Raw genomic sequence first — 57671 nt, forward strand, 5'->3', positions numbered from 1 at the left:
GTGAGGTCGACCCCGGAGTCGGCGTTCATCGCGTCCACGACCTCACGGGTCTGCCACGCGGACGCCTCCAGCACGGCTCGTGCGAGGTGCCCGCGCGAGATGTAACCCGTCAGTCCCGCGATCACGCCACGCGCGTCGGAACGCCAATGCGGCGCGAAGAGCCCGGAGAACGCGGGCACGAAGTACGCGCCGCCGTTGTCGTCCACCGTGCGCGCCAGCGTCTCGATCTCCGCCGCCGACGAGATCAGCCCGACCTTGTCGCGGAACCACTGCACCAGCGCGCCCGTCACCGCGACCGCGCCCTCCAGCGCGTACGCGGCGGGCTCGTCACCGATCTTGTAACCGACAGTTGTCAGCAGCCCGTTCTGCGACCGCACCGGCTTGCCACCCGTGTTGATCAGCAGGAACGCGCCGGTGCCGTACGTGCACTTGCCCTCGCCGGGCTCGAAACACGTCTGCCCGAACAGTGCCGCCTGCTGGTCGCCGAGCGCCGACGCGACGGGCACGCCCTCGTAGGTGCCGTAGACCTCGGAGGAGGACCGGATCTCGGGGAGCATCGCGCGCGGGACGTCCATCGCGGCCACCAGCTCCGGGTCCCAGTCGAGGGTCTCCAGGTCCATCAGCATGGTGCGCGACGCGTTCGTCACGTCGGTGACGTGGCGGCCGGTCAGGTTCCAGATCAGCCAGGTGTCCATGGTGCCGAACAGGACCTCGCCGCGCTCGGCCCTGGCGCGCAGGCCGTCGACCTCGTCGAGCAGCCACCGCAGCTTCGGGCCGGAGAAGTAGGTGGCGAGGGGCAGGCCGGAGCGTTCGCGGAACCTGTCCTGGTCGCCGAGGGTCTTGATCACGGCGTCGGTGCGCGTGTCCTGCCAGACGATCGCGTTGTGCACGGGCTCGCCGGTCGCCTTGTCCCACACGACCGTGGTCTCGCGCTGGTTCGTGATGCCGAACGCCGCGATGTCGGCCCAGGTGAGCGACGCGTGGGCGAGGGCGTCGCCGATGACCGACCGCACGTTCGCCCAGATCTCGGTCGCGTCGTGCTCCACCCAGCCGGGCCTCGGGAAGATCTGCCGGTGCTCGCGCTGGGCGATTGACACGATCCCGCCGGAAGAGTCGAACACGATGCACCGGGACGACGTCGTGCCCTGGTCGATCGCCGCTACGTAGCTCACCGGTAAGCACCTCTCTGTGCGTTCGACATTGTCGAACGGTTCCAGAGTACTACCAGGAGAGTCCGCCCAGCTCCCTGGACACGCTGCGAGCTGCCTCACGTACGTAGGAGACGAGCTCCAGGCGCGGCGGCTGGTCCGGCGACTCGCACAGCCGCTCGACCGGTCCGGAGATGCCGATCGTGCCCACGACCAGACCCCGCCGGTCGCGGATCGGTGCCGCCACGGACGCCTCGCCCTCGACCAGTTCGTGCAGGTCGTAGGCCCAGTCGCGGTCGCGGACCTCGTCCATCGCGGCGTGCAGCCGCTCTGGGTCCAGCGTGTGCCGGGTGAACCGCTGGAGGTCGCAGTCGGGCCACTCGCCGAACGCGACCAGCGCCTTGCCCAGCGCCGTCGCGTGCCACGGCAGCAGGGCGCCGGTGTCGAGCTTCTGCCGGCTGTTGTCCGGCCGGAACACGTGGTGCACTACCAGTACGTGCCTGCCGTGCAGCACCCCGATGCGCACCGCCTCGCGCGCTCGCATCGCCAGCGTGTCCGACCAGTTCAACGCCTTCGCGCGCAGCTCGTTGCCGTCGAGGTAGCTCGTGCCGATCTGGAAGAGCGCGGCGCCCAGCCGGTACTTGCCGCCCTCGGTCTCCTGCTCGACGAACCCGACCTCCTGCAAGGTCCGCAGGATGCCGTGCACCGTCGGTTTCGCCAGGTCGAGGGCGCGGGCGATCTCGCCGACGCCCAGCTGGTGCGCGCCGCCGTGGGCGAGCAGCCTGAGGACCTCGGCCGCGCGCTGGATGGACTGGATGGGTCCGGGCACGCACCCCACTCTAGCTGCAGATGTTCGACAATGTCGAACGGTTCTCTCAAGGCCGGTAGATGCCCAGCGCCGCCGCGCGCGAACGGAACTTGAACGAGGTGCCCCTTTCGCGAACCTCGCCGTCCGTCGCGATCGAGATGGGCGCGCCGTGCACCTCGACGTTCAGCGAGGACACCTCGAAGTGCTTGTACATGCGCGAGTGTTCCAGTGCGCCGAGCAGGGCGCCGAGGAAGAACCTGGTCCGCGAGTACCTGCGGTCCGCCCGGACGAAGCGCACGTCCAGCAGGCCGTCGTCCAGCCGCGGGCGCATCGTGGGCGCGAAGCCCTTCGGCCGGTACGGCCCGTTGCCCACGAACAGCAGCCACACGAGGTGCTTGTCGCCGTCGATGGTGATGTCCAGCGGCTTGGCGCGCTGCAGGACGCGGAGCAGCGCCAGCACGGCGGCCGGCCACTTGCCCCAGCGCTTCTCCAGCTTCTCGCGGATCCGCACCATGTCGGGGTAGCCGCCCAGCGACGCCGTGTTCACGAACCACTGGCCGTTGACCTGCGCCAGGTCGACCCGCACGCCCACGCCGTCCGCGACCGCTCGCGCCGTGTCGTGCAGGCCGGTGATGCCCACGTCGCGGGCGAAGTGGTTCAGCGTGCCGGACGGGATGAGCACCAGCGGCAGGTCGCGTTCGGCGGCTTGGGCGGCCACCGCGGCCACCGTGCCGTCGCCGCCGGCCACGCCCAGCGCCTTCGCGTCGGGCAGGTCGGACAGCTCCTCGATCGTCACGATCCGCGCCTTGGGCCACTCCTCGGTGATCTGCGGCGTCGGGTCGGGGCCGATCCCCGAGTTCGGGTTCACCACCACGACCAGCCCCTCACCGTCCTGCAGCGACGTCAGGTCGGCGTGTTCATAGGCGGACGCCGGTTCGTTCAGCCCGAGCGGCCACCACCGGCGAGTCAGGAACGCGGCACCGACTCCCACGGCCGCACCGGCGACCACGTCCGTCGGCCAATGAACGCCCGTGTGAACGCGTGAATAGGCCACGGCGGCGGCAATCGGTGCCACCACGGCGCCTGCTTTGGGTGATTCCAAAGCCACCGCCGTGGCGAAAGCGGCCGCTGACGCGGAGTGACCGGAAGGAAACGACGAGGACGTCGGCCGTTTGGACAGGCGGCGATCCAGCGCGATCAGATCCGCGGCGGGCCGGCGGCGCGGGAAAAGGGACTTCCCGACCAGGTTCGCGCTGGCCGAGGCCCCGGCAATGGCCGCGAGACCTCGCAGCGCACCACGCCGGAACGGGCCCTTCCCGGTTGCCAGGATCGCCGCGACGACGAACCACAGCAGGCTGTGGTTGGCGGCTTTGGAAAGCCTCTTCAAACCCCCGTCGAACCTGCTCGGAGGCAGGCCGGCGGACGAGCTCATGAGCTTCTTGTCGAGAGCGCTGACGCGTTTCCACACCCTGCTGACACTAAACCGCAACCGGCGTGCCGCCCGAACGGATCACCTCGTGCGGGCCGGAAGTCGCCTACTGTTGGGGTATGCAGCGGCGGATCTTCGGCATTGAGACAGAGTTCGGGGTGACCTGCACCTTCCACGGACAGCGTCGTCTGTCCCCGGACGAGGTCGCGCGGTACTTGTTCCGCCGGGTCGTGTCCTGGGGGCGTTCATCCAACGTCTTCCTGCGCAACGGCTCCCGGCTCTACCTCGACGTCGGGTCGCACCCCGAGTACGCCACGGCCGAGTGTGACGACCTGGCCCAGCTCGTCACCCACGACAAGGCGGGGGAGCGGATCCTCGAGGACCTGCTCGTCGACGCCGAGCGCAGACTGGCCGACGAGGGCATCGGCGGCGACATCTTCCTGTTCAAGAACAACACCGACTCGGCGGGCAACTCCTACGGCTGCCACGAGAACTACCTGGTCGCACGGGCCGGCGAGTTCTCGCGCATCGCGGACGTGCTGCTGCCGTTCCTGGTCACCCGCCAGCTGATCTGCGGCGCGGGCAAGGTGCTGCAGACGCCGCGCGGCGCCGTGTACTGCCTCTCGCAGCGCGCGGAGCACATCTGGGAGGGCGTGTCGTCCGCGACCACGCGGTCCCGCCCGATCATCAACACCCGCGACGAGCCGCACGCCGACGCCGAGCGCTACCGGCGGCTGCACGTCATCGTCGGCGACTCGAACATGTCCGAGGTGACGACGCTGCTCAAGGTGGGCAGCGCGAACCTCGTGCTGGAGATGATCGAGCAGGGCGTCCAGTTCCGGGACTTCTCGCTGGACAACCCGATCCGCGCGATCCGAGAGATCTCGCACGACCTGACGGGCCGCCGCACCGTCCGCCTGGCGGGCGGCAAGGAGGCCTCGGCGCTCGACATCCAGCGCGAGTACTACGAGAAGGCCGTCGAGCACGTGGCCAAGCGCTCGCCGGACCCGATGGCGCAGCGCGTCCTCGAACTGTGGGGCCGGACCCTCGACGCCGTCGAGTCGCAGAACCTGTCGAAGATCGACCGCGAGATCGACTGGGCCATCAAGAACCGCCTGATGGAGCGGTACATGGCCAAGCACGACATGGACCTGTCGAACCCGCGCATCGCCCAGCTCGACCTCGCCTACCACGACATCCGCCGCGGCCGGGGCGTGTTCGACCTGCTGCAGCGCAAGGGCCAGGTCGAACGCGTGACCGACGACGGCGAGATCGAGGCCGCCAAGGACACCCCGCCGCAGACCACGCGGGCCAAGCTGCGCGGTGACTTCATCGCCGCCGCGCAGGCCGCCGGTCGCGACTTCACCGTCGACTGGGTGCACCTGAAGCTGAACGACCAGGCGCAGCGCACGGTGCTGTGCAAGGACCCGTTCCGCGCGGTGGACGAGCGCGTGGAGCGCCTCATCGCGTCGCTGTAGGGACCTGTCGGACACGGGCGGGCAGGACCGCGGTCCTGCCCGCCCGTGCCGTTGTCCGGCCGATCAGCGGGTAGGAAGTGGCCGGCGGCTGGACGAGAGTGACCGCATGAGGATCATCACGGCGGCACTCGCCGCCTTCCTGGTGCTCCCCGGAGTCGCACAGGCCGACTCCTACTGGGAGCTCGAGCCCACCGGCACGGACGCCCGCCTGCGGGGACTGTCCGCGGTCAGCGGGCAGGTCGCGTGGGCCAGCGGCTCGAAGGGCACCGTCCTGCGCACGACGAACGGCGGCCGGTCGTGGGAGTCCGTCGGGCCGCCCGGCACCGAGGCGCTGGACTTCCGCGACATCGAGGCCTTCGACGCGCGCAACGCCGTGGCGCTGTCGATCGGCGAGGGCGAGTCGTCGCGGATCTACCGCACGTCCGACGGCGGCAAGACGTGGCGTGAGTCGTTCCGCAACACCGATCCGAAGGCGTTCTACGACTGCGTGGCGTTCTTCGACCCGTTCCGCGGGCTGGCGCTGAGCGACCCCGTCGACGGCAGGTTCCGGGTGCTGCGGACGTGGGACGGTGGCCGTTCGTGGCACGTCGACGACCCGAAGGGCATGCCGGACGCGTTGCCGGGCGAGTTCGCGTTCGCGGCGTCGGGGCAGTGCGTGGCGACCAGCGGCAACCACGCGTGGATCGCGACCGGTGGCGGCGCGAGGGCACGGGTGCTGGAGTCGCGGGACGGTGGCCGTTCGTGGAAGGCCTCCGACGTGCCGTTGCCGAGTGGTGAGGCGGCCGGCGTCTTCGCGGTGGCCTTCAAGACGCCGTGGCGGGGCGTGGCGATCGGCGGGGACTACCTCAAGCCGACCGACCCGACGCCGGCGTTCGCGACCAACGACGGCCGCGGCTGGAGGGCCGGCGCCACGGCGCCGATCGGTTACCGCTCCGGTATCGCCTACCGCGGTGACTCGCTGGTCGCGGTGGGACCGTCCGGGACGGACACCAGCAGGGACGGCAGGACCTGGAAGGTCGCGGACACCGGTAGCTTCGACACCGTCGACTGCGCGGGGTTCACCTGCTGGGCGGCGGGGGAGAAGGGCCGGGTCGGCAGGACCTGACCGCAAGACTGCCCTTGTGGCCGTGGTCACGCTCCGGCCGATGCGCGACCGTGAGCGCATGCGGCGCAGGCACGAGGACGGGGAACGGGTTCGGGACGCACCGCACCACCCGCGTTCCGGGCCGGTCCACGCACTGCTCCGCCTCCAGAACACGGCGGGCAACCAGGCGACGGTGGCCCACGTCCAGCGGCAGAGCCGCGGTGGCGCGCCGCGGATCGGCCACCGGTTCGAGCACCCGGCCGGCGCACGCGGTCCCCACCGGTCCATCACGGCCGAGTTCGACGGTCAGGTGTTCCGGGCTCACGCGGGCGGCACGCTTTTGATGCAGGTGGGGGCGGCTTCCGGGCGTCCGGTGAGCGTGCGGTCCGGCGACGCCCGCTCCTGCCACGGCGCGACCAGCGAGTCGTACAAGAACAACCCGCGCTACGTCGGCATCCCCGACTTCGGTCCGATCCCCGAGGGCACCTTCCGGTTCCGGGCTGCCGAGTTCGGCCTGTTCGATCCCGCCGAGCAGGTGCGGATGATCGGCGGTGGCTCCTTCACCGACCCGTTCGGCGCCGCGCTGCACGGCGGTGACTGGGGTGCCGGACGGGCGCCGCTGCACCCCGTCCACGTCGTCCCCGCGTCGCGGGGGTGCGGCAACACGGGGCGCCGGAGCGGCTTCTACCTGCACGGCGGGTCGTTGAGCGGGTCGTCGGGGTGCATCGACGTCGGCAACGACGGCATCACGCAGCTGCTGCGCCACCTCACTGGATACACCCACGACATCACGGTGACGGTGCACTACGCCCATCCCGCGCCTGAAGTCGGTCGACTCGAACGGGCTGTCGGCGGCGCGACCTACCCCGGCCAGCGAGATCCCTCGTGGACGGACCGCGTGCGCGGCGCGTGGGACCAGCTGTGGGGCAACGAAAGTCCAGATCAGCAGCGGCGCCGGTAACGCTGGTCGGGCCGCGGGCGAAAAAGTACGTGTCGGCCGCTCCCGAGCGGGGTAGCCAAAGAAGGTGTTCGAGGGATTCTCGTTGCGTCGCAGGGACGTTGGCGAGGCCGTGCTGCGAGTGAGGACCGGCGGGGCAGGGCCGCCCGTCCTCCTCCTTCACGGCCACCCTCGGACCCACACGACATGGCACCGCGTCGCGCCGTTGCTCGCCGACGACTACACGGTCGTATGCCCGGACATGCGCGGTTACGGCGAGTCCAGCAAACCCGGTGACTACTCGAAACGCGCGATGGCACGCGACTTCGTGAAACTCATGCGCGGGCTCGGCCACGAGCGGTTCGCCGTCGCCGGCCACGACAGGGGCGCCGCGGCGGCGATCAGGCTCGCCCTCGACCACCCGGACCGGGTGACCGCGCTGGCCGTGCTCGACGGGCTGCCCGTCGGCGCCCACCTTCAGCGGTGCGACGCGCGGTTCGCCCAGTCCTGGTTCCACTGGTTCTTCCTGGCGCAGCAGGAGATCGCCGCGCCGATGATCAGCCAGGACCCCGAGCTGTGGTACGGCAAGCGCTACCGCGACACGCCGCTCTCGATGGGCGTGGAGAACTGGGCCGACTACCAGCGCGCCATCCACGACCCCGCGACCGTGTTCGCCATGTGCGGCGACTACCGCGCCGGGCTGGAGGTCGACCGGGTCCACGACGACGAGGACCGCGCTCGCGGGCACAGGATCACGTGTCCGGTCTTGGCGCTGTGGTCGGCCAAGGACGACCTCGGCGACCTGTACGAGGACCTGCCGGGGATCTGGGCCGAGTGGGCCGACGACGTGCGCGTCCGTGCCATCGACTGCGGGCACCACATGGCCGAGGAAGCACCCGACGAACTGGTGCGCGAATTGCGGACGTTGTTCTGAACGGACCGTTGACGACGGGTGGTGATGAGGTTTCCGTGCGCGCAAGCGTTAGGGTTTGTCCGTGGCCATCGCACGCGCCGAACGCCTCGTCAACCTGGTGTTGTGCCTGCTGTCGACCCGTCAGTACCTGACAGCGGAGCGCATCCGCGCCATCGTCCCGGGCTATCACGAAGCTCCGACGGACGAGGCGTTCTTCCGCATGTTCGAACGGGACAAGTCCGAGCTGCGGGACCTCGGCGTGCCGCTGGAGACCGGCAGGCAGTCCAACGCCGAGGGAGCGGAGGACGGGTACCGGATCGCCCGGCGCGACTACGAGCTGGGCGACATCGACCTCGAACCCGACGAGGCCGCCGCCGTCGCGCTGGCCGCCCGGCTGTGGGACTCGCCGCAGCTCACGGGTGCCGTGCACGGTGCGTTGATCAAGCTGCGGGCCGCCGGTGTGGACGTCGACCAGGACGCGCCCGCCGCCGTGGAGCCCAAGGTGCGGGCGAACGAGCCCGCGTTCCCGCCGCTGCTGCAGGCCGTGCAGGCGGGCCAGGTCGTGACGTTCGGCTACCGCAAGCCTCCGCCGGGTGGCCCCAAGGACCGCACGGTCGAGCCGTGGGGCGTGGTCGCGTGGCGCGGCCGCTGGTACCTCGTCGGCTGGGACCGCGACCGCGACGACACGCGCTGCTTCCGCCTCTCACGCGTGGTGGGCACCGTGAAGACCGTCGGCAAGCCCGGCGTCGTGAAGGTGCCAGAGGGCACGGACCTGATGAGCCTCATCGCGCGCACGCAGGCGGATCCGCACCACACGGCCCCCGCGAAGATCTGGGTCGCCAAGAACCGGGCGCAGGGCGTCCGCCGGCACGCGAAGGTCGTCGAGGAACGCGACGGCGGCGACGTCGTCGAGATCGACCTGAAGTTCCCCGACTCGGCGGCCAAGTGGCTCGCCGGGTTCGGGCCCGACGTCGTCGTGCTGGAACCCGAGGTCCTCGCCAAGTCGGTCCGCGACCGCCTGCAGGGCGCACTGGAAGGAGCGCGGTGACCGCGTCGAACGAACGGCTGCCGCGTCTGCTCGCACTCGTGCCGTACCTGCTCACCCGGCCCGCCATCACCGTCAAGGAGGCCGCGGCCGACTTCGGCATCACGCCCAAGCAGCTGCGCAAGGACCTCGAGCTGCTGTGGATGTGCGGCCTGCCCGGCTACGGGCCCGGCGACCTCATCGACCTGTCCTTCGAGGGCGAGACGATCACCGTCTCGTTCGACGCGGGCATGAACCGGCCGCTGCGGCTCACCGCGGCCGAGGCGACGTCGCTGCTGGTCGCGCTCAGGGCGCTGGCGGACACCCCCGGCGTGGTCGACACGGACGCCGTGCAGCGGGCGCTCGCGAAGATCGAGGCGGCAGCCAGAACCAGTGTGGCGGGCAAGGCGCAGCCCGCGGGCATGGTGGTCGGGCTCGGCGCGTTCGAACGCGAGGAGACAGCGGAGATCCGTGCCGCCGTGCAGGACGCCGTGAAGCGCGAACGCGCCGTGCGCATCCGCTACTACTCGCAGTCGCACGACGCGATCAGCGACCGCGTCGTCGACCCGATGCGCCTGCTGCTCCTGGAAGGCCGCGGCTACCTCGAGGCCTGGTGCCGCTCGGCGATCGGCGTGCGGTTGTTCCGGCTCGACCGGATCGACCACGTGGAGGTGCTCGACGAGCCGTCCGCGCCGCCGCCGCACGCCCAGCAGACCGATACGTCGGAGGGCTTGTTCCAGCCGAGGGACGACCAGAAGATCGCGGTCCTCCTGCTCGAACCGGACGCGCACTGGGTCGCGGAGTACTACCCCGTCGACCACGCCGCGGAGCTCTCGGACGACCGCACACGTGTCCTCATGCGCTACGACGACCTGTCGTGGATGGTGCGCCTGCTCCTCGGGCTCGGCGGGGACGTGCACGTCGAACAGCCGGCGGAGCTCGCGGCCGAGGTGCGGCGGCAGGCGGAGGCCGCGTTGCGCCGGGCAGATCACCTGCTGTCCACCTAAGGCGTATACCGTGTGATCGTGCCGTCCACACCGATCCTGGCGCTGGTCGCGCTCGGCCTGATCGTGGTGATCGCGATCGCGGTCCGAGTCCTCCGATCCTTGCGCCGATTCGCCCGCGCCCGCACTCTGGTGGGGGACGGTGTCGGCGACGGCGTCGGCCTGCTGAAGGCGCGCAGGGCAGCGCTGAAGGTGGCCTTCGCCGAGCGGCGGCGTCAGGACAGCGCCCAGACCAGGGCGAACCCCGCGTACGATCGTCGTGGCGGGGGAGACAGGAGGATCACCAATGGCTAACCTCGGACCCACCGAGCTGATCATCATCGCGCTGGTGATCATTCTGCTGTTCGGTGCGAAGAAGCTGCCCGACATGGCCCGGTCGATCGGCAAGTCGGCGAAGATCTTCAAGGCCGAGACGAAGGGCCTGCGCGACTCGGACAACGACGACGCGCCGGTCCAGCCTCAGCAGCCCGTGCAGCACCCGGTCCAGCAGCTCCCGCCGGTCCAGCAGCTCCCGCCGGCCCAGCCGCCGGTGCCCCAGCAGCCCCAGGTCGCTCCTCCCATCGAGCAGACGACGCAGAACAAGGCCAGCAACTGACCTTGCGGTGCACTGACTTGTAAGGGCGGTTACAGCGGTGGCAAGTCCGTTCCGGTGGCTCGCCGAGCGCCGGGAACGCGGCAGGCGTCGTCGGGGCAACGCCGACGGCACGATGTCGCTCAAAGAGCACCTGTACGAGCTGCGGTACCGGCTCGGCATGGCCATGCTGGTCATCGCCGTCGGCGCCATCTTCGGCTTCGTCTGGTTCCAGGTGCGGCTCGGCCCGATCCCGTCGCTCGGAGACATCCTGACGGGGCCGTACTGCCAGCCCGACCTGGAGAAGTACCGGGCGAAGATCACCAACGACGGCACCTGCGCGTTGCTGCAGACCGAGCCGTTCGAGATCTTCCTCGTCCAGCTGCAGGTCGGCACCGCGGCGGGCGCGGTGCTGCTCAGCCCGGCGTGGCTCTACCAGATCTGGGCGTTCATCACGCCCGGTCTCTACCAGAAGGAACGCAGGTTCGCGCGCGCGTTCGTCGGCGCCGGCGCACTGCTGTTCGTGGCCGGCGCGGTGCTCGCGTACCTGGTCGTGCCCGAGGGCCTGAAGGTCCTGCTCGGCTTCGGTGGCGACAACTGGGTCACGGCGCTCACCGGCAGCAAGTACATCAACTTCGTCATCACGATGCTGTTCATCTTCGGCGTGAGCTTCCTGCTGCCGCTGGTGGTGGTGATGCTCAACCGCGCGGGCGTGCTGTCCTACGAGCGGCTGTCGAAGTGGCGGCGCGGCCTGCTGATGGGCCTGTTCGTGTTCGCCGCCATCGCGACGCCGGGCACCGACCCGATCTCGATGGTCGTGCTGGCGCTCGCGTTGTCGCTGCTGTTCGAGATGGCGATCCAGATCTCGCGCGTCCACGACAAGCGCAAGGCCAAGCTGCGGGCGGCCGAGGGCTGGGACGCGATCGACGACGACGAGGCGGCGCCGTTCGACTACGTGCCGTCCGACGCCGAGGGCAACGACCCCGGTGAGAAGGCGATCGCTTCGGAACCCGTGAAGCGCGTGAACTACGACGACGCCACGTGACGCGGGCGGCGTTGCTCGTCTGCCCCGCGTCGGGCAAGGGGCGGGCGGCCCGGATGGCCGGGTCGACCGCCGCCGCGCTCAGGCCGCACGTGTCGTCGTTGACGCAGCTGGTGGCCCACGACGCCGAGGGCACGCTGGCGATGGCCCGTGCCGCCGTCGCCGACGGTGTCGACCTGCTGGTCGTGCTGGGCGGCGACGGAGCCGCCCACTTAGGGGTCCAGGCGTGCGCGGGCACCTCGACGGCGCTGGGCGTCGTCCCGGCGGGCACCGGCAACGACCTGGCGGCGGCGATCGGGTCGCGGTCGGTCGAGGACGTCGTCCACGGCACCCGCAGGGCCCTCGACCTGGGACGGCTGTCGACGGGGCAGTGGTTCGCGACGGTGCTGTGCGCCGGGTTCGACTCCGCGGTGAACGAGCGGGCGAACGCGATGCGCTGGCCCGCCGGTCCGCGTCGCTACGACCTCGCGATCGTGGCGGAGCTGGCGTCGCTGAAGTCGGCGCCCCTGCTGGTGACGACGGAGTCCGACACGTTCTCCCTGGACGCGACCCTCGTGGCCGTGGGCAACACACCGAACTACGGTGGCGGTATCCCCGTGTGCCCCGCGGCCGACGCCTCGGACGGCCTGTTCGACGTGACGGTCGTGGAGGGCGGCAGCCGTTCGATGATGGTCCGGATGCTGCCGACGTTGCGCACGGGCGAGCACACCGGGCACCCGGCCGTGCGGACGTTCCGGGCCCGTGAGGTCTCGCTGTCGGGCGGTAACGGCTGGGTCGCCTACGCCGACGGTGAACGTCAGGAGGCACTGCCCGTCTCCGTTCGCACGGTCCCCGGCGCGCTCACCGTGGTGGGTCGCTAAATTAGTGGGCTGTTCGTTCCGCTTTCGTTCTTTCGGTGGGGATGCATGGAAACGCTGGAGTTCCAGTCCGAGGCGCGTCAGCTGCTGCAGCTGATGATCCACTCGATCTACTCGAACAAGGACACGTTCCTGCGCGAGCTGGTGTCGAACGCCTCCGACGCGTTGGACAAGCTGCGGCTGGAGTCGTTCCGCGACAAGGACATGCAGGTCGACGTCGACGACCTGCACATCGTGATCGAGTCCGACCCGTCCGAGCGCACGCTGACCGTGCGCGACAACGGCATCGGCATGACCCGCGAGGACGTCGTGCGGCTCATCGGCACGATCGCGAAGTCCGGTACCGCGGAGTTCCTCAAGCAGCTCAAGGAACAGCAGTCGGCCTCCGGCTCGGCCGACCTGATCGGCCAGTTCGGCATCGGCTTCTACTCGTCGTTCATGGTGGCCGACAAGGTCACGCTGGTGACGAAGCACCCGCACGCCGAGAAGGGCGTCCGCTGGGAGTCGACCGGCGAGGCCACGTACACGATCGACGACGTCGACGACGCGCCGCAGGGCACCTCGGTCACGCTGCACCTCAAGCCGTCCGACGACGAGGACAAGCTGCCCGACTACACCGAGCCCGCGAAGATCCGCGAGATCGTCAAGCGCTACTCGGACTTCATCACCTGGCCCGTACGCCTGGGCGGCGAGGACATCAACTCCCGCAAGGCGCTCTGGGCGCGCCCGGCCTCCGAGGTGACCGAGGAGGAGTACGCCGAGTTCTACCGGCACGTCAGCCACGATTGGAACGCGCCGCTCGAGACCATCCGCATGCAGGCGGAGGGCACGTTCGAGTACCAGGCGCTGCTGTTCCTGCCCGCCCAGGCGCCGCTCGACCTGTTCATGCGGGACGCCAAGCGGGGCGTGCAGCTCTACGTGAAGCGCGTCTTCATCATGGACGACTGCGCCGAGCTGATGCCGGAGTACCTGCGCTTCGTGAAGGGCGTCGTCGACGCGGCGGACCTCTCGCTGAACGTGTCGCGCGAGATCCTGCAGCAGGACCGCCAGATCCAGCTGATGCGCCGCCGCCTGGTGAAGAAGGTCCTCTCGTCGATCAAGTCGCTCATGAGCGCCCGCCAGGACGACTACCGGAAGTTCTGGGGCGAGGTCGGCGCGGCTCTGAAGGAGGGCCTGCTCTCCGACCACGACAACCGCGACGCGATCCTCGACGTCTGCTCGTTCGCCTCGACGCACTCCGAGGAGTCGCTGACGACGCTGGCCGAGTACGTGTCGCGGATGAAGGACGGCCAGGAGCACATCTACTTCATGACCGGTGACTCGCGGGTGGCCGTCGAGAACTCGCCGCACATGGAGGCGTTGCGCGCCAAGGGCTACGAGGTCCTCATCCTCACCGACACGATCGACGAGATGTGGGTCGACTCGGTCCCCTCGTTCGACGGCAGGTCGTTCCAGTCCGTCGCCAAGGGGCAGGTGGACCTGGAGACCGAGGAGGAGAAGTCGGCCAGCGAGGCCAAGGCCGCCGAGTTCGCCGACCTGCTCACCTGGATGCAGGAGCAGCTGCGGGAGACCGTCAAGGAGGTCAGGCTCTCGACCCGGCTGACCACCTCGCCCGCGTGCGTCGTGGGCGACGCGCACGACATCACCCCGACGCTGGAGAAGATGTACAAGGCGATGGGGCAGGAGCTGCCGAAGATCAAGCGGATCCTGGAGCTCAACCCGTCGCACCCGCTGGTCGAGGGCCTGCACAAGGCGTTCGCGGCCGGCGAACGCGACGGGCTGGCCGACACCGCCGAGCTGGTCCACGGGCTGGCGCTGCTCGCCGAGGGCGGTGAGCTGGCCGATCCGTCCCGTTTCGTGAAGCTGGTGGCGGACCGGGTGCAGCGCACTTTCTGACAAAAGCGCTGGTGGAGGGCGGTGTCCTGGGGACATCGCCCTCTGTCGTCTCAGTGCTGGCTGAAGTTAATCTATCTCGACGGCAATTGTCGGTGTGATGTGACAGCCTGAAGGGGTGTCACGTGCTTCGCGGTCCCCGGCCGAGGCCTACGCCCACTCCAGGCGCAACGCCCAGCGGCCCAAGCTGACCGACTTCGGCTCCGTCATCTCGTTCGAGCTGGACCCGTTCCAGCGCCAGGCCTGCGAGGCCCTGGAGGACGGTCACGGAGTGCTCGTCTGCGCCCCCACCGGTGCCGGCAAGACGGTGGTCGGCGAGTTCGCCGTGCACCTGGCCCTCACCGAAGGCCGCAAGTGCTTCTACACGACGCCGATCAAGGCCCTGTCCAACCAGAAGTTCGCCGACCTCACCGCCCGGTACGGGGCGGAGAGCATCGGGCTGCTCACGGGCGACACGAGCGTCAACGGCAACGCGCCGGTCGTGGTGATGACGACCGAGGTGCTGCGGAACATGCTGTACTCGGGTTCGTCCACTCTGGACGGACTCGCGTACGTCGTCATGGACGAGGTGCACTACCTCGCCGACCGGTTCCGCGGGCCGGTGTGGGAGGAGGTCATCCTGCACCTGCCGGAGCACGTGCAGGTGGTCGGCCTGTCCGCGACGGTCAGCAACGCCGAGGAGTTCGGCGAGTGGCTGGTCGAGGTGCGCGGGGACACGACGGTCGTCGTCGACGAGCACCGGCCGGTGCCGCTGTGGCAGCACATGCTGGTGGGCAACCAGATGCTCGACCTCTTCGAGGGCGACGAGACGCACGCCCGGATCAACGCGCAGGTGCTGCGCAAGACCGAGGAGCTGGTGCGCTACCACGTGCCGTTCAGCCGGGGGCGCAACCGCGGCTCCGGCAGCGGGCGGCCGCCGCGCGGCAGCGGGTACAAGCCGCCGTCGCGCACCGACATGATCCAGCAGCTCGGCAACGCGAGCCTGCTGCCGGCGATCGTGTTCGTGTTCAGCCGTGCCGGGTGCGACGCGGCGGTCGCGCAGACCGCGCGGGCGGGCCTGCGCCTCAACACGCCGGAGGAGACCGAGCAGGTCCGGCGCATCATCGACGAGAAGACGCGCGACCTGCCGGAGGCGGACCTGATGGTCCTCGGCTTCTGGGAGTGGCGCGAGGCGCTGGAGCGCGGCATCGCGTCGCACCACGCCGGGTTGCTGCCCGCGTTCAAGGAGACCGTCGAGGAGCTGTTCGTCCGCGGGCTGGTCAAGGTCGTGTTCGCGACCGAGACGCTCGCGCTCGGCATCAACATGCCCGCGCGCACGGTCGTGCTCGAGAAGCTCGTGAAGTACAACGGCGAGGCGCACGTCGACCTCACGCCGGGTGAGTACACGCAGCTCACCGGCCGTGCGGGCCGTCGTGGGATCGACGTGGAGGGGCACGCGGTCGTCGTCTGGCAGCCCGGCATCGACCCCAAGGCGGTCGGAGGGCTCGCCTCCACGCGCACGTACCCGCTGCGGTCGTCGTTCCGGCCGGGCTACAACATGGCCGTCAACCTCGTGCACCAGCTCGGGGCCTCGGCCGCGCGCGAGATCCTGGAGCAGTCGTTCGCGCAGTTCCAGGCGGACCGCTCGGTGGTCGGCCTGGCGCGCAGGATCGAGCGCAACAAGGAGGCGCTGGAGGGCTACGGCGAGTCGATGACGTGCCACCTCGGCGACTTCACCGAGTACGCGTCGCTGCGGCGCCGGATCGCGGACCGCGAGAAGCAGCTCGCGAAGCAGAACACCAACTCGCGCCGCATCGAGACCGCCAAGTCGCTGGAGCGGCTGCGCAAGGGCGACGTGATCGCCGTGCCGTCCGGTCGCCGCAGCGGCCTCGCGGTCGTCATCGACCCCGGCCTCGAGCCGCTGGGGGAGGCGCGGCCGCTGGTCGTGACCGAGGACCGCTGGTCCGGCCGCCTCACGTCGGCGGACTTCCCGTCGCCGGTCGAGGTGCTCGGGCACGTCCGGCTGCCCCGGCAGGTGGACGTGCGGTCGCCCAAGTCGCGGCGGGACCTCGCGTCGACGATCCGCAACACCGGCATCACCGTGCCGTCGCGGGGCCGCCGGCAGACCACCGCGGACGACGACCCCGAGCTCGCGACGCTGCGCCGCGCCCTGCGCTCGCACCCGTGCCACGGCTGCGACCAGCGCGAGGACCACGCGCGCTGGGGCGAGCGCTACCACCGGCTGCTGGCGGAGACCGAGCAGCTGGAGCGCAGGGTCGCGGCGACCACGCACTCGCTGGCGCGCCAGTTCGACCGCATCCGGGCGTTGCTGCGCGAGCGCGGCTACCTGTCGGAGGCGGAGGAGGTGACCCAGAACGGCAAGCGCCTGACCAGGCTCTACAGCGAGTCGGACCTGCTGGCCGCCGAGTGCCTGCGCCACGGCGTGTGGAAGGGTCTCAAGCCGGAGGAGCTCGCCGCCGTCGTGTCGTCGCTGGTCTACGAGGCGCGCCGGGACGGTCCGGTCGAGGCGCGGCTGCCCCAGGGGCCGGTCGCGGACGCGATGGGAAAGACCGTGCGGCTGTGGGCGGAGATCGAGGACGACGAGCGCCGCCTCAAGCTCGAGCGCATCACCCGCCAGCCCGACCCCGGCTTCGCGTGGCCGGTGTACCGGTGGGCGCGCGGCGAGTCGCTGGAAAAGGTGCTGAGCGCCGCGGAGGCCGGGGGCAACGAGCTCGGCGCGGGCGACTTCGTACGCTGGTGCCGGCAGGTGATCGACCTTTTGGACCAGATCCGTGAGGTGGTCGGCCGAGGCGACTCCGTCGGTTCGGCGGCGGCCAAGGCGGTCGACGCGTTGCGGCGCGGAGTTGTGGCGATGATGTGACATGAGCCTGACGAAGGTTTTGCGAGTCGGAGTAAAGACTGGCGTCAACGGTGTGATTGGATTCCGCCGCAACGTCGTACACACGGAGGTCGACAGATGAGCAGCCCGTACGGACCGTCCGGAGGGAACGATCCGCAGCAGCCCTGGGGCCAGCAGCCGCAACAGCCGCAGCAGCCCTACGGTGGCGGTTTTCCTCCCGGCACACCGTCCGGCGGCTTCCCGGCTCAGAACCCCTACGGCCAGCCCCAGCAGCCCCAGCCGGGGCAGCAGCAGCCGTACCCCGGTTTCGATCCGTCGCAGCAGCAGACGCAGCAGTACGGAGTGCCGGGGCAGCAGCAGCCGCAGTCGAACCCGTACGGCACGCCCGCGCAGGACCCGTACGGGCAGCAGACCCAGCAGTACGGCATGCCGGGTCAGCAGCAACAGCCCAACCCGTACGGCCAGCAGCCGGGCTACGGCCCGCCGATGCCGCAGAAGAAGAAGTCCAGCGCGGCCATCTGGGTCGCCGCGGTGGTCGTCGTCCTCCTCGTCGGTGGCGTGCTGTTCACCGGGTTCGTGTCGCCGGCCTTCTTCAAGAAGAAGATCTTCGACAACACCGCGGTGCAGAACGGCATCGTCCAGATCCTGAAGGACGAGTACAAGATCTCCGATGTCGGCAGCGCGACCTGCGGCGGTGAGAACGAGGTCAAGCCCAACACCTCGTTCGAGTGCAAGGTGCAGGTCGGCGGCAAGGACAAGAAGGTCAAGATCGTCGTCAAGACCGAGGACGGCGAGTACGAGGTCGGCCAGCCCACCGGCTGACCCGGCGCGGAAACTGAGGTGCGCCCGCGGTCGTGCTGAGACACGATCGCGGGCGTGACCGAGATCCGCGTTCTCACCGACGAAGCGCAGTATCGCGCCCACAGCACGCTCTTCCGCCGTGCGATGCACGGGGGCCCACCCACCGACGAGCAGTGGTCGGTGACCCTGCCGTCCTACGAGCCGGACCGCGCTCTCGCCGCGTTCGACAGCGTCGAGATGATCGGCACCACCCAGTCGTACGGTTCCTCGTTGGTCGTGCCCGGTGGTGCCCGAGTGCCCCATGGGGCCGTGTCGCGCGTGGGCGTCCGTGCCGATTACACGCGCCGTGGCGTGCTGACGGCTTTGATGCGCGAACAACTCTCCTCGCTACCCGACCCGGTGGCGACCCTGCGCGCCTCCGAGGGCCGCATCTACGGCCGCTTCGGCTACGGCCTGGCAGGCCGCGTGCGCGATCTTGAGGTCGACACGAGGCGCGCCGTGATCCCCGGTGGCATGACCGGCCGGGTGCGGATGCTCGACCAGGACACCGCCGACAAGCTCCTGCCCGAGCTGCACGAGGCGATCGGCCTGCGCAGGCCGGGCCAGATCTCCCGCTGGCCTGGCTGGTGGGCCAGGCAGCGCGACCGCAGGACCGAGGCGGAGAACTCCGTCACGGTCGTCCACAGTGGACCGGACGGCGACGACGGCTTCCTGACCTACAAGGTCAGCCCCGAGAAGGACTTCCAGCACCGGTTGTCCATCGAGGACTTCGAGTGGGCGACCGACGACGCGTGGCGCGACCTGTGGATCTACGTGACGCGCCTGGACCTGGTCGACCACGTCGAGACCGAGGTGCCGCTCGACGACGCGTCCGGCTGGCTGTTCGAGGACCCGCGCGTCGTCCACACCAAGGACGTGTTCGACGAGATCTGGCTTCGCCTCGTCGACGTGCCGCGCATGCTGTCCGCCCGCACCTACGGCGCCGTCGAGCCCGTGGTGATCGAGGTGCACGACGACCTGCTGCCCGCGAACTCCGGTTCGTACCGGGTGTCGGCTGACGGTGCCGAGCGCGTCGAGGAGCAGCCCGACCTCACGATCCCGGTCGACCTGCTCGGTGCCGTGTACCTCGGAGACACCACGTTCTCGCAGCTCGCGGCCACCAAACGGATCGAGGGAACCCGTCTGGCCGACGCCGACGCGTTGTTCGCCGTGGCGCAAAAGCCGATCTGCGGCACTTTTTTCTAGGAACCTGTCGCGCAGGAGGCGTTCGCCATCGCCGCCGACCGGTGGCCGCGCGACGGACCGTCTGCCTGATCCGCAACGAGGGCTACGGCGGCCGCGACGAGCTCGCGGCCGAGGCGAACTGGCCTAGGCGCGGCGTTCCATCGCGTTGACCAGGCGCGGCACCGAGCTGCCCAGACCCCAGCGCTGCGTGAGCTCGCGCAGCCGTTCGGGGTCGGCGGGCACGCGCGGCACCTCGTCGTCGCGGTCCTTCACGACAGGGGCGTCCAGCGCGGTGCGCACGACCGTGGGCGCGGCCGCCAGGTACTCCTCGGCCGCGATGAGCGAGTTGCGGGCCTTGGTGGTGAGCTTGCGGTCCATCGGGTCGCTCACCGCCTTGAGCACGGCGTCGAGCGAGCCGAACTCGGTGATGAGCTTCGCGGCGGTCTTCTCGCCGATGCCCGCGACGCCCGGCAGGCCGTCGGAGGGGTCGCCGCGCAGCACGGCCATGTCGGCGTAGGCGGAGCCGGCGTTCTCGACGGGCAGCGAGTACTTGGCTGCCAGCTCCTCCGGGCCGAGGATCTCGACCTTGTTCCAGCCGCGCCCGACGTACAGCACGTGCACGGGCGTCGGCTCGAAGCGCACCACCTGGAACATGTCGCGGTCGCCGGTGACCACCTCGACAGGTGACTTCGTCTCGTGGTGGGCGAGCGCGCCGATGACGTCGTCAGCCTCGTAGCCCGCCGCCTCGCCGGTGCAGATGCCCGCCGCGTCGAGGACGTCGAGGATGATCGGGATCTGCGGTGTGAGGGTGTCCGGGACCTCCTCGGACCCGTCGGCGGCCCCCTCGGCGACGCGGTGCGCCGTGTAGGACGGCAGCGCCTTCACGCGGAACTCGGGACGCCAGTCCGCGTCGAGGCAGGCGACCAGACGGGCCGCGCCGCGGTCGGTGATGACGCGCGCGATCTGGTCGACGAACCCGCGCACGGCGTTCACCGGCGTGCCGTCGGGCGCCGTCATCGAGTCCGGCAGCGCGTAGTACGACCGGAAGTAGAGGCTCGCGGAGTCGAGCAGCACCAGGGGAGAGCTCACGAGGGACAAGCTACTAGGGCGGGTCCCGTGAGTCTCGTCCGCGATGGTCGCCGCCGAGGGCCGGACTCTCGCCCGTGACTCTCATCGAACGGACCCACGGACACACTGGGTCTGCTGACCGTTGACGCTTGTCGGGCGGCGGGCGTCGTGGCCGACGCACTAGGCTTTCGCCCATGGCAACGATCACCGGGCCCATCGACGTGTCCGCGCTGCGTGCGCGGCTCGACCGCGCTTCCGCCGCCGCCGAGCAGGCGGGCGTCGACGCCCTCCTCATCTCGCCCGGCTCGGACCTGCGGTACCTGATCGGTGCCGGTGGCGACTCGTTCGAACGCCTCACCTGCCTCGCGCTGCCCGTCGGCGGCACGCCGACGCTGGTCGTGCCGAAGCTGGAGCAGCCCGGTTACGCGGGCATCCCGACCGACGAGCTGGGCGTCGAGGTCGTCACGTGGGTCGACGGCGAGGACCCGTACGCGCTGGTCAAGGCCGCGCTGAAGGGCTCGCGCGTCGCCGTGGCGGACATGATGCCCGCCCTGCACACCATCAAGCTCGGCAACGCCGTCGGCGGCCCGCAGACGCTGGCCGGCCCGATCCTCCGCGAGCTGCGCATGCGCAAGGACGAGGCGGAGATCGCCGCGCTGCGCAAGGCGGGCGCCGCGATCGACCGCGTCCACGCGCGCATGGGCGAGTTCCTGCGCGTGGGCCGCACCGAGCGCGAGGTGGCCCGTGACATCGCCGTCGCCATCGTCGAGGAAGGCCACACCGTCGCCGACTTCGTGATCGTCGGCTCCGGCCCGAACGGCGCCTCGCCGCACCACCGCGACTCCGACCGCGTGATCGAGGCGGGCGAGGTCGTGGTCATCGACATCGGCGGCCCCGTCGCCGAGGGCTACAACTCCGACTCGACCCGCACCTACGTGATGGGCGAGCCGGCGTTCGACGACGTCCGGGACACCTACGCCGTCCTGCAGGCAGCGCAGCAGGCCGCCGTCGACGCGGTGAGGCCCGGCGTGACCTGCGAAGAAGTGGACGCCGCCGCCCGCACCGTGATCGCCGACGCGGGCTTCGGCGAGTTCTTCGTCCACCGCACCGGCCACGGCATCGGCCTGGACGTGCACGAGGAGCCCTACATCGTCAGCGGCAACGCGCTGCCCCTCGAACCCGGCATGGCCTTCAGCGTCGAGCCCGGCATCTACCTGCCCGGCCGCTGGGGCGCGCGCATCGAGGACATCGTCGTGGCCACCGCCGACGGCGTGGAGTCCTTCAACAACCGACCTCACGAACTGGTGGTGCTTTGACCCTCGAGCAGATCGACAGAGCGATACTGAAGGAACTCGCCTCGGACGGCCGGTGCAGCTTCACCGACCTGGCCGAACGCGTGGGCCTGTCCGTCTCGGCGGTGCACCAGCGCGTGAAGCGCCTGGAACAGCGCGGCATCGTGAAGGGCTACGCCGCCCGCCTGGACGGCTCCGAGATAGGCCTGCCGATGTCGGCGTTCATCTCGCTCTTCCCGATCAACCCGTCCGAGCCCGACGACTACCCGAAGCGCCTCGAGCACCTGCCGGAGATCGAGGCGTGCTACTCGGTGGCGGGCGACGCCTCGTACGTCCTGCGCGTGCGGGTGGCGTCCCCGGTGGCGCTGGAGGAGCTGCTGCAGAAGATCCGCGAGTCGGCGAACGTGTCGACGCGGACGACGGTGGTGCTGTCGACGCCGTACGAGGACAGGCCGCCGGCGGTCTGACGGCGGGTGGACGTTGGGTGGCGGGTGGAGGGCGGCGTCGAGGGCCGCGCACCCGCCACGGCATCGCGCCCGCCACGGCATCGCGGGCAGGCTGACGCAGGGGTCCCCCCGCGTTGTGCTTCCCCCGCGGCCCAACGTACTCGGCGGGTCTGACAGTCACGACGAAGCCGAGCCGCTCGTCGGGTCCTACTCGCATCGGTGAAGCCGAGCCACCACCCACTCAAGTCCCGATCGCATCGCGGCGAAGTCGCGACAAGCGACCACACGCGAAACAGCGCCGCCAAGCGGCAGGGTCAACGAACCTGCCCGTCCGCCAACACCAGAACCCGGTCAGCAACAGCATGCACCGCGTCGTGGTGGGTGGCGATCAACACCGCCGCCCCCTCATCGGCGACCCGCCGCAACAACCCGACAGCGGTCGCAGCACTGGCGGCGTCCAGGTGAGCGGTCGGCTCGTCGGCGAGCAGAGCGGCAGGCCGGGCGATCACGGCCCTGGCCAGCGCCGCCCGTTGCCGCTGTCCGAAGGAGACCTGTCCGGGGAACCGGGCACCCAGCCCGCTGATTCCCAGCTCCGCCAGCAACTCGGCGACCCCGGCCACCTCCCGACCGGCCAGCCGCAGCGGCAGGGCGACGTTCTCCTCCAGCGTCAGCTCCGACGCCAGCCCCAGCGACTGCGGCAGGACCGCGCAGGCGGACCAGGAAGCCAGCCCTGGCGTCACCGACCCGCTGTCCGGGAAGTCGAAGCCGCACAACAACGACAGCAACGCGGTCTTGCCCGAGCCGGAAGGTCCGCTCAACGTCACGAGCTCCCCGGCGCCGACGGACAGGTCGACGCCCCGCAGAACCGAGACGCCGCCAAAGGCCCGGTGCACCCCGCACGCCTGGATCATGACGCGGCCAGAGGGATGCGGAGGTCCGCCATCTCCACCAACCGCGGGTCGTGCGATGCCACCACGGCCGGCACGGGCAGGGAGGACAACGTCTCCAGCACCAGGTCCGCGGATCGGACGTCCAGCTGCGAGGTCGGCTCGTCGGCCACCACGACGGAAGCCCCGCGGGCCACAGCGCACCCGAAGGCGAGCCGTTGTTGTTGCCCGCCGGACAGAGCGCCGATCCGCCAGGTCGCGGAACCGCCCAGTCCCAGGGTGTCCAGCAACGAGTGGTCGGCGGCCCCGGCGGCACGGAGGTTCTCGCCCACCGTCAGGTGCGAGATGAGGTTGTCGGCCGGGTTCTGGAAGACCACCGCGATCTCCTTGCGCCGCAACGCACGCAGCTGGGACCAGGACAGCGAGGACGTGGCGGTGCCGCGCACGAACACCTCGCCGGCGGAAGGGCGTTCGACCAGCGACAGCACGCGCAGCAAGGTCGACTTGCCGGAACCGGAGGGGCCGGACAGCACGGTGAGGCCTGGCGCGATCGACAGCGACACGTCCTCGACGGCGCGCACGGAACCGTAGGACACCCCTACGCCACTGGCGCGGATCACCTGAGCAGCTCTCCCATCCGCGCGGTGCGGATGCCGCGCAACGCAAGCCATGCCGCCACGAGGACGACCGCCACGCCGCCCAGCACCATCGTGCTGACCAGCGGTGCCGGGTTCGGCAGAGAAGGCGCCGGGTTCAGCCACGGCGCGGGGTCCAGGCGCGGTACGGCCACGCCGGCGCTCACGAACGACGCCAGCGCTCCCACCACCAAAGCCAGCGACGCCAGCGCTCCCACCTCCAGCAGGTGGCTGGACCACAGCACGGACGGGCGCATGCCCATGCGGGTCGACAGGGCGCCGGAGACGGCGTTCTGGCGGCGGCGGACCTCGATGGCCAGCAGCAGGGCCACGGCGGCGACCACGGCCAGCACGACGCCGATCGCCGTGACGAAGCCGAAGGTCCACTCCACGGTCAGGAACGGCAGGCCGTCCAGCACGCGGGCGCGGTCGGCGACGTTCGTGTAGTGGATGCCGGCGGCCTGCAGCGAGGAGGTCAGCGACGACAACGGGAGCGATGACCACAGGTGCCACGAGCCCACCTGTTCGGTGGCGGGCACCGAGTCGCGGGGCAGCACGTAGCCGCGCGTGCCGAGCTTCGGGAACGTCGGCAGCGAGGCCACGGGCTTCAGCAGCGGCAGACCGGGGATCTGGATCTCCTGGTCCGGCGCGCGGCCGATGCGCAGCGCGGGGGCGGCGTTGCCGGTGCGGCGCAGGCCGGAGATCAGCGTCCGCACCTCGGCGGGGTCGGTCAGCACGGCCGCGTCGGTGAACGTCGCCGGGTCCACGACCAGCGCGCCCGTGCTCACGCCCACGAGTGTTGTGTTGCCCCGCAACGACGACGGCAGCGCCACGCGGCCGAGCGCGATGTCCTGCGACACCTGGACGGTGCTGTTGGCGCCGACGAACACGCCCGACTTCGAGTCCAGCGCCGACCGCTGCGCGCCGGCCACCGAGCTGCCGACGGCGATGGTGCCGACCGCGAGCACACCCACCAGCACCACACCGGTCACGGAACCCACGGCCGCCGCGAGACGGCGCAACGCCAGTTGCGCGGCCGGGACCTTCCACCACTGCACCCGGTGCGACCACACCAGGGACCAGCGCAGCAGCCGGGTCGCGAGCAGAGCCGCCGCCAGCACCACCAGCAGCGGGAACGTCAGCGCCGCCACGTCGATCCGCGGCAGCTCGGCGGCCTTCAGAGTGGTACCCAAACCGTTGCGGGACAGGCGAAACCATGCCAGGACGGCCAGCCCCGCGACCACCAGCTCCCACGGCACCAGCGCGAGCCGCCACGAGCGGGCACGTCGCTGGAACGTGCGGTGCGTCCGCCACGCCGCGACAAACACGGTCACGGACAAGCTCAAGGCCACCACGGCCAGCACGAAGGCCAGCGCCACCCAGAGCGTTCCGGGCGCGAGCGCGACCCCCGGCGCGTACAGCGGCAGCAACAGCCGCGCGGCGACCAGACCGAGCAGGCCGCCGGCCACCAGCGGAAGTCCCAGCTCCAGCACCCCGCGGAAGCCGAGCGCCACCGGGCCCGCCCCGCGCACCCACAGCAGCCGCAGCTCGGAGTGACGCCGCTGGGCCCACTGCACGGTCACCGTGCCGACGCCCGCGAGCCCGACCAGCACGCTGATGAGCACCAGCGGCAGCAGCGCGGAGGACACGTTGCGTTCCGAGGTCCGCGCGGCCGTGATGGCGCCGGACAACAGGTCTGTGCGCGTCAACGGCAGCCCGAGCGACGCCACCAGCGCGTTGCCCTTGTCCCGCAACGCTTCGGCGTCGGCCAGCGTCGACGGTGGCGCGGTGGGGAAGCGCAGGGACACCGAGGCGCCCGGCGAGAACTCCGGCGGCAGCGACCCGAGGTCGGACGGCTGGGCCACCCAGATCACCGAGGTGCTGTCGCCGTCACCGCCCAACGGGTTCGGCACGACGGTCTTCACCTCGGAACACCACCAGCCGGACACCGGGTGCGCGAGATCGGCGTAGATCGCGCCCACGGTCAGCGGCGACCCGGTCAGCCGGTCGCCCACCCGCACCTTCGCCGCGGTGGCGATGGTCCGCGGCACCCACAGCCCCGCGCCGCCGCCCTCGACGACGGTCAGGTGCGACGTCGCGTCCGGGCGGTAGCCGAACCGGCCGTAGGTAGCGAGGCCGTTGAAGTCGGGCCGCCCGATCCGCGTGTAGACGGCACCCAGGTCGGCGCGCGCCGCCATCGACACGGCGCCGGAGAGGGGAAGGCCCTCGCCGTCGAGTAACGGGTGCACGGACTGAGGGCACATCCTGCCCTCCTGGTACACGAGAGCGGCGCTGCCCGCGGAGGAGGAGTGCAGCACGGCCGCGGCCACGACGAAGCCCAGCAGCAACGTCGTCGCGATGCTCACCACCAGGGTGAGCGGACTCGACAGCGCCGCCCTGGGCGCGGCTCTCCACGGCAACTGCACCAGCGCACGCTAACCGGCGTTTCGCCGTTTGGGGAGCCTTTCGAAGGTAACGGAACGCAGGAAACCGGTGGTCAGCTACAGCGTGAACCCCTCAGGGAACGGGTCGGTCTCGTCGAGCAGGTACTGGCCCATCCCCGTGATCCAGGCACGTCCGGCCACCGTCGGCAGCACCGCCGTCCTGTCGCCCAGCGGGACCTCCTCCAGCAGGCGGCCGATGAACCGCGTCCCGATGAACGACTCGTTCACGTAGTCCGCGCCGATCTCCAGCTCGCCGCGGGCGTGCAGCTGCGCCATCCGCGCGCAGGTGCCGGTGCCGCAGGGGGAACGGTCGAACCAGCCGGGGTGGATCGCCATCGCGTTGCGCGAGTGGGCGCCGTCCTGGCCGGGCGCGGTGAACTGGACGTGCTTGCAGCCGCTGATCTCCGCGTCCACCGGGTGCACCGGGCGGTTCACCTCGTTGATCCGGTCCATGATGGACAGTCCGGCGGCCAGGATCCTGTCCTTCTCCGCGCGGTCGAAGGGGATGCCGAGCCGCTCCAGCGGGAGGATCGCGTAGAAGTTGCCGCCGTAGGCCATGTCGTAGCGGACCTCGCCGAGTCCCGGGACGTCGACCACGGCGTCCAGCTCGTGCGAGTACGCCGGGACGTTGCGGATCGTCACGAGCTTCGTGCGGGTGTCGTAGTCGGCGAGGACCAGCCCGGCCGGGGTGTCGAGCCGCACGGTCGTGACGGGGTCGGTCACCTCGACCATGCCGGTCTCCACCAGCACGGTCGCGACGCCCATCGTGCCGTGGCCGCACATCGGCAGCAGACCCGAGACCTCGATGAACAGCACGCCCCAGTCCGCGTCCTGACGCGTCGGGGGTTGCAGGATCGCGCCGCTCATCGCCGCGTGCCCACGAGGTTCGTTGACCAGGAAACGCCGGATGTGGTCGTGGTCCTTGATGAAGTTGAGCCGCTTCTCGGCCATGGTCTCGCCGGGGATGACGCCGACGCCGCCGGTGATCACCCGCGTCGGCATGCCCTCGGTGTGCGAGTCGACGGCGCTGTAGTACTTCGCGAACCTCATGACGTGGCCAGCTCCATGTCGGCGGTCACCTGGTCGACCTGGGCCTGCGACAGCGGGCCGCGCGGGGGACGGCACGGACCGCCGTAGCGGCCGACGAGGTCCATCGAGAGCTTGATCGCCTGCACGAACTCGGTGCGCGAGTCCCAGCGGAACGCCGGCACGAGCTTCTCGTACAACGCGCGGGCCTTCTCCACCTCGCCGCGCAGGGCCAGGGTGTACAGCTCGACGCTCTCGGCGGGGAAGACGTTGGGGTAGCCCGCGAACCAGCCCGTCGCGCCCATCAGCAGGCTCTCCAGCACGACGTCGTCCGCGCCCGCCACGACGGTGAGGTGCGGGGCGGCCGCGCGGATCTCCAGCACGCGCCGGACGTCGCCGGAGAACTCCTTGACCGCCACCACGTTCTCGATCTGGCCCAGCTCGGCCAGCAGGTCGGGCGTGAGGTCGACCTTGGTGTCGATCGGGTTGTTGTAGACCATGATCGGCAGGCCGGCCTTCGCGACCTCGCGGAAGTGGTGCACGACCTCGGCGCGGTTGGCCCGGTACAGGGTGGGCGGCAGGCACAGCACGCCGTCCGCGCCGTCCTCGGCCGCCAGCTCCGCCCAGTGGCGGGCCTGGTGCGCGCCGGCGCCGTGCACGCCGATGACCGCGATGCCCTTCCCCTTCACGGCCGCGATGGCGGTCCGCGCGACCTCACGCCGTTCCGCGTCGGTCAGCGACGAGTACTCGCCCAGCGAACCGTTGGGACCCACGCCGCGGCAGCCGTTCTCGACGACCCACCGGCAGTGCTCGGCCAACTTGTCCAGGTCCGGGCGCAGCCCCGCCGGAGCCTTCTGGTCCTCGGCGTAGGGGAGCGCGGTGGCGACGATGACGCCGTCGAGACGTTCGGTCATGAGTTGTCCTCCTGGAGGTCGGCGAGTTCGCCGAGGGGGATCGGGACCGCGATCACGCGGCGCTGGTCGTCGAACGGGACGCCGGTCAGCTCGGAGGCGTTGCGGGCGCAGACACGGCCCTGGCACCGTCCCATCGCGACACGGCTGGTGAGCTTCAGCTCGCGCATGGTGGTGGCGTCGCCGAGGTCTCCGAGGCTGACCTTCTCGCAGCGGCACACGGTGGTGTCCTGGTTCAGCCACGTCTTCCAGCCCGGCTGGACGGCGTGCGCCCGGCCGAGAGCTGCGGCGAACAACCGGCCCCGGCGCACGGCTTCCACGGCCTTCCGCGGTGGCTCCTGCCCGGCCGCGCGGGCTCCGGCGATGACGCCTTCCGCCTCGGCGAGGTCGGCGCCGCCGATGCCGGTGACCTCGCCCGCCGCGTAGACGTTCTCGACCGACGTCCGCTGGTGGTCGTCGACGTCGTAGAAATCGTTGGTGCGGCTGGCGTCCGGCAGCAGGTCGGTGCGGGGGAGGAAGCCGTGGCCGATGCAGACCAGGTCGGCGTGCTCGGTGCGGTGGCTGACCGGGCGCCACCGGCTGTCGAGCTTCGCGACGGTCACGCGGTCACCGCGCTTGGCGATCACGGCGGTGCGGGTTTCCAGACGTGGCAGCACTTTCCGGTAGCGCGCGAGCTCGCCGATCTTGTGCCGGTTCGCGGCGATCGCTCCGGCCTCGCGCAGCCACCTGGCAGGGGAGGACGCCTCGTAGACACCGACGAGGGTGGCGCCGAGGTCCCGCAACGCCGTCGCGACCGGCAGCAGGAACGGGCCGGTGCCCGCGACGATCACGCGTCCGCCGAGCGTGACGCCCTGCTTGGCGAGTGCCTGGGCGGCGCCCGCGGTGATGACGCCGGGGCCGTCCCAGCCGGGGAAGGGGAGCGGCCGGTCGTAGGCGCCGGTGGCGATGACCAGCGCGTCGAACCGCAGCCGTTCCGATCCGCGCAGGTGGAGCGTGTTCCCCTCCACGAGCCAGGCCTCGGTGTTCTTGAGGTGCGTGACGCGGGGGTGGCAGAACCTCGCCCGTCCCCGCAGGTACTGCCCGCCCGCCTCGGGCTCGGAGTCGACCATCGTGACCTCGGCGCCCGCGTCGGCCGCGGTCCTGGCGGCGGCCATCCCGGCCGGTCCCGCACCCACCACCACTACTTTTCCGGGCACGACCCTCATGACGTCGTCCTGATCTCGTCGCCGTCGCGCAGCGGGTGGCGGCACGCGCGGACCTCGGGCACGCCGTTGATCTCCGCGACGCAGCCGAAGCACACGCCGATGCCGCAGAAGAACCTGCCGGGCAACAACTCCGCGACGTGGGCGACCTCGCGCGGCAGGCCGTTGAACGTCACCTTCACAGCAGCACCTCCTGGCGGTCGGCGCGGAACGGGTGGGGGTCGACGAGCGGGGTCTCGCCGGTCAGCAGCTGGGCGAGCAGGCGTCCGGTCGCGGGCGCCAGGCCGACGCCCGCACCCTCGTGGCCGGTCGCGTGCCAGAGACCGGGCGTGCGCGGGTCCTCGCCGATGATCGGCAGGTGGTCCGGCGCGTACGGGCGGAAGCCGCCGTACGCGCGCATGACCGGGACGGCCGCCAGCATCGGGAAGAGCGCGATCGCCCTGCGCGCCAGCGCTGCGAGCACCCTGCTCTCGATCGTGTCGTCGAAGCCCCTGCGCTGGCGGCTCGACCCGATCAGGACCGTGCCGGCCTGCGTCGACTCGACGACGCCGGAGGTCTGCAGGTCGGCGTCACCGCTCGCGACCGCGCCGACGTAGTCCGCGTCGTAGACCTTGTGCCGGATCGTGCCGGGGATCGGGGTGGTGACCAGCACGACGCCGCGCCGGGGCAGCACGTTGACGCCGAAGCTGCTCGCCCACGGGCCGGTGGCGTTGACGACGGCGCCGCAGCTGATCACGCCGTCGGCGGTCGTCACGCTCCGGCCGTCCGCTGTGGACACCTCGGCATGGCGGACCGTGATGCCGCGCAGCAGGCTCCTGGTGGCCTTGACCGGGTTGAGCTGCGCGTCCTGCGGGTAGTGGACGCCCGCGGTGATCGCGGGGTTGAGGTGCGGTTCGTGGACCAGCGCTTCCTCCGCCGTGATCTCGCGGGCGTCGACGCCCACCGCCCGCTGGCCCGCGGCGAAGGCTCGCAGGGGTTCGGCGGCGTCAGGAGTCGTGGCGACGACCAGGCCGCCCTTCTCCTCCCACTCGGCGTCCCCGGCCAGCTCCGGCCACAGCTCCCGGCTCGCCAGGGCGAGGTCGAGCTCCGGCCCCGGCCCCTTGTCGCTGACCAGCACGTTGCCCTCGCCGGCCGCGCTGGTGCCCGAAGCCGGTCCGCGGCGGTCGACGACGAGCACGTCGAGCCCGCGCGCCTTCAACGCCTGGGCGCACGCGGCCCCGATGATGCCCGCGCCCATGACCACGACGTCCGGGTTCATCGCCACCTCCGTTCAATAGAATGAACGTTAGTGCTTCGGATACTCCAGCACCAGCACCGAGCTGACCTCGCCCCCGACCGTCTCGTACAGGTGGGGGAGCGAACCGGGGAAGCACACGTAGTCGCCCGGCCCCAGCTCGTACGGCCTGTCCGGCGGCCCTACCCGCAGCTTCCCGCTCGTGACCAGCACGTGCTCCCTGCCGGGATGACCTTCGGTGGTCTGCGTGGCACCGGGCCGGACGCGCTGGTCGTAGATCTCCAGCACCGTGTCGCCGATGTCCATCCGCCGCATGAGCCGCAGGTCGACGGCGTTGCTGCTGAGCACCTCGACATCGGCCGACCGCACCAGCACGACGTCCGGCGCCGTCCGCTCGGTCACCAGCTCGGACACCGGCACGTCCAAAGCGTTCGACAAACTGAACACCGTCTCGATGGTCGGGTTGCCAGACCCGCTCTCCAGCTGGGACAGCGTGCCCTTGGCGATGGACGACCGCCGCGCGAGCTCTGACAGGGACAACCCGCGCTGCTGCCGGAACGCCCTGATGTTGGCGCCGAGCACCTGACCCGCACTCATAACCACTGATCGTTGCATAGGCTTGCGCCCATGACTGCGTACACGGAGGCGGAGGGGCAGACCCTCCGCACGGCCGTTTTCGGTGCCATGGTGCTGGTGTCCACGGCGGACCCCGGCTCGGTCGAGCAGGAGAGCCACGCCGGCATCAGGGCCATGACCCTGCTCTCGGACGACCTGCGCGCCGTCATCGACGCCGCGCCGCCCACCCTGCCGAGAGGCTCGGCGTCCGATGTGGAGGCGGGCGTCCTGGCGGCGCTGCGCTCCTCGGTGGACATCATCAACGCCCGCGAGCCACGCGACGTGGCGATCTTCCGCGCCGCCGTGGCGGAGATGTGCCGCTCGGTGGCCGTGGCGGACGGCGAGGTGGCGGTGGCGGAGAGGGCGGTGGTGACCAGGGTCGTCGAAGCCCTGGGCTGACCTGGCCGGCAGCGCTCCGAGCCGGAGTCAGAGGTAGGTCCTGTACTCGTCGAGCATCGCTCGAAGCGTGTCGGTGATCGACGAGTCCAGCCATGTCACGGCGACGGTGTCCCGCAACGGCCCGACCGCGACTTCCGCCGTGCCGGCTCTCTCGGACTCCGGGAGTTGCTCCAGGCCCGTGCGCAGCGCATCCATCGCCGCTTCTGCCTCGCCGCGGAAGGCTGAGGTCTCCGCACGGTCAAGCCACGCCCACGGGGCGTGCTTGTCCTCGGTCAGCCAAGTGGCGAGCGTGTGGAGTCTGCGGAAGCTGCGCAGCGCGTTCGCTTGTGCTTCCGCGTCCTCGGCCAGCAGAACGTCGAGCCGGGCGAGATTGGCGAGCGAGTAGAGGTCGTCGTCCTTGATCTCGCCGGCTTTGCGGTAGCAGTCCCTGGCTTTGACCAGCTCGGACCTGTCCCCCGACTCGCGTGCGATCCTTCTGTGCGCACCGCCCAGGCTCGAGTACGCATCGGCGTCCATGGGATTCAGCCTCACCGCTTCGCTCAGGGACGCCACCGCGGCGGTGTAGTCCCCCTTGCGACTCTGGGCGACACCGAGCGCGCGCCACCAGTCCGCGACGCCCGGCTGCAGCCGGGTCGCCGCGTCGAGGCGCACGACAGCTTCGCCGAACAGTCGCTTGGCGAGCAGTGCCTTGCCGAGCTCTCCGTGCGCATCGGCCCTCGCGTCGTTGATCGTGAGCAGGTATTGCAGCTTGGCGATGCGATGATCGCCCTCGGCGCTCATCGCCTCCCTGAAGAGGTCGTCGCCGCGGGCGTGTTCCAGTCGTGCGATCTCTCCTCGCAGCTTCGTCAGCTCGGCTCGGGAGAACACCACGAGATCGCGCCCCGAACGGACCGGGTTGTCGACGTGGTCCAAGTCGTCGAGTCCGTTCACGATCATGTTGACGATCAGGTCTTTGGCGGCCCGCAGCTCCTTCGGTCCCTGTCCGTACTGCGCGTACCGGTAGGTGTCCGCGTTGAAGCGCAGGTCCGCCTTGTGCTGGCAGGTGATGATGGTGACGTTGTCGCGCAGCGCCCACCTCGCACCGAGCTCGAGGTAGACGTTGGCGTTGGCGCCGGTCAGATCAGCGATGTAGACGGGGGCGGTCAGCGCTTCGCCATACATGGAGTGGTGGATGGAGCCGGACTTCTGCCGCTCCTTCTCGATCTGCATCTCCACCGCCTTGCCGAGCCGCTTCTCGAGCATCACCCGGACGTCCTCGTAGAGGTCGTCCTTGATCTCCTGGGTGTCGGTCCACTGCGTGTGCTCGCCGAGCATCTCGCCCGGCATGGCCACGAAGACCCTCAGCGGTTCGGACTTCTCCACGAATCTCTCCAGATCTCAGGCCGCGCTCGGTCGCGACGCCATCCACGCGGTGTGCTCGTTGCTGATCACGGCCTCGGTCTCGGCGACGGTGGCGGCCCACTCGTCTTCCTTGACGTAGGGGAGTCGCTGATAGACGTCCGCGAGCTCGCCGGCCGCCGTCGCGTAGGCCACGCGCAGGTTCTCGTACTGCCGCAGCCCGATCCACGCCGCGCCGGCAGCGACTGCCGCGGCCATCACGCCGGACATGTCGACGTCCCAGGTTCCCAGCAGGCGCAGGACCGCGAACACGATCGCCACGAGCTCGCCGAGGATCAACAGGACGCGGAACACGTTCGCGCGTGTCTCGTTCATCGCTGCTTTGCCGCGGTACCAGTTCAGCTGTTGCTGCACGCGGTTCTCGCGGTAGATGTTCCTGCGCTCGGCGAACGGCTTGGTGCGCAGATCGGCCATCGTCTGGTCACCTGTGTCGTTCGAGCTGGTGAGCATGACTGTTTTGCGGTGTTCCTTGACGGCGTCGGCGATGGCCAGGTCGAGATCCTTGCGCGGGGCCTGGCTGGTGTCGGGGAACGGATCGCCGGCCACCGCGTAGCGCCAGGCCAGGGACTTCACGCGCTCGGCCACCGTTCGCCCGGCGTTCCACTTCAGCTCCGGGTGTATCACCCACAGCAGGAGCTCACCGAACAGCGCGACCAGGAATCCGCCCAGCGCGACCCACGCCCAGATGTCGACTTCGCTGCCGGCGACCTTCCACTTGAACGCACCGCCCACGGCCGCGCCCACCGCACCGATCAACCGCACCCGGCTGAAGAGCATCGTGCGACGTTGCCCGCGTCCGGCCACCTCCTCCGCGTCGTGGTAAAAGCCCGGAAGGTGCTTTTCGTCCATCCGGATGTATTTCCCCTCTTCCGACAACGGTGATCGTGCGATACCAAACGTGTGTTACCACGGCACCGCCCTGACGGAGGCCCGTTCCGAGGCGATGGATGGGTGTTCACCCAGACAGCGGAGGGGACCGGATGCCGGATGCGAGGACTTACGCCGCGTTCATCTCGTACAGCCACGCGACGGATCATGCGCTGGGTCCATCGTTGCAGGAGCGCATCGAGAAGTTCGCGAAACCGAGGTGTAGGGCGCGGTGGCGAAGGAAGTGGCGTGGTGGCTGGAGAACTGCGGACGCCGCAGCCTGTTCGTATTGCTCACCGATGGGGAAGCAGTGTGGGACAACGGGGTTCTCGACACCGGGCGCACCACGGTGCCGCCTGAGGTGTTGCAGGGGATCCCCGAGCCGAAGTGCGTCGACCTGCGCGGGCTCCGCGACGTCGAGCTGGACGCGCGCAACCCGCAGTGGGAGTCGGTGCTCGCCGACTCCGCACCAAGCGAACCGTGACCGCCACGATCTCCGTGCTGGTGGCGCTGCCCGTCGCCACGTCACGCCAGCGCATCCGCACGACCATCTGCAGCATCGACACGCCGAGGCTGCTGGCACGCCTTTGCGGCGACTCGCCGGCCATTCCGGAAACCGTGTGGCGGCAGTACCTTCCTGACATCCCTTACGACCCGCCCTGCGCGTGAAGGGAACCCATCGTGAGACGAGTTCTCCCGCTCTTGTTGCTGCTCACGGCCTGTGGTGAGCCGTCGGCCGGTCCGAAGATCACCGATGCCTCTCACACCGGTGACACGACGGCCGTCACGAGCGCGCCCACGTCCACGGGCAGGTCACCGCTCGGCACCGCACCCGACGACCTGCACGCCGTGGACTGGCAGCAGGCGACGCTCACCGCCGCGTTCTGCGGTGTCGAGGGACCCGTGAGGTTCCTGGAGGGCAAGGCGAACGCCACCTCCACGACGTGGGGCGAGGTCGGGCTGTGGCTCAGCACCGACAACTTCGTGCGCTACGGCGACATCGACGCGGACGGCAGGGACGAGGCGGCGGTCAACGTCGGCTGCGACAACGGGGGCGGCACGGCGTCGAGCCAGCTCGCGTTCGGGTTCGTCGTCGTGAGGGCGGACAGGGGACAGCTCGAGCTCGTCGGCGAGATCAGCGCGACGACGATGCGCGACGACGCGCCGCACGTGCCGGCGCTGGCAGAGCCCCGGTTCGAGAAGGGCGCCGTCACCGTCAAGGAGCTCTGGTACCGGCCCAGCGACGCGAACTGCTGCCCGACCGGCGCCTCGCTCACCACGTGGTGGCTGCGCGACGGCACGCTCAAGGCCGACCAGGCCGTGCAGGTCTCGTGACGGCACGCCTCGGCGGGCGCATGATGGAGTGATGCTGGAGGCGATGCGACGTCAGCTGAGCGAGAATCTCTTCGAACGGGTCGTGGGCCCTGACCGCGAGAAGCACGCGCGCCGGATCCACGAGACGCCCGGCGAGCGCCTGTTCGCCGACGACAGACCGATCCGGCACGTGCACGCGGACCACGCCATGTTCATCGGCGGGCTGCGGGCGTTGTTGCTGCAGTCGTTGCACCCGCTGGCGATGGCGGCGGTCGCCCAGCACTCCGACTACCGCACGGACCCGTGGGGACGGTTGCAGCGCACGAGCCTGTTCGTCGGCACCACCACCTACGGCACGGCCGAGCACGCGCGGAGGACGATCGAACGGCTGGCCCGCGTCCACGAGCACGTCCACGGCACCGCTCCGGACGGCCGCCGGTACCGCGCCTCCGACCCGCACCTGCTGGCCTGGGTGCACGTGGCCGAGGTCGACAGCTTCCTGCGCTGCCACCAGCGCTACGGCCAGGAACCGCTCGACGACTACGACGGCTACGTGGCCGACATGGCGGTGATCGCGGAGGCCATGGGCATCCCGGACCCGCCGCGCACGACCGCCGAGCTCGAAGCGCGCCTGGACTCCTACCGGCCGGAGCTGCGCGGCACGGCGCAGGCGCGGGAGGCGGCGAGGTTCCTGCTGCTCAAGGCACCGTTGCCACTGGTCGCGCGGGGTCCGTACGCGATCTTGAGCGCCACCGCCGTCGCGTCGTTGCCGGTGTGGGCGCGGATCCCGCTCCGGCTGCCGTACCTGCCGGTCACGGAGGCCACCGGTGTGCGGTTCGCGGGCCACGCCCTGATGCGCGGCCTGCGGTGGGTCACGAGCTGAGCCACGAGCCGGGCGTCAGCGGAAGTCGCTGACCCGGAAGGCGGAGAGCATGTCGCCGTCGCGCGGGTTCGGGGTGACCGGGTTGAACGAGGCCTCCGTGCCCACCCAGCCGCGGAACTGGCCGTCGTCGTCGAGGATCTGCATCATCGGCTTCACGTGGGAGTTGCGCGTGTAGCACTTCTCGTCGGTGCCGTCGGCCCTCTTGGTGAGGCAGCTGCACCACTGCCAGTGGGTGTCGCGGCGGTCGTTGTTCGAGACCCGCACGATGTGGTTCTGGATCGACGTGTCGGTGCTGCCCGCCACGCAGCCGCTCCTGCAGGCGCTGACCGCCTCGGGCAGCAGGTAGGTGAGGCACCACGACGTGGTGGAGCACGTCTTGTACTGCGCGATGTTGTACGCGACTCCGTCGTGCGACGTCAGGTTGCCGTGGTCCCAGCCGCGGAAGTCCAGCCTGAGAGTGCCGGGGAACGACTGCACGCTCGCCATCTGACGGCGGGTGCTCAGCGAGGCGTTGCTGCCGTACGCGTAGCCGGCGGTCGCGAGAGTGTTGAACCGGTAGTCGAGCCGCACGAGCTTGTTGTCGGAGCTCGAGGTGACGGTCCACTGCTCGGTCCACGTCTGGCCGATGTTCCAGGTGATGTGCAGAACGCCGCCGTCGACCTCGTAGCTTCCGGTCCTCGTCTCACCGGGAGCGGACATGAACCCGCCCGCGGTCAGCACCTGGCAGTCGCGCACCAGCGTCTGGCCCGGTGCCACCGACGAGGTCGAGCACGTGTGGTCCGGCGTCGTCCCGGTGCCCTGACGTGCGACGGGCTCGCGCTGCCACCACAGGTGCGTCCGCGCGGTCACCGTTCCGGCGCTCGAGAACTCGTACGAGCCGAGGCGCACCCAGTTGTCCGTGCCCGCCTTGAACGACCCGAGCGCCACGACGAAGTTCGCCTTCCCGCCGGGCAGCTCCGCGGCCGACGCCGTGGCGGGCAGGAAGGCGAACAACGACAGGACGAGAAGTACGACAGGAGCCTTGCGCATGCGTCCCCCAGGAGATGGCTAACTCTCCAGGAAGTCGACCACGAGCGGCGTGGCCTCGCTCGCGAACTCCTCGAAGTAACCGTGTCGGGCTCCGCCGATCAGGTGCATCCGGGCGCCGGGAATCCGCTCCGTGATCAGCGGCGCGTTGGCCGTGGGGTTGAAGACGTCGTCCGTGCCGTGCACCACCAGCGTCGGCGCGGTGATCGACGGCAGCACGTCCCACGCGTCGTGCTCGCCGCTCGCGAACAGGTGCCGCTTGCGCGCGTAGGGCGGCATGTCCGGGTCGCCGAGCGTGTTGAACGGGCCGCGGTAGGCCGGTGTGTACATCAGGGCTTCGAGCGCCCTGCGGGCCTTCATCGGGTCGACCTGCGCCAACGACCTGCGCACCTCGGCGCTGCGTTCGACCGCGTGCGGACCGCCGGGGGAGGTGCAGCCGAGCACCAGCCGGTCGACGCGCTCGCCGTGCGAGGCCGCGATCCACTGCGCGATCCGGCCGCCCATCGACGTGCCGTAGACGTGGGCCTCGCCGATGCCGGCGTCGTCGAGGATCGCGACGCAGTCCGACGCGAACAACCGGGTGCTGTACGGGATGTCCGGCTTGTCGCTGGAACCGGTTCCGCGGTGGTCCGTGACGATCGTGGTGAACCGGGCGGCGAAGTCCGGCCGGACCTGCGACCACCAGCGGGAGGAGTTCGACTGGCCCGCGATCAGCAGGAGAGGCGGGCCCGACCCCTCGACCGAGTAGAAGAGCCTGGTTCCGTCGGTGGCACGAGCGTGGGGCACGACCACCGAGTCTAGGACCTTGACTTACCGGTTGATGGTCTAGTCCAATTCCAGCAGGACCCCCTGCCGGCCGCCAAGCGTGGGATGGAGCAGCCATGCTGTTGTTCGCTCGGATATCCGCGGTGGCCGCACTGGTGCTCGGCACCGTGCTCGTGAGCCTCGCCCCCGCCAGCGCCGCCGGTGTCACGGCGACGTTCTCCAAGCAGTCCTGGGACACCGGGTACACCGCGACGGTCACGATCAAGAACGAGACCAGCGCGGCCATCAGCTCCTGGAAGGTCGAGTTCGACTACCCGGCCTCGACGTCCGTCGGCGCCTACTGGGACTCGCTGCTCACCAAGAGCGGCAACCACAACACGTTCGCCAACCGCGAGTACAACGGCTCCGTCGCACCGGGAGCCAGCGTGTCGTTCGGCTTCAACGTCTCCGGCACCGCCGACCCGGCGAACTGCAAGATCAACGGCGCGGCCTGCACCGGTGGCGGCACCTCGCCGACGACCACGACGACTACCACCACCACAACGACCACTACTACTACGACGACTACGACGACTACCGGTCCGCCTCCCACGGGCTCGTTGCCGCGCAAGGTGCTCGTCGGCTACCTGCACGCGAGCTTCGCCAACGGTTCCGGCTACATCCGCATGCGCGACGTGCCGGACGAGTGGGACGTCATCAACCTCTCGTTCGCCGAGCCGACCAGCGCGACGTCGGGTGACCTGCGCTTCGCCCAGTGCCCGGTGGCGGAGTGCCCGAACGTCGAGTCCGAGGCCGACTTCATCGCCGGCATCCGCGCCCAGCAGCAGAAGGGCAAGAAGGTCCTGATCTCGATCGGCGGCCAGAACGGCCAGGTGCGGCTCGAGACCGCGGCGGCACGCGACGCGTTCGTGCGGTCGGTCGGCGCGATCATCGACAAGTACGGCCTGAACGGTCTCGACATCGACTTCGAGGGCCACTCGCTGTCGCTCAACCCCGGCGACGTCGACTTCAGGAACCCGACCACACCCGTGGTCGTGAACCTGATCTCGGCGCTGCGGTCGCTGAAGTCGCGCTACGGAGCCAACTTCGTGCTCACGATGGCACCGGAGACGTTCTTCGTGCAGGTCGGCTACCAGTTCTACGGCGGCACGGGCACCGGCGACGCGCGCACGGGCGCGTACCTGCCGGTGATCCAGGCAATGCGCAACGACCTGACGTTGCTGCACGTGCAGGACTACAACTCAGGACCCGTGATGGGGCTGGACAACCAGTACCACAACATGGGTGGCGCGGACTTCCACGTGGCGATGACCGACATGCTGCTCGCCGGGTTCCCGGTGCGCGGGGACACGTCGAAGGTCTTCGCCCCGCTGCGCCAGGACCAGGTCGCGATCGGCCTGCCCGCCGCGATGTACGCGGGCAACGGGTTCACGTCCGTCGCGGACGTCCAGACCGCGCTGGACTGCCTCACCAAGGGCACGCGGTGCGGCAGCTACAAGCCGAAGGGCGTCTACCCGGACCTGCGCGGTCTCATGACGTGGTCGATCAACTGGGACAAGTACGACAACTACGAGTTCTCCAAGTCGCACCGGGCCTACCTGCCCCGATGACGGTGCGGGGGCGGCACCGCGCCGCCCCCAATCCGCGTCACGCCAGCGTGGACCAGAACTCCAGCTCGTAGGCCTGCAGCAGGCGGCCGTAGCGCCACGCGTGCTTCGGCTGCCAGCCGCCGTCCAGCGCGGCCTGGACGGCGGCGACCGCGCGTTCCTCCAGCTGCGGCGCGGGAGTGGCGAAGAAGTCGACGAACGCGCACGCCTCGTCGCTGAACCCGTAGTGCTCGCGCAGCCCCTTGGCCATGCGCGCGCAGTAGCCGCCCCACGCGGTGAAGTTGGCCAGGATCGCGAGGATCACGTCGGCCGGCTCGCCGTTGAGCGCCATCCACGCCTGGTAGGCGGGGTAGGACTGGCAGCCGGGGAACGGTTCGTAGTTCTGGAAGTCCTTCGCCGACATGCCCGCGGCCTCGGCCAGCGGTGGCAGCATCGGCAGCACCAGCTCCTCGCCGCCCGCCAGCAACGTGAAGAAGGCCCGCGCGTTCGGCTCCTCCGCCTTCGACGCCAGCGCCAGGAACGTTCGCCAGTCCGACGTCACGATGTGGTTCTCCTCGGCGGCGAACGTGGCGATCACCGCGCGCGGGGCCTCGCCTGTCTCGATCAGCTTGACCACGAGGTTGTCGTGCTCACCGGGGTGCAGCTCCGCCCGGATGCGCGTGACCAGCTCTTGTGCGTTCATGGGCCGGGATTCTTCCGCACCCGGGAAATCATTCGCCACAACGGCGGGTGGTCGGGGAGCATCTTCGCTCGTGGCTGAACACACCTACCGAGTACTCGTCCGCGGCCGCTTCGCCGACCTGACCGACGACCAGCGCGCCTCGCTGAAGGACCGACTGCGGGGCTTCGACTTCCTGCGCGACGCCGGGTTCAGCGAGGAGGGCGCGCTCACCTACGACGAGAAGCTCGACTTCTTCAGCTACCGCGTGATTCTGACGGCCGCCGAGAAGCCGGACGAGGCGGGGCTCCGGCGCGCGTCCACCGCGCTCGACGCGCTGGGCGTCGACTTCCGGGGGTTGAAGGCGAAGGTCACCGACATGGACGAGATGAAGATCAACCGGCCGAAACGGCTGGGCTGAGCGCGTCCTCCGGGACGCGTCCGGCGCCGAACATCCCCGTGCTCCGGTCCAGGACGGCCGGAGCACGGGGACGCGGTGGTTCAGGAGATCGTCATCACGGGTAGTTCGCGAGGTACGCCTCGGTGGACCCGGCAGTCGCCGTGCCGCCCGAGTTGTTGATGATCCGCTGGATGGTTCCCTTGCCGCCCAACGAGATCGTCACCATGCTGTGGAACTTGACGCCCGGCGTGTTCGGCACCTCGAACGCCCGGTCGGCCACCACGCTCGGGTTGGCGTTGGCGAAGATGTAGCTGCCCAGGCCCCACGCCTCGTGCGTCGTGACGTTGTTGGAGACCTTGTACGCCGCGTAGCCGCGCGTCGAGCCGTTCATCCACGCCGCCTGGTTGGGCGCCTCGTACGGCATCTCGTTCTGGTAGAAGTACGTCCGGCCGCCCTGGCCGTTCCAGATGGTCTGGTACTTCTGGTAGTGCTCGACGAAGAGCCCGTACATCGTCACGTTGCCGCCGTTGACGATCAGGCCGGTGTCCGCCGTGTTGACGTCCCAGCCGACGCCGTAGGAGTGGTCACCTCGCCACAGCCAGAGGTGGTCGCCGATGACGTCGTGGCTGTTGACCACCAACGACGTCGTGGCCCGCCCGACGGCCGAACCGCCGATGCGCACGTACAGGTCGTGCACGGACGTCGGGTTGGCCTGGTGGCGTGCGGTGCTGCCCGGCGCGCCGATCTGCATCAGCAGCGGCGAGTTGGTCGGCGCCGCGTCGATCAGCAGGCCGGCGATCTTCACACCGTCCACATCGGCCACGTCGAGTGCCATGTTCCCGTTGGTGGGCATGACGGTCGCGAGACCGAGGCCCAGCACGACGGTGTCCGGGCGCGTGACGCGGATCGGCTCGCTCACCTGGTGGATGCCCGGCGTGAGCAGCAGGTGCTTGCCGGCCGCGAGCTGGGCGTTGATCGTCGCCGCGCTGGTGCCCGGCTTGGCGATGTAGAACTGCGACAGCGGGATGTTCGTGCCCTGCTGCGCACCGCCGGCCCACGTCGTGCCGCTCGAGTTGGAGCGCACGGCCGGGACGAACACGTTGTAGTTGCCGCTGCCGTCGACGTTCAGGAACGGCTTCTCCCGCACGACGGGAGTCTGCGCGACCGTCGTGTACGGAGGCTCCGGGAACGTGTTCTGCGGTGCGTTGCGCGCGCCGACGAACACCATGTTCCAGTTCTCACCGGTCCACGAGCCCCACTCGGTGTTGCGCGACAGCCACTGCTGCTGCGAACCCGAGCGGACCTGGCCCGTCACCACGGAGTCGGCGAGGAAACCGCCGCTCGACCAGCCGTTGTCGTCGAGCTGCATGTTCCCGTAGGTCTTGGTCCGGCGCATCGCGGACGCCTGCGAGACCGCCCACGTGTTGGTGCCGCTCGGCGGCCGGATCGCGAGGTTCTCCGCGCCACGCCAGAAGTTGTGCGTCGCGTTGCCCTGGAACCAGTCGGCCTCGACGTGCACCTGGCCGTTGATCGTCACGCCGTCCGGCAGCATGCCCAGGCCGAGGACCTGGGTGAAGAAGCCGATGTTGACGTCGACGTTGTAGTTGCCCGGCTTGAACATGATGGCGTAGCGGCGGGCGTCGTACTGGCCCTGCTCCTGCTGCCGGAACACGTCGTTCAGCCGGGCCTGGATGGTGCTCGCGGGCATCGACGGGTCGAAGACCAGCACGTTCGGCCCGAAGTCGGGCTGGCCGGGGTTCTGGGTCACCGTGCCGAGCCGGAAGAGCTGCGCGTTGGTCCCGTTGCAGGTGTACTGGACCAGCTGGACGTCGTTGGTGGTCGCGGCGGGCACGTCCAGGCACTTGCCGCTGTGCCGGCTGACGAACCGGTAGGTGTCGGTGCCCACCTGCTCCGGCCGCCACTGCTGGTTGCCGGCGGAGAACGACTGCCACATGTGGATCGCCGCGTTGTCTTCCAAGGAGACGTTGGAGACGTCCCACACGGCACCTTCGCCGACGGTGTGGTAGCCGTCGCTCGTGGGCGTGAACTTCCAGGTCTGCCCAGAGCAGCCTTGTTGGCGGAGCTGTGCGCCGTTGGCCGTTCCCAGCGACTCCACGCACTTTCCGCTGCCGACGTTCGTCACTTGATAAGCGGTTCCGGGCACCACGTCGGCCTGCGCCGCGACCGTCCACACGGGAACGACCGCCGCTGCTGCCAACGCTGCCACCAGCAGGGGGATTCTCACGGCTCACAGGGTGAGGGCGGTTCGTCGCAACCGTCAACGAACTTACCTGTTTCCGGTCGAGTTCCGGTATTGACAAAAGAATTTGTCAAATGGGACCGTGCTTCCCGTGGAGCTGTCCCCGTTGCGCCGGTCGCTGCTCGAGCTGCTGAAGTCGCCCGCCTCGGCGACCCAGCTCGCGGCGGCCCTCGACCTGCCGCGCCAGCGGGTGAACTACCACGTCAGAGCCCTGGAGCAGGCAGGCCTCGTCGAACTGGTCGAGGAACGCCAGCGGCGCGGCTGCGTCGAACGCGTCCTGCGCGCCCGGCCCGGCGGCTCCGTGGCGGCCGACGTCCAGGACCAGTTCGCCGCGACGCACCTCGTGTCGGTCGCCTCGGACGTCTCGCGCGAGGTCGACCGCATGTCCCAGGCCGCGGCCGACGCGGGAAAGCGCTTGCTCACCTTCACCGTGGAGGCGACGGTCCGCTTCGGCGAGCCCGGCGACGTCCACGAGTTCACCAGCGACCTGGCCGAAGCGGTGCGGCAGATCGCGCTGAGGTACGACACCGAGTCAGGCCGCCCGTACCGGGTGGTCGCGATGGGCCACCCAGGAGTCCCCGATGAGCGATGACGGCGTCCGGATCGAGATCACCGTGGCCGCCCCGGTCGACGAGGTGTGGCAGTCGTTCCGGGACAGGGACAAGCTCCGCCACTGGCACGGCTGGGACATCCCGGAGCTCGACGACGAGATCGACCACATCTACTTCCAGAACGCCGAGGAGGACGGCACCACGCTGGTCGTCCACGGCCACGACACGTTCGCCCTGACACCGGTCCCCGAGGGCACCCGCGTCGTGCTGACCCGCGCGCCCAAGGGCACCTCACCCGAGTGGGACGACTACTACGACGACATCACCGACGGCTGGATCACGTTCCTGCACCAGCTGAAGTTCGCGCACGAGTTCCATCCGGGGGAGAAGCGCCGGACGCTGTTCTGGCCTTCCGAGGTCGACCTCGGTGTGATCGGGAAGCCTTTTTACGAGTCGGCTCACCAGCGCGGTGTCGTGGTGGAGGAGTGGGGGCCCGGGTTGCTGGTGAGCAGCGCGAAGATGACCGTGGTGACGACCTACGGGTTCTCGGACGACGAGCTGGAGGCGTTGCGCCGGAAGGGCGGCGCGTCAGCCTGACGTGGCCGGCCCGAAGTAGTGGGTCAGGAACTCGTTGCGGAACACGCCCTTCGGGTCGTGCTCGTTCAGCAGAGCCCGGAACGCGTCCCACTGCGGATACCGGGCGGCCAGCAACGTCGGCGGCACGGTGAACAGCTTCCCCCAGTGCGGCCGAGGCGCGATGGCCTCCTCCAACCGGGGCAGCACCGACAGAACGGCCGGAGTGTTCGGCACCCACGTGAAGTGGATCGCGAGACTGTCCCGGTCGTAGGCCGGGCTGAGCCACGCGGCCTCGTCCGACACCGTGCGGATCTCGCAGGTCTGCACGAGCGGAGAGATGACGGTCGACATCTCGGCGAGAGCGCGCAACGCCGTCACAGCGCGGGAGCGGGGCACGAAGTACTCGGTCTGCAGCTCGTCGCCCACCGACGGCGTGAACTCGGCGCGGAAATGCGGCAGGCGTTCGTGCCACGGGCCCGGCACGCCGCCCTGGACCGTGCAGTGCAGGGCCGGCTGGCCGGGTACCGGGTGGACCGGCGCGGAGGCCGGGTGGCCGGGGAAGGCGAACGACGGGTCGCCCACGCGGTGCTTCACGAACAGCGTCGCGCCGCCCTGCCAGTCGACGAACGCGCTCACGCTGTAGGCGCCCGCGAAGATCTGGTCGAGCTGGACGAGCAGCGTCGTCCACGCCACGTCCTCGTAGATGGTCTGCGCCACCTCGAACGACGGCACGACGTCCAGCGTCACGGTGGTGACGATGCCCAGGCCGCCCAGCGACACGACGGCGCCGGGGGAGGTCAGCTCGACCACCGAACCGTCGGCGCGCATCACCTCGAGGGAACGGACGGCACCCGACAGCGAGTGCGAGCCCGAGCCGTGGGTCGCGGTGGCGACCGCGCCGGCGACGGTGATGTGCGGCAGCGACGGCAGGGTGTGCAGTGCCAGGCCCGCGTGTTCCAGCCGTACGGCCAGCTCGGCCAGGGTCATTCCCGCGCTGACCCGGACCGTCGAGCCCGAGACCTCGAACGACGCGGGCATGCCCGACAGCGACACCTGCGTGCCCGCGGTGTCGGCGATCGTGCTGAACGAGTGGCCCGAGCCCACCACGTGCACGGCCGAGGAGCCGCGGACGAGCGCGCGCAGGTCTTCGGCCGAAGCGGGGGTGACCACTTCGGCCGAGGTGAACGTGACGTTGCCCGCCCAGTTGGTCCTCATATGGACACGGTAAGGGCCGAGGCGAGCAATCGTTGTGTGTAGGGGTCCTGCGGCGCGGCGAACACCGATGTGCCCTCCTCGACGACGCGGCCCTGGTGCAGGACGGCGACGCGGTCGGCGAGGTGCTGCACGACGGCCAGGTCGTGGCTGATGAACAGGCACGCGAACCGCAGGTCGCGTTGCAACGAGCGGAACAGGTCGAGCACGCGGGCCTGCACCGTGACGTCCAGGGCGGACGTGGGTTCGTCGGCGATCAGCAGGTCCGGGTCCAGGGCGATGGCGCGGGCGATGCCGACGCGCTGGCGCTGGCCGCCCGAGAGCTCGTGCGGGTAGCGGTCGCGCAGGGACGGCGACAGCTGCACGGCGTCCAGCAGGGAGTCGACCTTCGCGGCCAGCTCCTTTCCGCGCGAAGACGTGTGCAGCACCAGCGGCTGGGCGATCGACTTGGCGACGGTGGCGCGCGGGTTCAGCGACGAGAGCGGGTCCTGGAACACCAGCCCGATCCGGCCGCGGCCGGCCTTGCGCAGCGCGGCGACCTCCCTGCCCGACACCGTGATCCGCCCGGTGTAGCGGGTGAGACCGGTGATGGCGCCCGCGAGGGAGGACTTGCCGGAACCGGACTCACCGACCAGGCCGAGCGTCTCGCCGCGCCCGATCTCCAGCGACACGTCCGAGACGGCGCGGAACTCGCCGTACGTCACCGAGACGTCCGAGAGCCGCAGCACCGGGTCCGGGAAGGCGCGGGAGGGCAGCTCACGGGCTTCCAGCGACAGCACCGAATCGAGCAACCCGCGCGTGTAGTCCTCCCGCGGCGACTCGAAGACCTGCCGGACCGGCCCCGTCTCCACGACCCGGCCCGCGTTCATCACCACGACGCGGTCCGCGAGGTCCGCGACCACGCCCATGTCGTGCGTGATCAGCAGGATCGCGACCCCGAGCCGGTCGCGCAGGTCCCGCAGCAGCCCGAGGATCTCGGCCTGCACGGTCACGTCCAGCGCGGTCGTCGGCTCGTCGGCGATCAGCAACGACGGCTCGTTCGCCACCGCCATCGCGATCACCACGCGCTGCAGCTGACCGCCGGACATCTCGTGCGGGTAGGCCTTGAACCGCGATTCGGGCAACCCGACCAGCCGCAACAGCTCCAACGCCCGCTCACGAGCCTCGGCACGCGAGACCGAACGGTGCACCCGCACGGCCTCGACGATCTGGCTGCCGACCGTGAACACCGGGTTGAGGGCGCTCATGGGTTCCTGGAACACCATGCCGACCTCGTTGCCCCGCACCTGGCGCAGCTCGGCCGCCGGCAACGAGTACAGGTCGCGCCCGCCGAGCAGCGCCCGCCCCGACACGGAGGCGGTCGGCGGCAGCAAGCCGAGCAACGACATCGCGGTCACCGTCTTGCCGGAGCCCGACTCGCCGACCACGGCGAGGACCTCCCCGGCGGTCAGCGAGAACGAGACCTCGCTGACCGCGGAGGAGGAACCGAAGCCCACCGAGACGTTCTCGACGGACAGCAGAGCACTCACTTGGTGATACCCACCTGCAGGTAGTTCGGGTAGGCGGGGAAGTCGGCGATGTAGAAGTTGCCGACCTTCGAGCCGTGGATGAACGAGTTGCGGGTGTAGATCAGCGGCACGACGGGCGAGTCCTGCAGGATCCGCTTGTCGATCGCGGCCCACTTCTTCCCGGCCTCCACGGCGTCCACCGTGGACTGCGCCTGCTCGATCAGCCTGTCGACCTCGGCGTTGGAGTACCGCGAGATGTTGTAGCCGCCCTTGCCGATCTCGGAGGTGGCGAACAGCGGCTGGATGTTCGCGTTGGCGCTCGGGAAGTCCGGCTGCCACGACGACAGGGTGAGGTCGTAGGCCGGGTTGTCCGAGAGGTTCGTCTCCGTCTCGTACGCGTCGGCCTCGAGCGACCGGAGCGTGACCTTGATGTTCGCCCTCGCCAGCGCCGCCTGGATGGCTTCCGCCTTCTCCGTCTGGTTGTTGGACTTGTTCAGCACCAGCGTCAGGCCGTCCAGGCCGTTCGCGAAACCGGCCTCCGCGAGCAGGGCCTTGGCCTTGTCCGGGTCGCCCTCGGGCTTGGTCTGGTAGAGGTCGAACTGCTCGCGGCCCTCGATGCCCTGCGTGATCAACGTCGTGGCGGCGTCGCCGGCCAGTGCGGCGGTGCCGGCGGAGGCGATCTGGTAGGCGGACTTGTTCACCGCGTACTGGAACGCCTGGCGCACCTTGACGTTGTTCAGCGGCGCCTTCTGCGTGTTGAGCGCGAGGTAGGCGACCGCGCCCGACTTCGACGTCACGACGCGGGACTTGGCCGAGGGGTTGGCCTGCAGTTGCGCGAGCTGGGCGGGGGAGGCGAACGACGAGCCGAACGCGAACTTGTCGTCACCGGAGTCCGCGGCGAGGCGCTGCGAGACGACCGAGGCGTCCTGGCCGAGCTGGAACACCACCTCGTCCGGCAGGCCGGCGCGCACCTGGTCCTTCGAGCCGTCCCAGTTCGGGTTGCGCGAGAGCTTGACCTCGACGCCCTTGGAGTAGGTCGCGATCTGGTAGGGGCCGGACGCGATGGCGTGCTCCTGGTAGTCGGGCTCGGCGCCCTTGCCCTTCGGCACCGGGGCGAACGCCGGCGTGGAGGCGATCCACGGCCAGTCGCCGTACGGGCGGGTCAGCTTGAAGGTGATCGTCCTCGGGTCCGGGGTCTCGATCGAGTCGAGCTCCTTGCCGTCGAACGGGCCCTGGTAGCCGGTGCCGCCCAGCAGGTCCTTGTGGTAGCCGAGGCCGCCGCCGAACGCCGGGGCGAACGAGCGCTCGACGCCCCACTTCACGTCCGCGGACGTGATCGGCGTGCCGTCGCTGAACTTCAGGCCGTCCTGCAGGACGAACGTCCAGGTCTTGCCGCCGTCGGTCGTCTTGCCGGTGTCGGCGAGGTCGGGGACCACCTTCGCGGGCTGGCCGACGGCGTTCTGCCACCCGGTCAGCCTGCGGTGGACCAGGCCGAGGGTCGTGATCGCGAGGCTCTGCGACTTGGCGGGGTCGAAGTTGAGCGTGCGCGACTCCGACAGGATGCGCAGCGTGCCGCCCTTGTCCGGCTTGGCGCCGGCGTCACCCGGGGTCTTCTGGTCGTTCGCGCCGCAGGCCGACACCCCCAGGGCACCGACCAGCGCGACGGTCAGAAGTTTCTTGCTGTACAACGGACTTTCCTCCCTCAGGTGAGCCGTGCCCGCGGATCGAGCACGCCGTAGGACAGGTCGACGGCGGCGTTGGCGACGACTACGAGAAAACCGGCGAACAACGTGCAGCCGAGCAGCGTCGGCAGGTCGCGGGAGTGCACTGCCTCGATCAGCAGGCCGCCCAGGCCCGGCAGGCTGAACACCCGTTCGGTGATCACCGCGCCGCCGAGCAGCGAGCCGAACTCGATGCCGGTCAGCGTCACGACGGGCAGCAACACGTTGCGCAGCGCGTGTTTGCCGACGACGGTCCGCTCCGGCACGCCCTTGGCCCGTGCGGTGCGGATGAAGTCCTCGCTCATCGTCTCCAGCATCTGCGAGCGGGTGAGCTTCACGTAGTGGGCTCCGTGCGCGAACGCCAGCACGCACCACGGCAGAACCAGCCCCCACGCCCACCGCACGGGATCTTCGGCGAACGGCGTGTAGTTGCCGACCGGCACCACGTCGAGCTGGAACCCGAGCACGAGGATGCCGAGCAGTCCCACCAGGTAGACGGGGGCGGACACGCCGATCACCGACCCGGCGAGCGCGGCCCGGTCGAACCAGGAGTCCTTGCGCAGCGCGGCGTACACGCCGACCGCCACGCCCACGCCGACCCACAGCACGGCGGCGCCGATGGCGAGCGAGAACGTCACGGGCAGCCGGCCGGAGATCAGCTCCAGCACATCGGTGTTCTGCCGGAACGAGTAGCCGAAGCACGGTGCCGAGCAGTGGATCGCGGTCGCGCCGGTGCCGAACGTCCTGCCGGTGAAGATGCCGCCGATGAACGTGAGGAACTGCTGCCACCACGGCTCGTCGAAGCCCATGAACTCCCGCGCCAGCGCGAGGTTCTCCGGCGTGCACGGCTTGCCGCACGCCAGCAGCGCCGGGTCCGACGGCACCAGGTAGAACACGACGAACGTGCAGAAGGCCACGATCAGCAGGACGAGCACCATGCCGCCGAGGCGGGCCAGGGCGTACCTCAGGTTCCTCACCGGGTCACCGACCGCGGGTCGAGCGCGTCCCGCAGGCCGTCACCCAGGGCGTTGAAGCCCCAGGTGACGGCGAACAGCGCCAGGCCGGGGAAGAACAGGTACGCGGGGTCCACGGCCACCCAGTCGATCGCGGCGCTGATGGACCGCCCCCAGCTCGGGGTCGGCGGCAGCACCCCGACGCCGAGGAACGACAGCGCGGCCTCCAGGCCGATCTTGCCGGGCACCGACAACGTCGCCATCACCAGCACCGGGCCCCAGAGGTTCGGCAGCAGCTCGGTGCGGAACACCTGCCACGGTGACGCGCCGAGCGTCCGGGCGGCCTTCACGAAGTTGCGCTCCTTGAGCGTGAGCACCTGGGCGCGCACGATCCGCGCCGTCGACGGCCACCCGAAGAACCCGATCACCACGATCAGCAGCGACGACCGCGGGAAGTCGGCGGGCACCACCGCGCCGAGCGCGATCATGAACACCAGGTACGGGAACCCGAGGAACACGTCCGCGCTCCACGTGATCACCCGGTCGATCCAGCCGCCGAGGTACCCGGCGGCCGCGCCGATCAGCACGCCCAGCCCGATCGAGACCAGCGTGGCCGCGAGCCCGATGAGGAACGACGTGCGGGCGCCGTGCACCACGATCGCGAACAGGTCCCGGCCGGTCAGCGGCTCGACACCGAACCAGTGCTCGCCGCTCACCCCGCCGAGCGGCCCCGCCGGCAGGCCGGTGGCGGGGTCCAGCGCGGTCGCGTCGTAGGTGTACGGGTCGTGGCCCTCGATGGCGGTCAGGACGTTCGCGAACACCGCGACCAGGGCGATCACGACGACGGTGACGGTGCCGGCGAGCGCCCAGCGGTCCCTGCCGAGCACCGACCGGATCGCGGCGGGCACCGACCGCGCGACGGGAGTGGACAACGTTGACCTGCTTCATCGGATTGATCTGTCGTGGCGCACGGTAGGCCGATCCGGTGAAGACGTCTCGCGCGTCCACAACGTGAGACGCTTCAGCACTATTGCTTCAGTGTTGAGTGAAAGAAATCACTCGCTGAGGGCCGCGATCCGTTCACGGGCCTCGGCCAGGTCGTCTGCTGTCGGCGCGTCGTCCTGCGTCAGGGACCGCCGCCAGTAGCCGGCGAACTCGATGGCCTTCTTGGGCACCCCGAGCCCGACGAAGTGCCGCCGCAACGCCCGCACCGCGGAGGCCTCGCCGCCGAGCCACACCCACGCCGACGGCGGGACCTCGATCGCCGACACGGTCGAGACCAGGTCGTCCCCGGCGCTGCGGTGCACCCACCGCACGCCGGGGACGTCCTGTTCCTCCACCGGATCCGCGACCTCGACCACCGCGACGAACCGCTGCGCCGGCGGCAGCAGTGCGAGCAACGAGGCGATCGCGGGCAACGCCGTCTCGTCGCCCGCGAACACCAGCAGGTCGGCCACGCCCAACGGACGGGCGTAGTCGCGGGACGGCCCGAACCGGCCGATGACGTCACCTGTCCGGGCGCGGGCGGCCCACCGGGACGCGGGGCCGCTGTCGCCGTGCAGCACGAAGTCGACGGTCAGCACGCCACCGGCCAGCGACCGGACGGTGAAGCCGCGCATCCACGGCCGTTCCGGCTCTGGCATGGCCGTGTAGGCCTGGTACCAGACGCCGGCGTCGGGCGAGTCCGACACGTGCGCGGAGTGGCCCGGTTTGGGGAACAACAGCTTCAGCTGCTGGTCGGGCCACGTGCCGATGTCCGCCAGTCCGTCGCCGGTGAACGTGACGCGGACCATGCGCGGCGTCAGGGGTGTCACCGAGGCCACCGTCAGCGCGCTCACGACAGGTACTCCTTCAGGTGCCGGGCGGTCAGGGTGTCCGAAGTGGACACGAGGTCGCCGGGGGTGCCGGAGAACACGACCCGGCCGCCGTCGTGGCCCGCTCCCGGGCCCATGTCGACGATCCAGTCGGCGTGCGCCATCACGGCCTGGTGGTGCTCGATCACGATCACCGTGTTCCCGGCGTCGATCAGCTGGTCGAGCAGGCCCAGCAGCTGGTCGACGTCCGCGAGGTGCAGGCCGGACGTCGGCTCGTCGAGCACGTACGTCGAGGCCTTCTCGGCCATGTGGATCGCGAGCTTGAGCCGCTGGCGTTCGCCGCCGGAGAGCGTGGTCAGCGGCTGGCCGAGCGACAGGTACGACAGGCCGACGTCGTGCAGGCGGCTCAGCACGGCGTGCGCCTGGCCGGAGGGGAAGAACTCGCGGGCGTCGGCCACGGACATGGCCAGCACCTCGCTGATGTTCTTGCCCCGCAACGTGTAGCGCAGCACCTCGGGGGTGAACCGCTTGCCCTCGCACTTCTCGCACACCGTCGCGACGCCCGCCATCATCGCCAGGTCGGTGTAGACGAGGCCGATGCCCTTGCAGTTCTCGCACGCCCCTTCGGAGTTCGCGCTGAACAACGCCGCTTTCACGCCGTTGGCCCTGGCGAACGCGGTCCTGACCGAGTCGAGCAGGCCGGTGTAGGTGGCGGGGTTGGACCTGCGCGAGCCGCGGATCGCCGACTGGTCGACGGTCACGACTCCTGGCCGTTCGCGCAGCGACCCGTGGATGAGCGACGACTTGCCGGAGCCGGCGACGCCGGTGACGACGGTCAGCACGCCGAGCGGGAGGTCGACCGAGACGTCCTTGAGGTTGTTCAGCCGTGCGCCGGTGATCGTCAGGAAGCCCTGGGGGGAGCGGAACTCCGGGCGCAGCTTCGCGCGGTGGTCGAGGTGGCGGCCGGTCAGCGTGCCGGACTTGCGCAGTCCCGCCACGTCGCCGGAGTAGCAGACGTGCCCGCCGTTGACGCCCGCGCCGGGGCCGAGGTCCACCACGTGGTCGGCGATCGCGATCGTCTCGGGCTTGTGCTCGACGACGAGGACGGTGTTCCCCTTGTCGCGCAGGCGGAGCAGCAGGGTGTTCATGCGCTGGATGTCGTGCGGGTGCAGGCCGACGGTCGGTTCGTCGAACACGTAGGTGATGTCGGTGAGCGACGATCCCAGGTGCCGCACCATCTTCACGCGCTGCGACTCGCCGCCCGACAGCGTCCCGGACTCGCGGTCGAGCGACAGGTAGCCGAGGCCGATCTCGACGAGCGAGTCCAGCGTGTCGCGCAACGTCGCCAGCAGCGGAGCCACCGACGGGTCGTCGATCGAGTGCGCGAACCGCGCGAGGTCGCTGATCTGCATCGCGCAGCAGTCGGCGATGGTCACGCCGCGGATCTTCGAGGCGAGCGCGGCCTGGTTGAGCCGGGCGCCCCGGCAGCTCTGGCAGGCCGCGAACGTGACGGCGCGGTCGACGAACGCCCTGACGTGCGGCTGCATCGAGTCGCGGTCCTTGGACAGGATCGTCCGCTGCAGCTTGGTGATCAGGCCGTCGTAGGTGACGTTGGTGCCGCCGATGTCCAGCTTCGTCGTGGGTTTGTGGAGGAAGTCTTCGAGCTGCTGTCCGGTGAACTCGGAGATCGGCCTGTCGGCGGGGTAGAGGCCGGAGTTCGCGAGCACCTGCCAGTACCAGGTGCCGACGCCGTAGTTCGGGGCGTCGATGGCGCCGTCGTTCAGCGACTTGCTCTTGTCGACGATCGCGTCCACGTCGATGGTGGTGACCTTGCCGAGCCCCTCGCACGCCGGGCACATGCCCTCCGGCAGGTTGAAGCTGAACGCGCCGGACGTGCCGACGCGCGGCTCGCCGAGGCGGCTGAACACGATCCGCAGCATCGTGTGGGCGTCGGTGGCGGTGCCGACGGTGGAGCGCGAGTTCGCGCCCATCCGCTCCTGGTCGACGATGATCGCCGCGCTCAGGTTGTGCAGCGCGTCCACGTCCGGCCGTCCGATCGACGGCATGAAGGACTGCAGGAACGCGGTGTAGGTCTCGTTGATCATGCGCTGCGACTCGGCCGCGATCGTGCCGAAGACCAGCGAGGACTTGCCGGAGCCGGACACGCCGGTGAAGACGGTCAGGCGGCGCTTGGGGACGTCGAGCGACACGTCCGCGAGGTTGTTCTCCCTCGCCCCGCGGACCTGGATCATGTCGTGGCTGTCTGCGACAGCATTCACAGCTGTTTCCCCCTGGCTTTGTTCACGGCGGTTCTTTATGCCGTAAAGTATCGACTGACAAGGTTACTTTACGTTGTAAGGAGTCGCAACCGTGGTCGTCTACGCAGGTCAGGGCGACCCGCGCCGGTCCATCGAGCTGCTCTGGCGGGGGTCGGCCGCGGAGAAGCGCCCAGGTCCGAAGCCGGGTCTGAGCGTGGACGCGATCGTCGACGCGGGCATCGCGGTCGCCGACGAGCAGGGCATCTCCTTCTCGATGCGCGCGGTGGGGGAGCGGCTCGGGCGCACGGCGATGGCGCTCTACACGTACGTGCCGGGCAAGAACGAGCTCGTCGACCTCATGTACGACCGCACGATGGCCGAGCTGCCGACCTCCTACTCCCTGGACGACGGGTGGCGCCCGGCCGTCACGAGGTGGGCGCAGGACATGTGGGAGTGCTACGGCCGCCACCCGTGGGTGTTGCAGGTGTCGCAGGCGCGCCCGGTCCTCGGGCCGTACGAGTTCGGCGTGACCGAGTCGCTGGCGGCGATCCTGGTCTCCACCGGTCTGCCCGGCCGTCAGCTGCGCGGCATCGCCGGTGCCATCAACTACTTCGTGCGGGGCGCGGCCCAGACCGTCGCCGAGGCGCGGGCGGCGAGCGGCGCGACGGGGGAGGCCGACGAGGAGTGGTGGTACGCGCGGTCCGCCGTGCTGCTCGAGATCGAGCCCGGCCTGGCGGAGAAGTACCCGATGCTGCACGTTCTCGAGGGCGACCGGGAGCCGGTCGACCCGGAGCTGCCCTACTTGGAGAACGACGCCGTCGAGAACTTCCGGGGCGGTCTGCGCGTGCTCCTGGACGGTGTCGAGGCGGCTGTTGCAAAACCGTGACAGACCACGGACGTTCAGAGCACATGGACTCGGTGAGATCGTTCCCATGGCAATCGGGCCCAAAGGAGTCGGGGGAGTCCTGGCGCTCGTAGCGCTCATGATGGTGCTCACCTCGCTGAGCACCCCGCTGACCACCGCGGCCACCACGCCGCCGGACGACGGCTACCGCCCCGCGGTGATGCGGACGGAGTACGGGACCGGCGACCTGGCGGCGGTGGTCCACTCACCGCGCACGCTCGTCGGCGTGCGGCAGCTGGTGTTCAGCTTCCGCGGCAACGACGCGTACGCCGAGGAGCTGGCGCGGCAGGGGTTCGTGGTGGTGCTGGTCCACGACCGCCTGACGCTGGACGGGCATCGCGCCCTGTGGCGCGAGCTCGGCGGCGGCGCCGGTCCACTCGCGGAACGGTTCCGCGGGTTCGCCGGCCACTTCGTCGTGGAGGAACCGTGACGCGTCCCTTTCAGGACGCTCACAGGTCAGGCGGGTGGGCTACGCCGCGGCGGTTGCCCGGCCCACCGGGAACCGCACGCCGGTGAGGTCCTCCGAGACGGCCCAGAGGCGTTGCTGCACGGTCACGTCGTAGGACGCGGGGCTGGAGGTGACCAGCCTCGGGTGGCCGCGCCCCTCGCTCAGCCCGTCGGGGCCGTAGTACTGCCCGCCGAGGACGGACGGGTCGGTGGCGGCCCTCAGGGTGGGCAGCGAGCCCATCGTCGCGGGCTGGGTGAGCACCGGGGCGAGCAGGGTGATCGGGAGCCGGAGGGCCGCGGGGGTGTTGCGGGCCAGTTCGGTGTTGGAGATGCCGGGATGCGCGGCCACCGCGACGGTGGTGCCGTGCGCGGCGAGCCGGCGCTGCAGCTCGTAGGTGAACATCAGGTTGGCGAGCTTCGACTGGCCGTAGGCGCCGACCCGGCTGTAGGAACGTTCCCACTGCAGGTCGTCGAAGTGGATGGCGGCGCGGATGCGGTGGCCGGTGCTGCTGACCGTGACCACCCGGGAGCCGGGCACGGGCAGCATCAGGTCGAGCAGCAGCCCGGTGAACGCGAAGTGGCCCAGGTGGTTGGTGCCGAACTGCGCCTCGAAGCCGTCGCGGGTGGTCTGCTTCGGCGTGTACATCACGCCGGCGTTGTTGATCAGCAGGTCGATCCGCGGGTGGGTGGAGCGCAGGCCGGCCGCGGCGGCGCGCACCGACTCCAGCGAGGTCAGGTCCAGCTCCCGCACGGAGACGTCCCCGTTCATCCTGGCGGCGGCCAGCTCGCCCTTCTCCGTGTCGCGCACGGCCAGCACGACCGACGCCCCGCGCTCGGCGAGCCGCCGGGCGGTCTCGAAGCCCAGTCCGGTGTTGGCGCCGGTGACCACGGCCACGCGGCCGTCCTGGCGCGGGATCTGCTGTTCGGTCCACTTCATCGCTGACTCCTAATGTACCGCCGGTAACTTGTGGTGAGGACGTTAATGTACCGCCGGTACACTGTCAAGGTACCGGTGGTACCCAAGTTAGGATGGGCCCATGACGTTCCAGCGAGCGCGCAGCGAGGAGCAGCGGGAGGTCCGGCGCCGGACGATCATGGAGACGACCTCGGCGATGCTCGACGAGATGCCGGTGGCCGAGGTGACCCTGAACGAGCTGAGCCGGCGGGTGGGCCTGGCCAAGACGGCGGTGCTGCGCTACTTCGAGTCCCGCGAGGCGGTGCTGCTCGACCTGATGGACGACCGGACGGCGAGCTGGCTGGCGGAGCTGGAGCAGGAGCTGGCCCGCGGCGTCGACCCCGGCCGGTCCGCGGAGGAACGGGCGGAGCAGACGGCCGACGTGCTCAGCCGGTCGCTCGCCGCCCAGACGGTGCTCTGCGACCTCTTCGGCGCACAGGGCGGGGTGCTCGAGCACAACGTCTCCGCCGAGGTGATCCGCCGGCACAAGCGGGCGTCGCTGGGCAACCTCGCGGTGATGGCGGACCTGGTGCGGCACCACCTGCCGGAGGTCGGCGACCGCGCGGAGCTGTTCTGCCTCAACCTCCTGTTCATGGCCGGCGCGCTGTCCGCCTACGCCTCACCGCCGGCGAGCCTGCTCGCCGTCTACGAGTCCGAACCGGCGCTCGCGGTCCACCACGCCGACCTGCGGACGGCCCTGCGGCTCACGGTCGTCACGTCGCTCATGGGCGTGCTGCCGCGGTTCTGAGCCCGGAGCCGGACGTCGTGGCGCATCAACCGATCGGTTAACGCTCGACGAGACTTTGGGTGGACGTGTTCCCGTTCCGCCGCTGCCAGAGTGGTGGCGGAAGGGGGAAATTCCATGCGCAGAACCACAGCGCTGCTCACGGCAGCGCTGGTAGTGCTGACCGCGTCACCCGCGACCGCCCACGCCGGCGGTGACTGGCCAGGGTGGCAGAAGGACCTGAACGGGTCGAGGCACAACGCCGCCGAGTGGCGCATCGACCGGAACAACGCGGGGAAGCTGAAGCTGAAGTGGGCGTTCGCCTATCCCAAGGGCGACGTCAACGGCGTCCGCAGCCAGCCCGCCGTCGTGGGGGACACCGTCTACTTCGGCGGCCCCGACGGGAAGTTCTACGCCCGCAACGCGCGCAGCGGCAACGCCAAGTGGGAGTTCGCGCTCCCACCGGCCAGCCGGTACGCGTACAACTCCGACGGCCCGACCGTGGCCGGCGGCAAGGTGTTCTTCGGTGACAGCGCGAGCCGGCTCTTCGCGCTCGACCAGCGCACCGGGCGGCTGAGGTGGCAGGTGCGGCTCGACGACGGCATCGCCTCGCAGACGACCAGCTCGCCGATCGTCCACAACGGACTGGTGTACGTGGGCACGTCGAGTGGTGAGAACACGTTGCCGGTCACGCACGCCTGTTGCACGTTCCGCGGTCACATCGACGCCTACGACGTCGACACCGGCGCGCTGGTCTGGCGCCACCACACGGTGCCGGAACCGGTCGAGGTGGGGACGTGGCCCAACGGCGCCAAGCGGTTCGAGCCGTCGGGCGCCGGGGTGTGGAGCTCGCCGGTGATCGACCGCGGGACCGGCACGCTGTATGTCGGCACGGGCCAGAACTACACGGGCAAGGGCGGCGAGTTCGACTCGCTGCTCGCGCTCGACGCCCGCACCGGCGCGGTGAGGTGGACCAACCAGGTCACCGGCGCCGACACGTGGCGCGACGCGTGCAACACGCCCGACGCCGAGGGGTACTGCCCCGGGCTCAAGGACGGCACCAACCTCGACTACGACATCGGCGCCACGCCGAACCTGTTCACGGTCGGCGGCAGGCAGCTCGTCGGCGTAGGGCAGAAGTCCGGTGTCTACCACGTGTTCGACGCCGCGACGGGGCAGGTCGTGTGGCGCCGCCAGCTCGGTGTGCCGCTGCCCAGCGGTGGCATCTCGGGCATCCAGTGGGGGTCGAGCTACGACGGCAGGCGGCTCTACATCGCGACCTACTACGCCGACCCCGGCACGTTGTTCGCGGTGGACCCCGCCACCGGCCAGGTGCTGTGGCAGACCCCGGCGCCCGAGGACGGCTGCGCCACGGGCGGGGCGGCCGGTCAGCCGACCTGCGCGCGGGCGCACGGCGTGCCCGTGTCCAGCACTCCGGGCGTGGTCTGGCTCGGTGCCGGTGACGGCAAGCTGCGCGCGTACAACTCCAGGACCGGACAGGTCCTCTGGACCTACGACACCGTTCAGGACGTTCGCGGTGTCAACGGCCTGACCGGGCGCGGCGGCACGATGGCGGGTCCGGGCACGGGTGCGGTGGTGTCGAACGGCATGGTCTTCGTGCAGTCCGGCTACTACCCGGAGTTCGCGAACAACCCCAAC

The 57671-nt window shown here is 70.2% G+C and carries 56 protein-coding genes (1 of these 56 running past the window's edge); 29 read left to right on the forward strand and 27 right to left on the reverse strand.

Annotation, left to right across the window (positions count from 1 at the left end):
- From glpK to VM306_RS13215, 3 genes are all read right to left on the reverse strand, one after another.
- Positions 1-1172 (reverse strand): glycerol kinase GlpK (gene glpK / locus VM306_RS13205; protein WP_325514689.1); only part of this gene is annotated, 1172 nt, incomplete at its 3' end.
- A 49-nt stretch (positions 1173-1221) separates the two neighbouring features.
- Positions 1222-1977, reverse strand: coding sequence for an IclR family transcriptional regulator (locus tag VM306_RS13210; RefSeq protein ID WP_325514691.1), 756 nt, complete (start codon positions 1975-1977; stop codon positions 1222-1224).
- 46 nt (positions 1978-2023) lie between these two features.
- Complete coding sequence (locus VM306_RS13215; RefSeq protein WP_325514839.1) at positions 2024-3388, reverse strand: bifunctional phosphatase PAP2/diacylglycerol kinase family protein; 1365 nt, start codon at positions 3386-3388, stop codon at positions 2024-2026.
- 116 nt (positions 3389-3504) lie between these two features.
- On the opposite strand from VM306_RS13215, the gene pafA reads away from it, so the two are divergent.
- From pafA to VM306_RS13285, 14 genes are all read left to right on the forward strand, one after another.
- On the forward strand, positions 3505-4863 hold the full coding sequence (gene pafA, locus VM306_RS13220; protein WP_325514694.1) for a Pup--protein ligase: 1359 nt from the start codon (positions 3505-3507) through the stop codon (positions 4861-4863).
- A 106-nt stretch (positions 4864-4969) separates the two neighbouring features.
- A complete protein-coding gene (locus VM306_RS13225) occupies positions 4970-5968 on the forward strand; it encodes an oxidoreductase (RefSeq protein ID WP_325514696.1) in 999 nt (332 codons plus the stop codon).
- Positions 5969-6008: 40 nt separating this feature from the next.
- Positions 6009-6908, forward strand: a complete 900-nt coding sequence (locus VM306_RS13230) for a hypothetical protein (RefSeq protein ID WP_325514698.1) — start codon at positions 6009-6011, stop codon at positions 6906-6908.
- 118 nt (positions 6909-7026) lie between these two features.
- Complete coding sequence (locus VM306_RS13235) at positions 7027-7818, forward strand: alpha/beta hydrolase (RefSeq protein WP_325514840.1); 792 nt, start codon at positions 7027-7029, stop codon at positions 7816-7818.
- Positions 7819-7879: 61 nt separating this feature from the next.
- Entirely contained in the window at positions 7880-8845 is a 966-nt protein-coding gene (locus VM306_RS13240; RefSeq protein WP_325514700.1) for a helix-turn-helix transcriptional regulator, read from the forward strand.
- On the forward strand, positions 8842-9828 hold the full coding sequence (locus VM306_RS13245; RefSeq protein WP_325514702.1) for a YafY family protein: 987 nt from the start codon (positions 8842-8844) through the stop codon (positions 9826-9828). The genes VM306_RS13240 and VM306_RS13245 overlap by 4 nt, the downstream gene beginning before the upstream one ends.
- A gap of 18 nt (positions 9829-9846) precedes the next feature.
- Positions 9847-10119, forward strand: a complete 273-nt coding sequence (locus tag VM306_RS13250; protein ID WP_325514704.1) for a bacteriophage holin — start codon at positions 9847-9849, stop codon at positions 10117-10119.
- Positions 10112-10420, forward strand: a complete 309-nt coding sequence (tatA, locus tag VM306_RS13255; RefSeq protein ID WP_325514707.1) for a Sec-independent protein translocase subunit TatA — start codon at positions 10112-10114, stop codon at positions 10418-10420. Before VM306_RS13250 ends, tatA begins: the two co-directional genes overlap by 8 nt.
- A 112-nt stretch (positions 10421-10532) precedes the next feature.
- A complete protein-coding gene (gene tatC, locus VM306_RS13260) occupies positions 10533-11441 on the forward strand; it encodes a twin-arginine translocase subunit TatC (protein ID WP_325514842.1) in 909 nt (302 codons plus the stop codon).
- Positions 11438-12298: a diacylglycerol/lipid kinase family protein gene (locus VM306_RS13265; RefSeq protein ID WP_414672371.1), complete on the forward strand. Its 861-nt coding sequence runs from the start codon at positions 11438-11440 to the stop codon at positions 12296-12298. The genes tatC and VM306_RS13265 overlap by 4 nt, the downstream gene beginning before the upstream one ends.
- Positions 12299-12343: 45 nt before the next feature.
- A complete protein-coding gene (gene htpG / locus VM306_RS13270) occupies positions 12344-14191 on the forward strand; it encodes a molecular chaperone HtpG (protein ID WP_325514709.1) in 1848 nt (615 codons plus the stop codon).
- A 115-nt stretch (positions 14192-14306) separates the two neighbouring features.
- Positions 14307-17048: a DEAD/DEAH box helicase gene (locus tag VM306_RS13275; RefSeq protein WP_325514711.1), complete on the forward strand. Its 2742-nt coding sequence runs from the start codon at positions 14307-14309 to the stop codon at positions 17046-17048.
- Positions 17049-17144: 96 nt separating this feature from the next.
- A complete protein-coding gene (locus VM306_RS13280; RefSeq protein WP_325514713.1) occupies positions 17145-17849 on the forward strand; it encodes a DUF4333 domain-containing protein in 705 nt (234 codons plus the stop codon).
- Between the two features lie 54 nt (positions 17850-17903).
- Positions 17904-19073, forward strand: coding sequence for a GNAT family N-acetyltransferase (locus VM306_RS13285; RefSeq protein ID WP_325514715.1), 1170 nt, complete (start codon positions 17904-17906; stop codon positions 19071-19073).
- A 123-nt stretch (positions 19074-19196) separates the two neighbouring features.
- Here the strand turns inward: VM306_RS13285 and VM306_RS13290 are convergent, their stop codons facing one another.
- Positions 19197-20141 (reverse strand): 5'-3' exonuclease, encoded by a 945-nt coding sequence (locus tag VM306_RS13290; RefSeq protein WP_325514717.1) that lies wholly within the window; start codon positions 20139-20141, stop codon positions 19197-19199.
- Positions 20142-20314: 173 nt separating this feature from the next.
- Between VM306_RS13290 and VM306_RS13295 the strand changes: the two genes are divergently transcribed.
- Both VM306_RS13295 and VM306_RS13300 read left to right on the forward strand, forming a co-directional pair.
- Positions 20315-21436, forward strand: coding sequence for a Xaa-Pro peptidase family protein (locus VM306_RS13295; protein WP_325514719.1), 1122 nt, complete (start codon positions 20315-20317; stop codon positions 21434-21436).
- Positions 21433-21879 carry an Lrp/AsnC family transcriptional regulator gene (locus VM306_RS13300; protein ID WP_325514721.1) on the forward strand — a complete coding sequence of 149 codons (447 nt, stop codon included), beginning with the start codon at positions 21433-21435 and terminating at the stop codon, positions 21877-21879. The genes VM306_RS13295 and VM306_RS13300 overlap by 4 nt, the downstream gene beginning before the upstream one ends.
- 293 nt (positions 21880-22172) lie before the next feature.
- Here VM306_RS13300 and VM306_RS13305 read toward each other — a convergent pair whose 3' ends face one another.
- From VM306_RS13305 to VM306_RS13345, 9 genes are all read right to left on the reverse strand, one after another.
- Positions 22173-22769, reverse strand: coding sequence for an ABC transporter ATP-binding protein (locus tag VM306_RS13305; RefSeq protein ID WP_325514723.1), 597 nt, complete (start codon positions 22767-22769; stop codon positions 22173-22175).
- Positions 22766-23365: an ABC transporter ATP-binding protein gene (locus tag VM306_RS13310; RefSeq protein ID WP_325514725.1), complete on the reverse strand. Its 600-nt coding sequence runs from the start codon at positions 23363-23365 to the stop codon at positions 22766-22768. The genes VM306_RS13305 and VM306_RS13310 overlap by 4 nt, the downstream gene beginning before the upstream one ends.
- A complete protein-coding gene (locus tag VM306_RS13315) occupies positions 23362-25806 on the reverse strand; it encodes an ABC transporter permease (protein WP_325514727.1) in 2445 nt (814 codons plus the stop codon). Before VM306_RS13315 ends, VM306_RS13310 begins: the two co-directional genes overlap by 4 nt.
- 75 nt (positions 25807-25881) lie before the next feature.
- Entirely contained in the window at positions 25882-26874 is a 993-nt protein-coding gene (locus tag VM306_RS13320; protein ID WP_325514729.1) for a proline racemase family protein, read from the reverse strand.
- Complete coding sequence (locus VM306_RS13325) at positions 26871-27764, reverse strand: dihydrodipicolinate synthase family protein (RefSeq protein ID WP_325514731.1); 894 nt, start codon at positions 27762-27764, stop codon at positions 26871-26873. Before VM306_RS13325 ends, VM306_RS13320 begins: the two co-directional genes overlap by 4 nt.
- The gene (locus VM306_RS13330) at positions 27761-28966 is read right to left on the reverse strand and encodes an FAD/NAD(P)-binding oxidoreductase (RefSeq protein ID WP_325514733.1); all 1206 of its coding nucleotides are present in this window, start codon (positions 28964-28966) and stop codon (positions 27761-27763) included. Before VM306_RS13330 ends, VM306_RS13325 begins: the two co-directional genes overlap by 4 nt.
- On the reverse strand, positions 28963-29145 hold the full coding sequence (locus VM306_RS13335) for a 2Fe-2S iron-sulfur cluster-binding protein (protein ID WP_325514735.1): 183 nt from the start codon (positions 29143-29145) through the stop codon (positions 28963-28965). Before VM306_RS13335 ends, VM306_RS13330 begins: the two co-directional genes overlap by 4 nt.
- Positions 29142-30221 carry an FAD-dependent oxidoreductase gene (locus VM306_RS13340; protein WP_325514737.1) on the reverse strand — a complete coding sequence of 360 codons (1080 nt, stop codon included), beginning with the start codon at positions 30219-30221 and terminating at the stop codon, positions 29142-29144. Before VM306_RS13340 ends, VM306_RS13335 begins: the two co-directional genes overlap by 4 nt.
- Positions 30222-30248: 27 nt before the next feature.
- On the reverse strand, positions 30249-30794 hold the full coding sequence (locus tag VM306_RS13345) for an XRE family transcriptional regulator (protein WP_325514739.1): 546 nt from the start codon (positions 30792-30794) through the stop codon (positions 30249-30251).
- Positions 30795-30824: 30 nt separating this feature from the next.
- On the opposite strand from VM306_RS13345, the gene VM306_RS13350 reads away from it, so the two are divergent.
- Positions 30825-31211, forward strand: coding sequence for a hypothetical protein (locus VM306_RS13350; RefSeq protein ID WP_325514741.1), 387 nt, complete (start codon positions 30825-30827; stop codon positions 31209-31211).
- Positions 31212-31238: 27 nt separating this feature from the next.
- On the opposite strand, the gene VM306_RS13355 is transcribed toward VM306_RS13350, so the two are convergent.
- Positions 31239-32573, reverse strand: coding sequence for a tetratricopeptide repeat protein (locus tag VM306_RS13355; protein WP_325514743.1), 1335 nt, complete (start codon positions 32571-32573; stop codon positions 31239-31241).
- A gap of 15 nt (positions 32574-32588) precedes the next feature.
- Complete coding sequence (locus VM306_RS13360; protein WP_325514745.1) at positions 32589-33458, reverse strand: DUF4231 domain-containing protein; 870 nt, start codon at positions 33456-33458, stop codon at positions 32589-32591.
- Positions 33459-33708: 250 nt separating this feature from the next.
- Between VM306_RS13360 and VM306_RS13365 the strand changes: the two genes are divergently transcribed.
- Genes VM306_RS13365 through VM306_RS13380 form a run of 4 tightly spaced genes read left to right on the forward strand, consistent with a single transcriptional unit; the run spans position 33709 to position 35673 of the window.
- The gene (locus VM306_RS13365; RefSeq protein WP_325514747.1) at positions 33709-33960 is read left to right on the forward strand and encodes a hypothetical protein; all 252 of its coding nucleotides are present in this window, start codon (positions 33709-33711) and stop codon (positions 33958-33960) included.
- Positions 33957-34145: a hypothetical protein gene (locus VM306_RS13370; protein WP_325514749.1), complete on the forward strand. Its 189-nt coding sequence runs from the start codon at positions 33957-33959 to the stop codon at positions 34143-34145. Before VM306_RS13365 ends, VM306_RS13370 begins: the two co-directional genes overlap by 4 nt.
- 12 nt (positions 34146-34157) lie before the next feature.
- Complete coding sequence (locus VM306_RS13375) at positions 34158-34811, forward strand: hypothetical protein (RefSeq protein WP_325514751.1); 654 nt, start codon at positions 34158-34160, stop codon at positions 34809-34811.
- 43 nt (positions 34812-34854) lie between these two features.
- Complete coding sequence (locus VM306_RS13380; RefSeq protein WP_325514753.1) at positions 34855-35673, forward strand: oxygenase MpaB family protein; 819 nt, start codon at positions 34855-34857, stop codon at positions 35671-35673.
- Between the two features lie 15 nt (positions 35674-35688).
- On the opposite strand, the gene VM306_RS13385 is transcribed toward VM306_RS13380, so the two are convergent.
- A complete protein-coding gene (locus VM306_RS13385; protein ID WP_325514755.1) occupies positions 35689-36702 on the reverse strand; it encodes a hypothetical protein in 1014 nt (337 codons plus the stop codon).
- An 18-nt stretch (positions 36703-36720) separates the two neighbouring features.
- Complete coding sequence (locus VM306_RS13390; RefSeq protein ID WP_325514757.1) at positions 36721-37485, reverse strand: alpha/beta fold hydrolase; 765 nt, start codon at positions 37483-37485, stop codon at positions 36721-36723.
- A 95-nt stretch (positions 37486-37580) separates the two neighbouring features.
- Between VM306_RS13390 and VM306_RS13395 the strand changes: the two genes are divergently transcribed.
- Positions 37581-39074 (forward strand): chitinase, encoded by a 1494-nt coding sequence (locus VM306_RS13395; protein WP_325514759.1) that lies wholly within the window; start codon positions 37581-37583, stop codon positions 39072-39074.
- A 37-nt stretch (positions 39075-39111) separates the two neighbouring features.
- Here the strand turns inward: VM306_RS13395 and VM306_RS13400 are convergent, their stop codons facing one another.
- Positions 39112-39753 carry a transcriptional regulator gene (locus tag VM306_RS13400; protein ID WP_325514761.1) on the reverse strand — a complete coding sequence of 214 codons (642 nt, stop codon included), beginning with the start codon at positions 39751-39753 and terminating at the stop codon, positions 39112-39114.
- 70 nt (positions 39754-39823) lie between these two features.
- Between VM306_RS13400 and VM306_RS13405 the strand changes: the two genes are divergently transcribed.
- Positions 39824-40150: a DUF6204 family protein gene (locus VM306_RS13405; RefSeq protein ID WP_325514763.1), complete on the forward strand. Its 327-nt coding sequence runs from the start codon at positions 39824-39826 to the stop codon at positions 40148-40150.
- Between the two features lie 94 nt (positions 40151-40244).
- On the opposite strand, the gene VM306_RS13410 is transcribed toward VM306_RS13405, so the two are convergent.
- Positions 40245-42374, reverse strand: coding sequence for an RICIN domain-containing protein (locus tag VM306_RS13410; RefSeq protein ID WP_414672372.1), 2130 nt, complete (start codon positions 42372-42374; stop codon positions 40245-40247).
- A 106-nt stretch (positions 42375-42480) separates the two neighbouring features.
- Here VM306_RS13410 and VM306_RS13415 point away from each other — a divergent pair, with 106 nt between their 5' ends.
- Both VM306_RS13415 and VM306_RS13420 read left to right on the forward strand, forming a co-directional pair.
- A complete protein-coding gene (locus tag VM306_RS13415) occupies positions 42481-42981 on the forward strand; it encodes a helix-turn-helix domain-containing protein (protein WP_325514765.1) in 501 nt (166 codons plus the stop codon).
- Positions 42971-43537, forward strand: coding sequence for an SRPBCC domain-containing protein (locus tag VM306_RS13420; RefSeq protein WP_325514767.1), 567 nt, complete (start codon positions 42971-42973; stop codon positions 43535-43537). Before VM306_RS13415 ends, VM306_RS13420 begins: the two co-directional genes overlap by 11 nt.
- Here the strand turns inward: VM306_RS13420 and VM306_RS13425 are convergent.
- The 7 genes from VM306_RS13425 to VM306_RS13455 all read right to left on the reverse strand — a co-directional run bounded on the left by VM306_RS13425 (position 43529) and on the right by VM306_RS13455 (position 53003).
- Complete coding sequence (locus tag VM306_RS13425; RefSeq protein WP_325514769.1) at positions 43529-44731, reverse strand: FAD-binding protein; 1203 nt, start codon at positions 44729-44731, stop codon at positions 43529-43531. The genes VM306_RS13420 and VM306_RS13425 overlap by 9 nt on opposite strands.
- Positions 44728-46257 (reverse strand): ABC transporter ATP-binding protein, encoded by a 1530-nt coding sequence (locus tag VM306_RS13430; protein WP_325514771.1) that lies wholly within the window; start codon positions 46255-46257, stop codon positions 44728-44730. Before VM306_RS13430 ends, VM306_RS13425 begins: the two co-directional genes overlap by 4 nt.
- On the reverse strand, positions 46254-47924 hold the full coding sequence (locus VM306_RS13435; protein ID WP_325514773.1) for an ABC transporter substrate-binding protein: 1671 nt from the start codon (positions 47922-47924) through the stop codon (positions 46254-46256). Before VM306_RS13435 ends, VM306_RS13430 begins: the two co-directional genes overlap by 4 nt.
- Before the next feature lie 14 nt (positions 47925-47938).
- Positions 47939-48934 carry an ABC transporter permease gene (locus VM306_RS13440; RefSeq protein ID WP_325514775.1) on the reverse strand — a complete coding sequence of 332 codons (996 nt, stop codon included), beginning with the start codon at positions 48932-48934 and terminating at the stop codon, positions 47939-47941.
- Positions 48931-49842, reverse strand: a complete 912-nt coding sequence (locus tag VM306_RS13445) for an ABC transporter permease (RefSeq protein ID WP_414672373.1) — start codon at positions 49840-49842, stop codon at positions 48931-48933. Before VM306_RS13445 ends, VM306_RS13440 begins: the two co-directional genes overlap by 4 nt.
- 123 nt (positions 49843-49965) lie before the next feature.
- Positions 49966-50748 (reverse strand): siderophore-interacting protein, encoded by a 783-nt coding sequence (locus VM306_RS13450; RefSeq protein WP_325514777.1) that lies wholly within the window; start codon positions 50746-50748, stop codon positions 49966-49968.
- The gene (locus VM306_RS13455) at positions 50745-53003 is read right to left on the reverse strand and encodes an excinuclease ABC subunit UvrA (RefSeq protein WP_325514779.1); all 2259 of its coding nucleotides are present in this window, start codon (positions 53001-53003) and stop codon (positions 50745-50747) included. Before VM306_RS13455 ends, VM306_RS13450 begins: the two co-directional genes overlap by 4 nt.
- A 91-nt stretch (positions 53004-53094) precedes the next feature.
- On the opposite strand from VM306_RS13455, the gene VM306_RS13460 reads away from it, so the two are divergent.
- Both VM306_RS13460 and VM306_RS13465 read left to right on the forward strand, forming a co-directional pair.
- Positions 53095-53868 (forward strand): TetR/AcrR family transcriptional regulator, encoded by a 774-nt coding sequence (locus VM306_RS13460; protein WP_325514781.1) that lies wholly within the window; start codon positions 53095-53097, stop codon positions 53866-53868.
- A 46-nt stretch (positions 53869-53914) separates the two neighbouring features.
- Positions 53915-54316: a hypothetical protein gene (locus VM306_RS13465; protein WP_325514783.1), complete on the forward strand. Its 402-nt coding sequence runs from the start codon at positions 53915-53917 to the stop codon at positions 54314-54316.
- 39 nt (positions 54317-54355) lie between these two features.
- On the opposite strand, the gene VM306_RS13470 is transcribed toward VM306_RS13465, so the two are convergent.
- Entirely contained in the window at positions 54356-55270 is a 915-nt protein-coding gene (locus VM306_RS13470) for an SDR family NAD(P)-dependent oxidoreductase (RefSeq protein WP_325514785.1), read from the reverse strand.
- Positions 55271-55370: 100 nt separating this feature from the next.
- On the opposite strand from VM306_RS13470, the gene VM306_RS13475 reads away from it, so the two are divergent.
- Positions 55371-56036: a TetR/AcrR family transcriptional regulator gene (locus VM306_RS13475; RefSeq protein WP_325514787.1), complete on the forward strand. Its 666-nt coding sequence runs from the start codon at positions 55371-55373 to the stop codon at positions 56034-56036.
- A gap of 114 nt (positions 56037-56150) precedes the next feature.
- A protein-coding gene (locus tag VM306_RS13480) for a PQQ-binding-like beta-propeller repeat protein (RefSeq protein WP_325514789.1) crosses the window boundary here: on the forward strand, positions 56151-57671 show its 5' portion. The gene runs 30 nt beyond the window's last position; 1521 of the gene's 1551 nt are visible here — the first part of the coding sequence; the start codon lies at positions 56151-56153; its stop codon lies off the right edge, out of view.

Origin of the sequence: Lentzea sp. (assembly GCF_035525475.1) — a bacterium.
Taxonomy (GTDB): Bacteria; Actinomycetota; Actinomycetes; order Mycobacteriales; family Pseudonocardiaceae; genus Lentzea.

What these genes read in the sequence shown, in the direction of transcription:
- VM306_RS13215 (WP_325514839.1), bottom strand. Translation starts at nt 3,388, where the DNA reads ATGAGCTCGTCCGCCGGCCTGCCTCCGAGCAGGTTCGACGGGGGTTTG.
- VM306_RS13420 (WP_325514767.1), top strand. Translation starts at nt 42,971, where the DNA reads ATGAGCGATGACGGCGTCCGGATCGAGATCACCGTGGCCGCCCCGGTC.
- tatA (WP_325514707.1), top strand. Translation starts at nt 10,112, where the DNA reads ATGGCTAACCTCGGACCCACCGAGCTGATCATCATCGCGCTGGTGATC.
- VM306_RS13320 (WP_325514729.1), bottom strand. Translation starts at nt 26,874, where the DNA reads ATGAGGTTCGCGAAGTACTACAGCGCCGTCGACTCGCACACCGAGGGC.
- VM306_RS13325 (WP_325514731.1), bottom strand. Translation starts at nt 27,764, where the DNA reads ATGACCGAACGTCTCGACGGCGTCATCGTCGCCACCGCGCTCCCCTAC.
- VM306_RS13230 (WP_325514698.1), top strand. Translation starts at nt 6,009, where the DNA reads ATGCGCGACCGTGAGCGCATGCGGCGCAGGCACGAGGACGGGGAACGG.
- htpG (WP_325514709.1), top strand. Translation starts at nt 12,344, where the DNA reads ATGGAAACGCTGGAGTTCCAGTCCGAGGCGCGTCAGCTGCTGCAGCTG.
- VM306_RS13350 (WP_325514741.1), top strand. Translation starts at nt 30,825, where the DNA reads ATGACTGCGTACACGGAGGCGGAGGGGCAGACCCTCCGCACGGCCGTT.
- VM306_RS13340 (WP_325514737.1), bottom strand. Translation starts at nt 30,221, where the DNA reads ATGAACCCGGACGTCGTGGTCATGGGCGCGGGCATCATCGGGGCCGCG.
- VM306_RS13330 (WP_325514733.1), bottom strand. Translation starts at nt 28,966, where the DNA reads ATGAGGGTCGTGCCCGGAAAAGTAGTGGTGGTGGGTGCGGGACCGGCC.
- pafA (WP_325514694.1), top strand. Translation starts at nt 3,505, where the DNA reads ATGCAGCGGCGGATCTTCGGCATTGAGACAGAGTTCGGGGTGACCTGC.
- VM306_RS13395 (WP_325514759.1), top strand. Translation starts at nt 37,581, where the DNA reads ATGCTGTTGTTCGCTCGGATATCCGCGGTGGCCGCACTGGTGCTCGGC.
- VM306_RS13425 (WP_325514769.1), bottom strand. Translation starts at nt 44,731, where the DNA reads ATGAGGACCAACTGGGCGGGCAACGTCACGTTCACCTCGGCCGAAGTG.
- VM306_RS13295 (WP_325514719.1), top strand. Translation starts at nt 20,315, where the DNA reads ATGGCAACGATCACCGGGCCCATCGACGTGTCCGCGCTGCGTGCGCGG.
- VM306_RS13305 (WP_325514723.1), bottom strand. Translation starts at nt 22,769, where the DNA reads ATGATCCAGGCGTGCGGGGTGCACCGGGCCTTTGGCGGCGTCTCGGTT.
- VM306_RS13475 (WP_325514787.1), top strand. Translation starts at nt 55,371, where the DNA reads ATGACGTTCCAGCGAGCGCGCAGCGAGGAGCAGCGGGAGGTCCGGCGC.
- VM306_RS13465 (WP_325514783.1), top strand. Translation starts at nt 53,915, where the DNA reads ATGGCAATCGGGCCCAAAGGAGTCGGGGGAGTCCTGGCGCTCGTAGCG.
- VM306_RS13225 (WP_325514696.1), top strand. Translation starts at nt 4,970, where the DNA reads ATGAGGATCATCACGGCGGCACTCGCCGCCTTCCTGGTGCTCCCCGGA.
- VM306_RS13280 (WP_325514713.1), top strand. Translation starts at nt 17,145, where the DNA reads ATGAGCAGCCCGTACGGACCGTCCGGAGGGAACGATCCGCAGCAGCCC.
- tatC (WP_325514842.1), top strand. Translation starts at nt 10,533, where the DNA reads ATGTCGCTCAAAGAGCACCTGTACGAGCTGCGGTACCGGCTCGGCATG.
- VM306_RS13345 (WP_325514739.1), bottom strand. Translation starts at nt 30,794, where the DNA reads ATGAGTGCGGGTCAGGTGCTCGGCGCCAACATCAGGGCGTTCCGGCAG.
- VM306_RS13360 (WP_325514745.1), bottom strand. Translation starts at nt 33,458, where the DNA reads ATGGACGAAAAGCACCTTCCGGGCTTTTACCACGACGCGGAGGAGGTG.
- VM306_RS13385 (WP_325514755.1), bottom strand. Translation starts at nt 36,702, where the DNA reads ATGCGCAAGGCTCCTGTCGTACTTCTCGTCCTGTCGTTGTTCGCCTTC.
- VM306_RS13380 (WP_325514753.1), top strand. Translation starts at nt 34,855, where the DNA reads ATGCGACGTCAGCTGAGCGAGAATCTCTTCGAACGGGTCGTGGGCCCT.
- VM306_RS13400 (WP_325514761.1), bottom strand. Translation starts at nt 39,753, where the DNA reads ATGAACGCACAAGAGCTGGTCACGCGCATCCGGGCGGAGCTGCACCCC.
- VM306_RS13470 (WP_325514785.1), bottom strand. Translation starts at nt 55,270, where the DNA reads ATGAAGTGGACCGAACAGCAGATCCCGCGCCAGGACGGCCGCGTGGCC.